General features: G+C 62.9%; 66 protein-coding genes and 2 tRNA genes. 55 read left to right on the top strand and 13 right to left on the bottom strand.

The genetic code is table 11. The features are described from left to right. On the top strand, positions 1-415 hold a 415-nt coding region (locus ABIC90_RS26275; RefSeq protein WP_354359489.1), incomplete at its 5' end, for an autotransporter domain-containing protein. A 43-nt stretch (positions 416-458) separates the two neighbouring features. Here the strand turns inward: ABIC90_RS26275 and ABIC90_RS26270 are convergent. Beyond that, positions 459-1,397, bottom strand: a complete 939-nt coding sequence (locus ABIC90_RS26270; RefSeq protein WP_354359487.1) for a LysR family transcriptional regulator — start codon at positions 1,395-1,397, stop codon at positions 459-461. A gap of 28 nt (positions 1,398-1,425) precedes the next feature. Then, complete coding sequence (locus tag ABIC90_RS26265; protein ID WP_354359485.1) at positions 1,426-2,370, bottom strand: LysR family transcriptional regulator; 945 nt, start codon at positions 2,368-2,370, stop codon at positions 1,426-1,428. 451 nt (positions 2,371-2,821) lie between these two features. On the opposite strand from ABIC90_RS26265, the gene ABIC90_RS26260 reads away from it, so the two are divergent. The 4 genes from ABIC90_RS26260 (at position 2,822) to ABIC90_RS26245 (ending at position 6,953) form a co-directional block, all read left to right on the top strand. Further along, positions 2,822-3,490 (top strand): hypothetical protein, encoded by a 669-nt coding sequence (locus ABIC90_RS26260; protein ID WP_354359483.1) that lies wholly within the window; start codon positions 2,822-2,824, stop codon positions 3,488-3,490. A gap of 94 nt (positions 3,491-3,584) precedes the next feature. Further along, entirely contained in the window at positions 3,585-4,172 is a 588-nt protein-coding gene (locus ABIC90_RS26255) for a MarR family winged helix-turn-helix transcriptional regulator (RefSeq protein WP_354359481.1), read from the top strand. Between the two features lie 192 nt (positions 4,173-4,364). Further along, entirely contained in the window at positions 4,365-5,471 is a 1,107-nt protein-coding gene (locus tag ABIC90_RS26250; protein WP_354359479.1) for an ABC transporter substrate-binding protein, read from the top strand. Between the two features lie 237 nt (positions 5,472-5,708). After that, positions 5,709-6,953, top strand: a complete 1,245-nt coding sequence (locus ABIC90_RS26245) for an acyl-CoA dehydrogenase family protein (protein WP_354359477.1) — start codon at positions 5,709-5,711, stop codon at positions 6,951-6,953. A gap of 70 nt (positions 6,954-7,023) precedes the next feature. Here ABIC90_RS26245 and ABIC90_RS26240 read toward each other — a convergent pair whose 3' ends face one another. After that, on the bottom strand, positions 7,024-7,554 hold the full coding sequence (locus ABIC90_RS26240) for a MarR family winged helix-turn-helix transcriptional regulator (protein ID WP_354359475.1): 531 nt from the start codon (positions 7,552-7,554) through the stop codon (positions 7,024-7,026). Positions 7,555-7,878: 324 nt separating this feature from the next. Between ABIC90_RS26240 and ABIC90_RS26235 the strand changes: the two genes are divergently transcribed. The 11 genes from ABIC90_RS26235 (at position 7,879) to greB (ending at position 14,569) form a co-directional block, all read left to right on the top strand. Next, positions 7,879-8,793, top strand: a complete 915-nt coding sequence (locus ABIC90_RS26235; RefSeq protein ID WP_354359473.1) for a LysR family transcriptional regulator — start codon at positions 7,879-7,881, stop codon at positions 8,791-8,793. 315 nt (positions 8,794-9,108) lie between these two features. Further along, a complete protein-coding gene (locus tag ABIC90_RS26230; RefSeq protein WP_354359471.1) occupies positions 9,109-9,672 on the top strand; it encodes a pilus assembly FimT family protein in 564 nt (187 codons plus the stop codon). Between the two features lie 109 nt (positions 9,673-9,781). Beyond that, positions 9,782-10,480: a hypothetical protein gene (locus ABIC90_RS26225; RefSeq protein ID WP_354359469.1), complete on the top strand. Its 699-nt coding sequence runs from the start codon at positions 9,782-9,784 to the stop codon at positions 10,478-10,480. Beyond that, positions 10,477-11,019, top strand: coding sequence for a GTP-binding protein (locus ABIC90_RS26220; protein ID WP_354359467.1), 543 nt, complete (start codon positions 10,477-10,479; stop codon positions 11,017-11,019). Before ABIC90_RS26225 ends, ABIC90_RS26220 begins: the two co-directional genes overlap by 4 nt. Then, complete coding sequence (locus ABIC90_RS26215; RefSeq protein ID WP_354359465.1) at positions 11,016-11,411, top strand: roadblock/LC7 domain-containing protein; 396 nt, start codon at positions 11,016-11,018, stop codon at positions 11,409-11,411. Before ABIC90_RS26220 ends, ABIC90_RS26215 begins: the two co-directional genes overlap by 4 nt. A gap of 56 nt (positions 11,412-11,467) precedes the next feature. Then, positions 11,468-11,827 (top strand): hypothetical protein, encoded by a 360-nt coding sequence (locus tag ABIC90_RS26210; RefSeq protein WP_354359463.1) that lies wholly within the window; start codon positions 11,468-11,470, stop codon positions 11,825-11,827. Positions 11,828-11,875: 48 nt separating this feature from the next. After that, positions 11,876-12,379, top strand: a complete 504-nt coding sequence (locus tag ABIC90_RS26205; protein WP_354359461.1) for an ABC transporter substrate-binding protein — start codon at positions 11,876-11,878, stop codon at positions 12,377-12,379. A gap of 196 nt (positions 12,380-12,575) precedes the next feature. Further along, positions 12,576-12,652: transfer RNA gene (locus ABIC90_RS26200), tRNA-Arg, on the top strand. Positions 12,653-12,833: 181 nt separating this feature from the next. Further along, positions 12,834-13,274 carry a hypothetical protein gene (locus ABIC90_RS26195; protein ID WP_354359459.1) on the top strand — a complete coding sequence of 147 codons (441 nt, stop codon included), beginning with the start codon at positions 12,834-12,836 and terminating at the stop codon, positions 13,272-13,274. Positions 13,275-13,316: 42 nt separating this feature from the next. Next, a complete protein-coding gene (locus ABIC90_RS26190) occupies positions 13,317-13,754 on the top strand; it encodes a helix-turn-helix domain-containing protein (protein ID WP_354359457.1) in 438 nt (145 codons plus the stop codon). Between the two features lie 236 nt (positions 13,755-13,990). Further along, positions 13,991-14,569, top strand: a complete 579-nt coding sequence (gene greB, locus ABIC90_RS26185) for a transcription elongation factor GreB (protein ID WP_354359493.1) — start codon at positions 13,991-13,993, stop codon at positions 14,567-14,569. A 33-nt stretch (positions 14,570-14,602) separates the two neighbouring features. Here greB and ABIC90_RS26180 read toward each other — a convergent pair whose 3' ends face one another. The 4 genes from ABIC90_RS26180 to ABIC90_RS26165 all read right to left on the bottom strand — a co-directional run bounded on the left by ABIC90_RS26180 (position 14,603) and on the right by ABIC90_RS26165 (position 18,745). Then, positions 14,603-16,858, bottom strand: coding sequence for a RelA/SpoT family protein (locus ABIC90_RS26180; protein ID WP_354359455.1), 2,256 nt, complete (start codon positions 16,856-16,858; stop codon positions 14,603-14,605). Positions 16,859-16,951: 93 nt separating this feature from the next. Further along, positions 16,952-17,155 carry a DNA-directed RNA polymerase subunit omega gene (gene rpoZ, locus ABIC90_RS26175; protein WP_021009011.1) on the bottom strand — a complete coding sequence of 68 codons (204 nt, stop codon included), beginning with the start codon at positions 17,153-17,155 and terminating at the stop codon, positions 16,952-16,954. Between the two features lie 31 nt (positions 17,156-17,186). Beyond that, a complete protein-coding gene (gene gmk / locus ABIC90_RS26170; RefSeq protein ID WP_013543329.1) occupies positions 17,187-17,807 on the bottom strand; it encodes a guanylate kinase in 621 nt (206 codons plus the stop codon). 14 nt (positions 17,808-17,821) lie between these two features. Further along, the gene (locus tag ABIC90_RS26165; RefSeq protein WP_354359452.1) at positions 17,822-18,745 is read right to left on the bottom strand and encodes a YicC/YloC family endoribonuclease; all 924 of its coding nucleotides are present in this window, start codon (positions 18,743-18,745) and stop codon (positions 17,822-17,824) included. A gap of 91 nt (positions 18,746-18,836) precedes the next feature. Between ABIC90_RS26165 and ABIC90_RS26160 the strand changes: the two genes are divergently transcribed. The 33 genes from ABIC90_RS26160 to ABIC90_RS26000 all read left to right on the top strand — a co-directional run bounded on the left by ABIC90_RS26160 (position 18,837) and on the right by ABIC90_RS26000 (position 34,910). Next, positions 18,837-19,844: a serine/threonine protein kinase gene (locus ABIC90_RS26160; RefSeq protein WP_354359450.1), complete on the top strand. Its 1,008-nt coding sequence runs from the start codon at positions 18,837-18,839 to the stop codon at positions 19,842-19,844. A gap of 1 nt (position 19,845) precedes the next feature. Next, positions 19,846-20,751, top strand: coding sequence for a PP2C family protein-serine/threonine phosphatase (locus tag ABIC90_RS26155; RefSeq protein WP_354359448.1), 906 nt, complete (start codon positions 19,846-19,848; stop codon positions 20,749-20,751). A gap of 148 nt (positions 20,752-20,899) precedes the next feature. Next, positions 20,900-21,631, top strand: coding sequence for a ribonuclease PH (gene rph, locus ABIC90_RS26150; RefSeq protein WP_354359446.1), 732 nt, complete (start codon positions 20,900-20,902; stop codon positions 21,629-21,631). Positions 21,632-21,689: 58 nt separating this feature from the next. Then, positions 21,690-22,289 carry a non-canonical purine NTP pyrophosphatase gene (locus ABIC90_RS26145; RefSeq protein ID WP_354359444.1) on the top strand — a complete coding sequence of 200 codons (600 nt, stop codon included), beginning with the start codon at positions 21,690-21,692 and terminating at the stop codon, positions 22,287-22,289. A gap of 3 nt (positions 22,290-22,292) precedes the next feature. Beyond that, on the top strand, positions 22,293-23,555 hold the full coding sequence (hemW, locus tag ABIC90_RS26140) for a radical SAM family heme chaperone HemW (RefSeq protein ID WP_354359442.1): 1,263 nt from the start codon (positions 22,293-22,295) through the stop codon (positions 23,553-23,555). 32 nt (positions 23,556-23,587) lie between these two features. Continuing rightward, positions 23,588-23,672 (top strand) — tRNA-Ser (locus ABIC90_RS26135). A 145-nt stretch (positions 23,673-23,817) separates the two neighbouring features. Further along, positions 23,818-25,044: a tyrosine-type recombinase/integrase gene (locus ABIC90_RS26130; RefSeq protein ID WP_354359440.1), complete on the top strand. Its 1,227-nt coding sequence runs from the start codon at positions 23,818-23,820 to the stop codon at positions 25,042-25,044. A 131-nt stretch (positions 25,045-25,175) separates the two neighbouring features. Continuing rightward, the gene (locus ABIC90_RS26125) at positions 25,176-25,760 is read left to right on the top strand and encodes a hypothetical protein (protein WP_354359438.1); all 585 of its coding nucleotides are present in this window, start codon (positions 25,176-25,178) and stop codon (positions 25,758-25,760) included. After that, positions 25,723-26,097, top strand: coding sequence for a hypothetical protein (locus ABIC90_RS26120; RefSeq protein ID WP_354359436.1), 375 nt, complete (start codon positions 25,723-25,725; stop codon positions 26,095-26,097). Before ABIC90_RS26125 ends, ABIC90_RS26120 begins: the two co-directional genes overlap by 38 nt. 104 nt (positions 26,098-26,201) lie before the next feature. Next, positions 26,202-26,378, top strand: a complete 177-nt coding sequence (locus tag ABIC90_RS26115; RefSeq protein ID WP_354359434.1) for a hypothetical protein — start codon at positions 26,202-26,204, stop codon at positions 26,376-26,378. A gap of 133 nt (positions 26,379-26,511) precedes the next feature. Further along, the gene (locus ABIC90_RS26110) at positions 26,512-26,820 is read left to right on the top strand and encodes a hypothetical protein (RefSeq protein WP_354359432.1); all 309 of its coding nucleotides are present in this window, start codon (positions 26,512-26,514) and stop codon (positions 26,818-26,820) included. After that, the gene (locus ABIC90_RS26105) at positions 26,813-27,151 is read left to right on the top strand and encodes a hypothetical protein (protein ID WP_354359430.1); all 339 of its coding nucleotides are present in this window, start codon (positions 26,813-26,815) and stop codon (positions 27,149-27,151) included. The genes ABIC90_RS26110 and ABIC90_RS26105 overlap by 8 nt, the downstream gene beginning before the upstream one ends. Then, the gene (locus ABIC90_RS26100; RefSeq protein WP_354359428.1) at positions 27,144-27,404 is read left to right on the top strand and encodes a hypothetical protein; all 261 of its coding nucleotides are present in this window, start codon (positions 27,144-27,146) and stop codon (positions 27,402-27,404) included. Before ABIC90_RS26105 ends, ABIC90_RS26100 begins: the two co-directional genes overlap by 8 nt. Positions 27,405-27,542: 138 nt before the next feature. After that, entirely contained in the window at positions 27,543-28,091 is a 549-nt protein-coding gene (locus tag ABIC90_RS26095) for a hypothetical protein (RefSeq protein WP_354359426.1), read from the top strand. Between the two features lie 127 nt (positions 28,092-28,218). Next, complete coding sequence (locus tag ABIC90_RS26090; protein WP_354359424.1) at positions 28,219-28,428, top strand: helix-turn-helix transcriptional regulator; 210 nt, start codon at positions 28,219-28,221, stop codon at positions 28,426-28,428. Beyond that, on the top strand, positions 28,425-28,616 hold the full coding sequence (locus tag ABIC90_RS26085; protein ID WP_354359422.1) for a hypothetical protein: 192 nt from the start codon (positions 28,425-28,427) through the stop codon (positions 28,614-28,616). Before ABIC90_RS26090 ends, ABIC90_RS26085 begins: the two co-directional genes overlap by 4 nt. Next, positions 28,613-28,939 (top strand): helix-turn-helix domain-containing protein, encoded by a 327-nt coding sequence (locus tag ABIC90_RS26080; protein ID WP_354359421.1) that lies wholly within the window; start codon positions 28,613-28,615, stop codon positions 28,937-28,939. Before ABIC90_RS26085 ends, ABIC90_RS26080 begins: the two co-directional genes overlap by 4 nt. Beyond that, positions 28,920-29,498, top strand: coding sequence for a hypothetical protein (locus ABIC90_RS26075; RefSeq protein WP_354359420.1), 579 nt, complete (start codon positions 28,920-28,922; stop codon positions 29,496-29,498). Before ABIC90_RS26080 ends, ABIC90_RS26075 begins: the two co-directional genes overlap by 20 nt. A 17-nt stretch (positions 29,499-29,515) precedes the next feature. After that, a complete protein-coding gene (locus ABIC90_RS26070; RefSeq protein WP_354359419.1) occupies positions 29,516-29,872 on the top strand; it encodes a hypothetical protein in 357 nt (118 codons plus the stop codon). Continuing rightward, on the top strand, positions 29,869-30,111 hold the full coding sequence (locus ABIC90_RS26065; RefSeq protein WP_354359417.1) for a hypothetical protein: 243 nt from the start codon (positions 29,869-29,871) through the stop codon (positions 30,109-30,111). Before ABIC90_RS26070 ends, ABIC90_RS26065 begins: the two co-directional genes overlap by 4 nt. Continuing rightward, complete coding sequence (locus ABIC90_RS26060) at positions 30,108-30,629, top strand: hypothetical protein (protein ID WP_354359415.1); 522 nt, start codon at positions 30,108-30,110, stop codon at positions 30,627-30,629. Before ABIC90_RS26065 ends, ABIC90_RS26060 begins: the two co-directional genes overlap by 4 nt. After that, complete coding sequence (locus ABIC90_RS26055; RefSeq protein WP_354359413.1) at positions 30,626-30,754, top strand: hypothetical protein; 129 nt, start codon at positions 30,626-30,628, stop codon at positions 30,752-30,754. The genes ABIC90_RS26060 and ABIC90_RS26055 overlap by 4 nt, the downstream gene beginning before the upstream one ends. A 51-nt stretch (positions 30,755-30,805) precedes the next feature. Continuing rightward, entirely contained in the window at positions 30,806-31,078 is a 273-nt protein-coding gene (locus ABIC90_RS26050) for a hypothetical protein (protein WP_354359411.1), read from the top strand. 74 nt (positions 31,079-31,152) lie between these two features. Continuing rightward, a complete protein-coding gene (locus tag ABIC90_RS26045; protein ID WP_354359409.1) occupies positions 31,153-31,560 on the top strand; it encodes a hypothetical protein in 408 nt (135 codons plus the stop codon). Between the two features lie 9 nt (positions 31,561-31,569). Continuing rightward, a complete protein-coding gene (locus tag ABIC90_RS26040) occupies positions 31,570-32,289 on the top strand; it encodes a hypothetical protein (RefSeq protein ID WP_354359407.1) in 720 nt (239 codons plus the stop codon). Then, entirely contained in the window at positions 32,289-32,462 is a 174-nt protein-coding gene (locus tag ABIC90_RS26035; RefSeq protein ID WP_354359405.1) for a hypothetical protein, read from the top strand. Before ABIC90_RS26040 ends, ABIC90_RS26035 begins: the two co-directional genes overlap by 1 nt. Positions 32,463-32,674: 212 nt before the next feature. Next, entirely contained in the window at positions 32,675-32,989 is a 315-nt protein-coding gene (locus tag ABIC90_RS26030; protein WP_354359403.1) for a P27 family phage terminase small subunit, read from the top strand. An 85-nt stretch (positions 32,990-33,074) separates the two neighbouring features. After that, positions 33,075-33,254: a hypothetical protein gene (locus ABIC90_RS26025; RefSeq protein WP_354359401.1), complete on the top strand. Its 180-nt coding sequence runs from the start codon at positions 33,075-33,077 to the stop codon at positions 33,252-33,254. Positions 33,255-33,299: 45 nt separating this feature from the next. Then, complete coding sequence (locus ABIC90_RS26020; RefSeq protein WP_354359399.1) at positions 33,300-33,527, top strand: hypothetical protein; 228 nt, start codon at positions 33,300-33,302, stop codon at positions 33,525-33,527. Between the two features lie 9 nt (positions 33,528-33,536). After that, the gene (locus ABIC90_RS26015) at positions 33,537-33,692 is read left to right on the top strand and encodes a hypothetical protein (protein ID WP_354359397.1); all 156 of its coding nucleotides are present in this window, start codon (positions 33,537-33,539) and stop codon (positions 33,690-33,692) included. 9 nt (positions 33,693-33,701) lie between these two features. Further along, on the top strand, positions 33,702-33,845 hold the full coding sequence (locus tag ABIC90_RS26010) for a hypothetical protein (protein ID WP_354359395.1): 144 nt from the start codon (positions 33,702-33,704) through the stop codon (positions 33,843-33,845). After that, a complete protein-coding gene (locus ABIC90_RS26005) occupies positions 33,842-34,510 on the top strand; it encodes a hypothetical protein (RefSeq protein WP_354359393.1) in 669 nt (222 codons plus the stop codon). Before ABIC90_RS26010 ends, ABIC90_RS26005 begins: the two co-directional genes overlap by 4 nt. A 4-nt stretch (positions 34,511-34,514) precedes the next feature. Further along, a complete protein-coding gene (locus ABIC90_RS26000) occupies positions 34,515-34,910 on the top strand; it encodes a DUF6950 family protein (RefSeq protein WP_354359391.1) in 396 nt (131 codons plus the stop codon). A 72-nt stretch (positions 34,911-34,982) separates the two neighbouring features. Here the strand turns inward: ABIC90_RS26000 and ABIC90_RS25995 are convergent, their stop codons facing one another. The 4 genes from ABIC90_RS25995 to ABIC90_RS25980 all read right to left on the bottom strand — a co-directional run bounded on the left by ABIC90_RS25995 (position 34,983) and on the right by ABIC90_RS25980 (position 36,601). Next, entirely contained in the window at positions 34,983-35,345 is a 363-nt protein-coding gene (locus ABIC90_RS25995; RefSeq protein WP_354359389.1) for a Rap1a/Tai family immunity protein, read from the bottom strand. 33 nt (positions 35,346-35,378) lie between these two features. Next, positions 35,379-35,699 carry a hypothetical protein gene (locus ABIC90_RS25990; protein ID WP_354359387.1) on the bottom strand — a complete coding sequence of 107 codons (321 nt, stop codon included), beginning with the start codon at positions 35,697-35,699 and terminating at the stop codon, positions 35,379-35,381. Positions 35,700-35,758: 59 nt separating this feature from the next. Then, on the bottom strand, positions 35,759-36,103 hold the full coding sequence (locus ABIC90_RS25985; protein ID WP_354359385.1) for a hypothetical protein: 345 nt from the start codon (positions 36,101-36,103) through the stop codon (positions 35,759-35,761). Between the two features lie 216 nt (positions 36,104-36,319). After that, a complete protein-coding gene (locus ABIC90_RS25980; protein WP_354359383.1) occupies positions 36,320-36,601 on the bottom strand; it encodes a hypothetical protein in 282 nt (93 codons plus the stop codon). A gap of 92 nt (positions 36,602-36,693) precedes the next feature. Here ABIC90_RS25980 and ABIC90_RS25975 point away from each other — a divergent pair, with 92 nt between their 5' ends. From ABIC90_RS25975 to ABIC90_RS25955, 5 genes are all read left to right on the top strand, one after another. Beyond that, positions 36,694-36,882, top strand: coding sequence for a hypothetical protein (locus ABIC90_RS25975; protein WP_354359381.1), 189 nt, complete (start codon positions 36,694-36,696; stop codon positions 36,880-36,882). 294 nt (positions 36,883-37,176) lie between these two features. Beyond that, complete coding sequence (locus ABIC90_RS25970) at positions 37,177-37,938, top strand: SOS response-associated peptidase (RefSeq protein WP_354359379.1); 762 nt, start codon at positions 37,177-37,179, stop codon at positions 37,936-37,938. Between the two features lie 155 nt (positions 37,939-38,093). Further along, positions 38,094-38,336 (top strand): DUF4258 domain-containing protein, encoded by a 243-nt coding sequence (locus tag ABIC90_RS25965; protein ID WP_354359491.1) that lies wholly within the window; start codon positions 38,094-38,096, stop codon positions 38,334-38,336. A gap of 3 nt (positions 38,337-38,339) precedes the next feature. After that, a complete protein-coding gene (locus ABIC90_RS25960) occupies positions 38,340-38,813 on the top strand; it encodes a hypothetical protein (RefSeq protein ID WP_354359377.1) in 474 nt (157 codons plus the stop codon). 90 nt (positions 38,814-38,903) lie between these two features. Beyond that, positions 38,904-39,176, top strand: a complete 273-nt coding sequence (locus ABIC90_RS25955; protein WP_354359375.1) for a hypothetical protein — start codon at positions 38,904-38,906, stop codon at positions 39,174-39,176. A gap of 98 nt (positions 39,177-39,274) precedes the next feature. Here ABIC90_RS25955 and ABIC90_RS25950 read toward each other — a convergent pair whose 3' ends face one another. Both ABIC90_RS25950 and ABIC90_RS25945 read right to left on the bottom strand, forming a co-directional pair. After that, positions 39,275-39,526, bottom strand: a complete 252-nt coding sequence (locus ABIC90_RS25950; protein WP_354359373.1) for a hypothetical protein — start codon at positions 39,524-39,526, stop codon at positions 39,275-39,277. 10 nt (positions 39,527-39,536) lie between these two features. Continuing rightward, positions 39,537-40,814 carry a hypothetical protein gene (locus tag ABIC90_RS25945; RefSeq protein WP_354359371.1) on the bottom strand — a complete coding sequence of 426 codons (1,278 nt, stop codon included), beginning with the start codon at positions 40,812-40,814 and terminating at the stop codon, positions 39,537-39,539. 861 nt (positions 40,815-41,675) lie between these two features. Here ABIC90_RS25945 and ABIC90_RS25940 point away from each other — a divergent pair. Beyond that, a partial coding sequence (locus ABIC90_RS25940; RefSeq protein ID WP_354359369.1) for an ESPR domain-containing protein occupies positions 41,676-42,595 on the top strand: 920 nt, incomplete at its 3' end.

Below are 42,595 nucleotides of genomic sequence, written 5' to 3'. Positions count from 1 at the left end.
CTGGAAGATCGAGCCGCAGCTGCAGCTGATCCACCAGCACCTGGGGCTGGACGACATCGCGATCTCCGGCGCGCGCGTGCGCCAGGACAGCGACGACGGCTGGATCGCGCGCATCGGCGTGCGCCTGAAGGGCGAGATCGCCACGGGCCTGGGCACGCTGCAGCCGTACGGCCGCTTCAACCTCTACAAGGCCAGCGGCGGTGCCGATGTGGCCCGCTTCATCGGCGCTGCCGGCAGCACCGACATCACGGGCCGCACCGGCTCGACCACGGCCGAACTGGCCGGGGGCCTCACGCTGGCGCTGAGCGAGACGACCAGCGTCTACGGCGAGATCGGCAAGCTGTGGGCTGCGGGCGGTGCGACGGATGTGAAGTCTTCCGTGCAGGGCTCGATCGGGTTGCGCATGAAGTGGTGAGAGTTCCGGCGTTGCATTGCAGGGTATGAATCGAGCGCTGCGTTCAAACCTGCATGCCTGGATCCGCTTCGGCATCCATGCGCAGAACGGCTTCATGCATGAGCTCGCGCAGCCAGATCAGCCCCAGGTCCCGGGTGCGCTGCCTGTGCCATTGCTGCAGCTGCGCCATGTGGGGCATCGGCGCGGGCATCGGAAGCAGCGTGAGCGGCAGCAACTTCTGTGCGATGCGGGCAAGCCTGGCATGCATGGTGGCGATGCGGTCGGTGCCCACCACAAGATGGGGCGCGTTCGCGAAGCTGAACGTGGTCACCTCGATGTGCTGCGCCTGGACGTAGCGTTGCTTGAACCAACTCTCCAGCGTCGGCTTGTCCATGGCCGGCGGCTTCACCGCCACATGGCCGGCTGTCGCGTATTGCTCGAGCGTGAGTTCGCCGGACAGCGCAAAGCAACTGCGGTTCCACACCGCACAGCAGAACTCTTCCTGGAACAGCAACTCGGTGGGATGGTCCGACAGCGCGTAGGCGCGAGGGACCACCATCAGGTCGGCCTCGCCGTTCTCCAGGGCACGATGAGGCCGGTCGAGCAGCGGCATGAGGTCGAAACGCACGGTGCGGGATTGCTTCTCCGCCAGCGCGAGCAGGTGCGGCATCAGCGTTGCAGCGGTGTAGTCGGAGACGATCAACTTGAACTGGCGATCCGACGCCGACGGATCGAACGCCGGAGGCGTTGCAAGGGCCGTGTCCACGCGCATGAGGATGTCGCGCACGGATTCCTTCAGCGCTTCGGCCCGCTGGGTGAGCTCCATCTTGCGGCCCACGGGGACCAGCAGGTCGTCGTCGAAATATGCACGAAGCCGCGCGAGCGAGCTGCTCATGGCGGACTGGCTCAAGTGCAGTTGCTCCGCCGCCCGGCTGATGCTTCGCTCCCTGAGCATGGCGTCCAGGGCCACCAGCAGGTTCAGGTCCAGATCCTGGAATCGCATGGTTCTTGTTCTCTTCCGAGCGTGACGCTCAATCGGCTGTCGATGGGCCCTGGCCCGCTTCGGCGTCCATGCGCAGGGCGGCTTCATGCATGAGGCCGCGCAGCCACGCAAGCCCAGGGTCCCGGGTGCGGTGCCTGTGCCATTGCTGTATCTGTTCCAGGCGGGGTGTAGGCGTGGGCAGCGGGAACAGCGCGAGCGGCAGCGCCTTCTGCGCGATCCGGGCAAGCCTGGCATGCATGGTGGCGATGCGCTCGGTGCCGACGACAAGATGCGGCGCACTCAGGAAGCCGGAGGTCGTGACCTCGATGTGCTGCGCACCGACGTAGCGCTGCTTGAACCAGCTCTCCAGGGTCGGCTTGTCCATCACCGGAGGCTGCACCGCCACATGGCCGCCCGCTGCGTATTGCGCGAGCGTCAGTTCGCCGGACTGCGCAATGCGGCTGTGGCGCCACACCGCGCAGCACAACTCTTCCTCGTAGAGCTTCTCGACCGGATGGTCGGGCAGGGCGTAGGGGCGCGAGATGATCATGAGATCGGCTTCGCCGCTCTCCAGCGCGCGCCGGGGCTGGCCGGGCATCGGCATCAGGTCGAAGCGCACGCTGCGCGATTGCTCGGCAGCCAGCGCGAGCATGTGGGGGAGCAGGGTGGCCGCGGTGTAGTCGGAGATGACCAGTTGAAACTTGCGATCCGATGCCACCGGATCGAACTCTGGAGCCGTGGCAATGGTGGTGTCCACGCGGATAAGGATGTCGCGCACGGCGTCTTTCAGCGCTTCAGCCCGGCAGGTGAGTTCGAGCTTGCGGCCCACCGGCATCAACAGATCGTCGTTGAAGTAAGCCCGCAGCCGCGCCAGCGAGCTGCTCATGGCGGACTGGCTCAAGTGCAGTTGCTCCGCCGCCCGGCTGATGCTTCGCTCCTTGAGCAGGGCATCCAGGGCCACCAGCAGGTTCAGGTCCAGCTTCTGGAATCGCATTGTTCTTTTACTCCAGGGTCCGTTTGTGGACCCAACCGTTGTGTCGGTGCAGGTGCTGCAGTGGTGGCTGGCGGATTCTCACGTATCGCTGGCATCGATACGAGGTATCGAGCAAAACAATTTTGCGAATACATCACCCCCTCCTATGCTCCGCGACTTGGTTGCATTACTGCTTGTTTCTTATTCCTTCTTGCATGCCGCCTTTCGCATTCATCGAAGCTGCCAACGCCCTTCCGCGTTGCCGCCTCCATCCCTAGTTCGAAGCCGGCGCGGCGCCCGTTTGCGTTTGCTTCGACGGTCGCCGCGTGGTGCGACCGCGTTGGCAACGCATGCCCAATATTTCATCGCAGGAAGAACGACAGCAAGTGATCGCTATCCCTATGCAATTCGAAAGCGGGCCATGCCCAGGTTGAGGCTTGGCTTGTACAGGTTGCCGAACATCGAAGTGGTCGTGATCCAGACGATCGTTCGGCTCTCCGCCCAGAACGGCTCCTTTCCATGGAAGCTGGTGGACGTGCCTCCCTACGACGCGCTGCTGGTGGACGGCACCCTGATCGAAGACCAGCTGGCCGAAGTCGAGCAGATGGCCCCCGCGGTACTGACCGTGACGCGCCTGCATTCCGAGGGCATGGCGAACACGCTGGAGCGGCCCATCCGCGCCGAGAAGCTGCAGCAGTGGTTGTTGAACACGGGGCGAGAGCTGGTCGAAGCGCGGCGATGGTCGGGCGCTGCAAGAGAGCTGCCGGTTGCCATGTCGCAGGAGTTTCCCGATTCGGCCCGCTTCATGCTCAGCCGCTGGCCTCCGGCCGCACTGATGGGCCGCGACGAGAGCAACGACCGGATGGCCAATCTGCTCTGGCAGCGCAGGCTGAGTGTGAGCGAACTGGCCGAGCGCTGCGGGCAATCGGTGTCCCGATGCATGGGGTTCCTGCAGGTCTTGCGCAACGCAGGCGTGCTGGATGTGCATGTGGGCGCGCCGCTGCCGGACGAGGCGCAACTGCAGGCGACGCCGCAAGAGCGGCAGCAGGAGCAGGCGTGGCAGGCGCTGCACGAAGACCCGGAGACCGGACTGGGCCTCATGGGCGGACTGTTTCGCCGAATCGGCCTGCGCTCGTCATGAACGGCACGGCATGCGCGCAGCGTCGTTGTCCGGGCCGCGCCACTCGCCGGAAATTTGTGGTCCCTGATCTTTTGATTCTTCTCCATTGACTCCCATGCAAGACGCCTTCGACGCCATCGAGTTCAGCGCCGCCAGTCCGCTGGATGACCTCTTCCTGTCCCGGTTGTGGCGTGCCGTGCGCGCGGGCAGCGGCATGGCCACCCGCATGATCGAAGACGAATCGGGCATCACGCATCGCGAGTGGGGAATGATCGGCATGCTCGCGCAGGTCGGCGAGGTCACGTCCTCCGGCTTGGCCGAGCACCTTCACCTGGACCGCGTGAGCACTTCGCGCGCCCTGCGCAGCCTGTTCGAGAAAAAGCTGGTGGAGCGGCGCCAGGACGCCGAGGACGGCCGGGAAGTGCGGGTGCGCCTGAGCTCCGCGGGCCATCAGCTTTTCGAAGAGCTGTTCCCACGCGTCGCGGGCCTCAACGTCGAGCTTCTCGAAGGCATGGATGCGGCGGATCTGGAGGTTTTGCTGCAGTGCCTGCACCGGCTCGAGATGCGCGGTAGCGAACTGAACGCGCAGGGCGCGGTGCCCGAGAAGGCCAACCGCCATGCGGGCGGCACACGCCACCATTGGCCCAGGCAGAGCTTCGAGCGCACCGGCCCGATGGGCTTGAGCGCTGCGGCCGGGCAATAACTTCGACAACGAGCAACGCACAAGCTGCAAGCGCGCGGCTGGTGCGGCACGGGTGTTCGTGCCTGCTCTCGCATGCGGTGCGATTGCGACGGGAAATGAGTATCTGAATTTCATTTCGTCTGCTATTCGAAAGTACGTGTGATCGATAAAACCCATTCACATCTTTTGAAACTCACCTCGAGCATCGACCCCATGAGAACGTTGATCACACTCTTCGCCCTGACTGTCGCGCTGGCCGCCTCCGCGCAAGAGAAGATCCTCATCGGCCAGTCGGCGCCTCTCACGGGCGCCGCGGCTGCGGCGGGTACGGCGTTCGTCGACGGAGCCCGGCTCTACATCGACCAGGTGAACCGCACCGGCGGCGTGAAGGGCCGCATCATCGAACTGCGTACGCTGGACGACATGTATGTGCCCGAGCGCGCGGCCGCCAATGCCAAGAGCCTGATCGATGCAGGTGCGATCAGTCTCTTCGGCTTCGTGAACACGCCGTCGTCCGTGGCTGGCGCCAAGGTGGCGGTCGACAACCGCGTGCCGTTCATCGCGCCCGCCACCGGCGTGAGCAGCCTGCGGCAGCCCGGCAACGACTATGTGTTCAATGTGCGCAGCAGCTTCAAGGACGAGACAAGCCATATCGTCTCGCACCTGCAAGTGCTGGGCATCAAGAGGATCGGCTTCTTCTCGCTGGAGATTCCCGAGTCCAAGGTGATGTTCGATCACATGAGCGGACTGCTCGGCAAGAGCGGCCAGAAGTTCTTCAGCGCCGTCAACCAGCCGCCCGGCAAGGTCGACCTCAAGAAGGCGGCCGAAGAACTCAAGCCCAAGGAAGTCCAGGCCGTGGTGATGTTCTGCCCCGGCAAGATGTGCGCCGATCTCATCGGCGAAATCCGCAAGCAAAAGGGGTCGCCGACCTTCTACACCATCTCCTCGGCGGGCGACGTGTTCGGCGACCTGGCTGCACAAGGCGTGAGCATTGCGGTGACGCAGGTCATGCCTTATCCCTGGACGGTGGGTTCGTTCCCGATCGTGGCCAGGTACCGCGACGCGATGAAGGCCGCGAACGACACCCGCATCGGCTACTGGAGCCTGGAGGGCTACATCAGCGCACAGGTGCTGGTCGAAGGGCTGCGTCGAATCAACGGCAACGGCGCGCCTACGCGTGCGGCGATGCTCGCGGCCATGCAGTCGCTCGGCCATCTGAACCTGGGCGGTTTCGAATTGACGATCGACCGCGACGATCACACCGGCTCGCACTACACCGACCTCACGCTGGCGCGAAGCGGCGGCCGATACATTCGTTGAACACAACATCGAACAGAGAGGCAGTGCTGGCGCGATGCACCGCCGACCCCCTCGGCGATCACGTCACCCGTTGAAGATTGGGTTCCACGTCGAGGTCACGCGTTCGCGTGCGCTGTGCGTATCGAGAACTTCGGTAGGAACCGATGGATCTTGTAGATCGTCCTGCAGGAGACAGCCTGAGCGATCAAGCCGGGGCACCATGGGGGCAACTTCACTCCCTCATCTGGAAGACCCCGCATGGAATTCGCCTACACGCCCAAGGTCCAGGATCTGCGAACGCGCCTGCTCGCGTTCATGGACGCGCACATCTACCCGAACGAGAAGCGCCAGGCCGAGGAAGCGCATCAGTCTTACCTGAACGCACAGAAGAACGGCGGCTTCTACACCGGCCTGCCGCTCTTGGAAGAGCTCAAGGAGCAGGCGCGCGCAGCCGGCCTGTGGAACCTGTTCCTGCCCGAGGCCGCGCACGGCGCCGGGCTCAGCAACCTGGAGTACGCACCGCTGTGCGAGATCATGGGCCGGCGCTACTGGAGCGCCGAAGCCTTCAACTGCAGCGCACCGGACACGGGCAACACCGAGGTGATCGAGCGTTACGGCTCGGCCGAACAAAAGGCGCGCTGGCTGCAACCGCTGTTGGACGGCCAGATCCGCTCCGCGTTCGCGATGACCGAACCGGCCGTGGCCTCTTCGGACGCCACCAACATCGCGTGCAGCATCCGGCGCGAGGGCGGCGAGTACGTCATCGACGGGCGCAAGTGGTACATCACGGGCGCCATGAACGAGCGCTGCAAGCTGTTCATCCTGATGGGCAAGACCGACCCCGACAACGCCGATCGCCACCGCCAGCAGTCGATGATCATCGTGCCCGCCGACACGCCCGGCATCACGGTGCTGCGCGACATGGCGCTGGTCAATCACTTCGACGCGCCCTTCGGTCACCCGGAGGTGCTGTTCGAGAACGTGCGCGTGCCGGTGGACAACCTCCTGCTGGGCGAGGGCCGTGGTTTCGAAATTGCGCAGGGGCGCCTGGGTCCGGGACGCATCCACCACTGCATGCGCATGATCGGCATGGCCGAGTCGGCGCTGGAGATGATGTGCGAGCGCGTGGTCTCGCGCGTGGCCTTCGGCAAGCCGCTGTCCGAGCAGGGCGTGTGGCGAGAGCGCATTGCAAAAAGCCGGATGCTGATCGACCAGACGCGCTGGATGGTGCTGCATGCGGCATGGCGCATGGACACGGTGGGCAACAAGGTGGCAGCGCAGGAGATCGCGATGATCAAGGTGATTGCGCCCAACAACTGCATCCAGGTGATCGACGACGCGATGCAGGCCTTCGGCGCGATGGGCCTGAGCCAGGACACGCTGCTGGTGAACTTCTGGGCCTACGCGCGCCACCTGCGCATGGCCGACGGCCCTGACGAAGTGCACCGCAACGCGATCGCCAAGCACGAGCTTGCGCGCTATCGCCCGAAGCAAATTTCTTGAAGTTCGCTAGGCCCTTGAAGTTGTTGAGACCGTTGTAGCGGTTGCGTTTCGGGGCCTGGCGCGAGGGCCGTCAATGGTGGCGTGTGCCACCTGCTGGACGAAGGTCGGCTCTTTGCGGAGCGGCGTTCCGTTCGCTCAACGCGTTGCCACGCGATTCGAGTTGACGCAGGCACTGCAGAAACACGTCATGGTGCTCGGTATCGAGGCCGTCCAGAAGCGCGGTGTTCAAAGAGGCGATGCGCGGGAACAGGTCGTCGAAGAGTCGCATACCGGCAGCGCTCAGCCGCACGTGGACTTCGCGTCCGTCGTCTGCGTTCTGGCGCCGCTCGATCAGCCGTTTCTCCAAAAGAGTCCGCAGGCCGCGCGAGGTGCGCACACGGTCCAGCTGCAAGCGTTCGGCCAGTGCCGAGGGCCTGATCTCCCCGACCTTCGCGAGCATGCCGATCATTCCCCACTCGCGATGCGTGATGCCGAAGCCCCCCTCGACGATGCGGGTCACCATGCCCCGGCTTGCACGCGTGGCTCTCCACAAGCGGTACAGCAGGAGATCGCTCAGTGCGCGCGGCGCACGCAGTGCTGTCGTGTCGGGAAGGGCTTGCATGTGAATCCAGTGCGCGTGAAGAAGGGTCCAAATAATTGATTAGGTCAATTGATTGTTGTGTCTCTATAACGATCCACGGGTGACATGCTGCTGCATCACGGCGCGGACTACCAGCTTTTTCTTGCAATGTGCACCGCGCTGGCGGGGATGTCAGCTGCCGTTCAGCGTTGTGAGTGAGGGACGTACCTCATGCGTTCCGGTGCGCATTCTGGCGTATCTCGCAAAAGCCCCGAATTGGTGATTTCCAGCGCTTTCTTAAAAGTTGGACGAGTACCTGTCAAAGGGCGGCTCGAACCAACGACGACAACAACAGAAAGAATCCTTGTGCTCGATCTGAATGAAGTAGCGATGTTTGTGCAAGTGGCTCGCAGCGGCAGCTTTGCCGAGGCGGCAAGACGGTTGAGCGTGCCCTCCGCCACGGTGAGCAGGCGCATCCAGCAACTGGAGGCACGGCTGGGAACGCGGCTGATGCAGCGCTCCACGCGCAAGCTCACGTTGACGAGCGCGGGCGAATCCTTTCACGAGCGATGCGGACCTGCGGTCGAAGAGCTCATCGAGGCCGGCCAACTGCATGTGGCGAACAGCGCCGAGCCGAGCGGCATGGTGCGCGTGGCCGCGCCGACCAGCTTTTTCGATTTCTTCCAGATGGAATGGGTGCAGGCCTTTCTGGCCGAGCATCCGCTGGTGCGGCTGGACTTCGTGCTCAGCGATCTTCTGGTCGACCTGATTGCCGATCGCATCGACATCGCGTTTCGCGGTGGGCCCTTGCAGGACTCCTGCTATGTGGCCCGGCGAATCTTTGCGAGCTATGGCGAACTGATCGCAAGCCCCGCCTACCTGTCGACGCACGGCACGCCCGTGACGCTGGAGGACCTGAGCGAGCACGAGTGCGTGGTGCAGTCCGATGCCAGCGGCAGCGCCACCTGGCGCCTGCAGGACTCGGACGGCGTGGAGAGCGAAGTGCGCGTGCGAGGGCGCTTCAACAGCAACGCGCAGGAGGTGCTGCGCAAGGCCGCTTGCGCGGGCCTGGGCATTGCCGCGCTGCCCTCGATCCTCACGGCCTCCGACATTGCAGCCGGCAGGCTCGTGCGCGTGCTGCCGCAGTACACGCGGGCCGGGCGCGGCCTGAGCATCGTCTACCCCAGTCGACAGCAGCGTCCGCTGGCCGTGTCGACCTTCGCCGACATGGCGGTCGAAAAACTGAGCCGCCAGGACTGGGCGCCCTCGTCTGGTGCATAGCCTGAGCGCCCGACTGACTCAGCAGCGTGCACGCGATTGGATTGAAAAATGAGTGGGTGCATTTCAGTCATGGAGCTAGTCGAAAGCATTCGTTTTTGCAAAAAATTGTCACATGAGTTTCGCAATAAAACAACGACGAGCTGGTCTTTTGTGGTCACGGCAGTGGATGCAAGAACGACTTTCGAAGACACCGGGGTGGCGGCGTGCGATGCGCGTCGCAGGCCCGCGGCCGCTCGGCTTCACATTGAGCGACAAGGCCCGGGCGACCCGGCGTGGCCAGTCGTGCCCGGCATGAATGGCCGCCGAGCCCGGGCAGTGCGATTTACGCTCGGCGAGGCGATGGTGACGATCACGTTGATGTCCATCCTCGCCATGCTGGCGATGCCGTCGTTCGCCACCTGGGCCGCCAACAACAAGGTGCGCGCCGTCAGCGACTCGCTGCAGAACGGCTTGCGATTCGCTCAGTCCGAAGCGCTGCGCCGCAGCCGGCCCATGGTCTTCTCGCTCACCGACAGCGCCGCGCCCGAAACAAGCCTCACAGCTGTGGCCGGCGGCGGCAACTGGTCCATCAACGTGTCCCGGTCGAGCCTGGACGCACAGAGTGTGTTCGTGCAGGCCGGCGTGCTGGCCGACCTTGCATCCGGCGTCCAGATCAACGGGCCCGCGGCCGTCTGCTTCAACGCCATGGGACGGCTCGTGGCGAACACCGACACCGGCGTGAGCGGCGCCAGCTGCAACACCGAATCGCCGGTGATCACCTACGTCGTCGACGCGGCCGGCTCGGACCGCAAGCTGCGCGTGCTCGCCGGAATGGGCGGGCAGATTCGCATGTGCGATCCGGCTCGCAAGTTCGCAAATTCCTTGGACGGTTGCCCATGAACCGTCACCACGCCCATCGTGGCTTTCTCCAGCCTGCAGCGCCTGTTGAACTGGTGCGAAGTGCCGATGGTGAACCGATGCAAAACCTCGATGTTCAAGGAGGCATCACATGTCCGCTCTGAGGATCGGTGTCTACAGGCTGCCGGCGCCCGAAGTGGCCGTGATCCGGACCATCGTCCGGCTGTATGCGAACGATGTCGCCTTTCCATGGGTTCCGGTCAACTTTCCACCCTACGACGCATTGCTTGTCGACGAGAGTGCGACCCTGGACGAGCGTGCCGAGTTCTCCCGCACGGCCAAGGCCGTGCTCACGCTCACGCGCAGGAATTCGGGCAACCGGCCCCATACGCTGGAGCGGCCGATACGTGCCGACAAGCTGCAGCAGTGGCTCAAAAGCACCGAGCGCGCCTTGCTGGCGGCGCCGGCCGCACGGTCGGGCGGGGAGGCGCAGGCTGCCCTGGAAATCGAGGTTTCCAATGCGGTGCGCTTCACGCTGCGCCGCTGGCCCTCGGCCCTGCTGTTGCGCAACGACCCCGACAAGGTGCGGATGGCCAGCCTGCTGGCGCGCCGCGCGTTGAGCGCGGTCGAGCTGGCCGAGCTTGGCCAGCTCCCGCTGTCCCAGTGCGTCACTTTTCTGCAGATGCTGCGCTCGGCGGGCGTGCTGGAACTGCATGTGGCACCGGTTGCCGCAAGCGCGCGTTCAGACCTGCCGTATGCACAGGGACATTCCGCACCGGCGCGAAGCGAATTCGCGCGAAGCCTCATCACCGGCATCCGGCGTCGGCTGGGCCTGGGAGTCGTGCCATGAGGGAATACAAAATTCTCTTCACCGGCACCGTGGGCGCCGGCAAGACCACGGCGATCGGGTGCGTGAGCGATGCGGCGCCGGTGGTCACCGACGTGCGCAACTCCGATGTGTCGATCGACAAGGAGCGCACCACCGTGGGCCTGGACTTCGGCCAGCTCACGCTGGACAACGGCGACCGCCTCCGCTTGTTCGGCACGCCCGGGCAGGCGCGCTTCGACTTCCTCTGGAAGATTCTGGTGCGCAACGCGCTGGGCGTGATCGTGCTGATGGACAACTCGCGGCCCGATCCGCTGGCGGACCTGGCCGTCTACCTGGACGGTTTCTCCGAAGCGCTCAAGACGATCCCTTGCGCCATCGGTGTGGGGCGGATGGAGACGCATCCGGTGCCAGGCCTGGATGACTACGCGGAAGCGCTTGCCGCAAAAGGCCGGGTGTTTCCGATTCTTGGCGTGGACGTGCGAAACAGGGGCGACGTGATCCTGTTGATCGACACGCTGTTGATGCAACTGGAAGCCGACATGGGGAGAGACAAAGAGTGAGCGATCGACAAGAACTTTCCCGGACCGCAGCCGCGCACGCGCAGCGTGAGGCGCGCAAGCTGGTCGACGAACTGGGGGGCGTGACGGCCGCGGTGGTCGCGACCATCGACGGTTTCAATGTGGCTTCGGCCGTTGTCGGCGATGCGGACCCCGTTCGCGTGGCGGCGATGGCCAGCTCCATCGTGGCCATCAGCAGCGTGGTTTCCGAGGAGGCCCGCCTGGGCCGCCACAAGAGCGTGATAGTGCAGACGGAGTCGGGCTTCGCAGTCTTCTGCAGCGTGTACCGGCGCGACGTCGAGCTCGTCATCAACGTGCTTGCCAAGGACTCGGCCGTGCTGGCGCTGGTCGTCTATCGGGTCACCCACCTCGCCAGGACCCTCACCGACGCATGACTCACCGAGGCAGCAAGGCCTCATTTTTTTGTACGTTTTTTTTACTGGAGAACAAGTTGGCATCCATCAAGCAAACCCTGGAAGACATCCTGACCATCGACGGCGCCATGTGCGCGGCGGTGGTCGATTCGAGCAGCGGCATGATCCTTGGCAGCGCGGGCACCGGCGTGGACATGGAGATCGCGGCAGCCGGCAACACGGAGGTTGTGCGCGCCAAGCTCAAGACCATGCGCTCCCTGGGCCTGAACGACGTGATCGAGGACATGCTGATCACGCTCGGCAAGCACTATCACATCATCCGCCCCTCGGCCACCAAGGAGGGCGTGTTCATCTACGTGGTGCTGGACAAGCTGCGTGCCAATCTTGCCCTCGGCCGCCGCAAGACGCAGGACGCCGACAAGCAGATGCAGTTTTGAAGCCGGGCACGCGAATCACGCGAAGCGTCTCTTCACAAAGATAGCGACATGCGCCTTTCTCGTTCGGTTCTGCTCGGCGCCGTGGCATTCGCGGCCGTGGCTGCGAGTGCACGCGCCAAGTCCGAGTCTTGCGAGGACATCTCGGAAAAACAGGTTGCTGCCCTGTTCGATCGCTGGAACGCCTCGTTGCAGACGGGCGATCCCACGAAGGTCGTGGCCAACTACGCTGCCGTGTCGATCCTCCTGCCGACCTTGTCCAACAAGCCTCGGCTGACCGCCCAGGAGAAGGAGGCTTGCTTCAAATACTTCCTGGAACGCAAGCCGGCAGGCTCGGTCGACAGCATGGAGGGATTCCTGGCGGCCAAGGCTCTGGTCGAGGGCCTGCGCCGCACCGGGCGCGATCCCACGCGCGCAAGGCTGGCGGCGGCGCTGGAAACGCTGCGCAACTGGGATACCGGAGGCTTGGTGTTGTCCCTCATTCCGGAAGATCACAACGGCTCCTGTTTCGTGGAGATGACCATGATCGGCGCGGGCGGGCGCTTCGTTCATTGAGGCTGAACAGGCCCTGGGAAAGTCTGTCCCGAGACAGGCAGACTGGTGCTTGATTCGGGCTTGCACAAGTCTGGCCTTCGTTGCGTAAAGCACGGCAGGCAGAGCGGCTCGCGGTCGTCCCGTTTCGCGTGCCGTTCGAACATCGTGGATGCAGGCGAGTCCGAGGGCAAAACCGCATGCTATAATCGCAAGCTGTGCGGCTGTAGCTCAGTTGGATAGAGTACTTGGCTACGAACCAAGGGGTCGTGGGTTCAATTCCTGCCAGCCGCACCATTCTCTTAGAGGGTTAGGACATCAACGTGTCCTAACCCTTTTTCTTTTGGCTGAACGGATACCAGCAGGTCGACCGCGAACGCTCGCCTGTCCGTCCTCCGACTGGCTGTACGAGCGACCGGCTGCAAGCGCCGGTGTCGGAGGCTAAAGTCCCCTTGTTCAGAAACGAAGGAGGGCGATCATGCGTATTCCAGCGACGCGACTCGTTGGCCAACTGCTCCTGCTGGTGTCGGCGACCGGTGCGGCCTCCGCGGCCACGATCACCTGCGTTCCCGGTCCGGTCGGTGGCACTGCGCCATTCAACTGGGTCCGCAGGATCTCCATCGACGAGCATTCGAGAACCGTCAACATGGACATCGTGCGTTCCAGGACGAAGGACACGGAAACCATGGGCAAGATGCGCGCCGAACTGGTGAGCATGGACGACTCCTCCGGCGACCCCGTCTACGTCTTCAATTCCATCCCGACGCTCGGAACCGAAGTGACCCATCTCTTCAAGCTTTTCAAGGCCGGGGATTGGCGTCTCATCAGCGCTGGTGTGACATTTGTGAACAAGACCCCCGCGCTGCGAGCCATCGAACCGGGCATAGTTTTCGATTGCAAACGATCGGACATGGGGTGATCGGCCGACATCGCATGGCGGCGAGTTAGGCACAATGCCGGCATGCCAAACATCGCATCGATCCTGAAAGCAGAAATCTCGCGTGTGGCCCGAAAAGAGGTTCGCGCCGAAATCGAGGCACTCAAGAGGACGTCGACCCAGCACCGTTCTTCGATTGCCGCCTTGCGCCGGCAAGTCAGTGCGCTCGAAAAGGAATTGCGGCGCACTGCCAAGGGCGCCGGTCGTCGCGCTTCGACACAAGAGCCTGCCGCGGAAGAAGAAGGCCTCAAGCGCCGATTCAGCGCAAAGCGCCTGGCTGCGCACCGCGTCAAGCTGGGTATTTCGGCGGCGGCCTACGGCAAGCTCGTGGGCGTTTCCGGCCAGACGATCTATCACTGGGAGCAGGGCAAGGCCCGCCCGCGGGCAGCGCAACTCGAAAGCCTCGCTTCCGTGCGAAACCTCGGCGCCCGGGAAGCCTCCGCCCTGTTGGACGCCGGCTGACAAGCCCAAAAAAAGGCCCGCAAGGGGCGGGCTGAAAGCCACGTTTGCGCGCGGCCGGAGGGAGGGCCTGCAGCCCAGGAAGAGCAGCAGGCATTGCCATCATGTTGGATGAATTGGGAGACTTCTGGGAGCAAACCTCCAGAGCCGATTCCCGCTCCCCGATTGCTGCATGCAGCGCTTGGCTCGCACCATCTGCCACGCGTGCGGTTTGCATTTCTTATTCAGAGGGTTCTTCGTTGAACAAGGCATTCACCAAGGAAACCGATACCGACGGTGACGACGACGGCACAGAAGGCGCGCCGCCGCCGCTGCCTGCGGGCAGCAAGAACTACATCACGCCGGAAGGCTATGCGCGTCTGCGCGACGAACTGCTTCAACTGATGGACGAAGAGCGGCCAAAAGTGGTGGAAGCCGTCCATTGGGCCGCCAAGAACGGCGACCGCTCCGAGAACGGCGACTACCTCTACGGCAAGAAGCGCCTGCGCGAGATCGACCGGCGCATCCGCTTTCTTACCAAGCGGCTTGAAATCGCCGAAATCACCGATCCCTCGGTGCACCACGGCAGCGACCAGGTCTTCTTCGGCGCCACGGTGCGCTATGTCGACGAGACGGGCGAGGACGAGCGCAGCATCACCATTCTGGGCATCGACGAGGCGGACAGCTCGCAGGCGCAGGTCAGCTGGATTTCGCCGATTGCCCGTGCGCTGCTCAAGTCACGCGAGGGCGATGTGGTGAAGCTGGTAACGCCAGGGGGGGCGCATGAGGTGGAGATACTGTCGGTGAGTTATCCGGCACCGCGTCCGGTCGCGGACTGAAGGGCTGGCCGCCGGACGGCGGCCTTCAATTCATCAGGGCGCCGGCACCGTCCGCGCAGCGGTCAATACCGACGCGGTCCGGCGTGCAGCGCGCAGCACGGCATCGAGGTGCGCGCGGTCGCGCACGGCAATCACGAAGCGCAGGTCGGTGGAGTCCTGCGGGGTTTCGTCCGCCATTTCCACATGCGTGATGTCGGCTTCGGCATCCGCCAGCGTGGCGGCCACGCGTGCCAGCACGCCCTTGTCGTTGCGCACGGTGATCACGACGCCGGTTTCGAAGGCGCGTGTCGGTTCGTCCGCCCATTCGACGGCGAAGAAGCGCTCGCTGTCCTTGTGGCGCAGGCGCTGGCCAACGCCGCAATCCTCGGTGTGCACCACCAGGCCTTCGCCATGGCCGAGGTAGCCGACGATCGGGTCGCCCGGAATCGGCCGGCAGCACAGCGCAAAGCGCACGGACGAGTTCTCGCTGCCATCCAGCGTGACCGCGCCCTGCGACACGGTTTCGTGCGAGGTGAAGCGCTCGCGGCTCAGGAGCAGGGCGTCGGGCCGCTCGCCCAGTTCGGATAGCAGCGCCATCAGCCGCTTGGCGACGATGCTCGCGATGCGCTTGCCGAGGCCAATGTCGGTCAGCAGTTCGGCACGGGTGCGATTGCCGGTGAAGCGCAGCAGCTTCTCCCACATCGCCTGATGGTCGTCGTCCTCGTCGGGCAGCTTGCCGAGGCCTTCGGCGCGGAGGGCCTGTGCCAGCAGTTTTTCGCCCAGGCCTTCGGACTCGGCATGCGCCAGGGTCTTGAGGTAGTGACGAATCTTGGAGCGCGCACGGCCGGTTCGAACGAAGCCGAGCCAGGCCGGATTGGGCGTGGACACGGGCGCGGTGATTACCTCGACCACGTCGCCGTTCTTGAGCTCGGTGCGCAGGGGCACCTGGTCGCCGTTGATACGCGCGGCCGAGGTGTGGTCGCCGATGTTGCTGTGGATGGCGTAGGCAAAGTCGACCACCGTGGCGCCGCGCGGCAGCGCCATGATCTGGCTCTTTGGCGTGAAGACGTAGACGGCATCGGGGAAGAGGTCGACCTTGACGTGGTCCCAGAACTCCGCGGCATCGCGCGTCTCGTCCTGGATGTCGAGCAGCGACTGCAGCCACTTGGTGCCCAGCCTGTCGTTGCTTGCGCCGTTCGGCTCGGCCGCCTTGTAGAGCCAGTGCGCCGCCACGCCGGATTCGGCCACGACATGCATCGCCTCGGTGCGCAGCTGGAACTCGACGCTCACGCCGGCGGGCCCCACCAGCGTGGTGTGCAGCGACTGGTAGCCGTTGAGCTTGGCGATCGCGATGTGGTCCTTGAACTTGCCGGGCAGCGGCTTGTACATCTGGTGAAGGATGCCCAGGCCGGTGTAGCAGGCGATGACGTTCGGCACGATCAGCCGGAAGCCGTAGATGTCGGTCACCTGGGCAAAGCTCAGGTGTTTGTCTTCCATCTTGCGGTAGATGGAGTAGAGCGTTTTCTCGCGGCCCGCGATCCGCAGCGTCATGCCGGCGGACGAGAAGGCCGACTCGACCTCTTTCTGCACTTTCTGGATCAGGTCGCGGCGTCGTCCGCGCGCCTTGGCCACGGCCTTGGACAGCGTGGCGTAGCGCCAGGGCTTGAGGTGCCGGAACGACAGTTCCTGCAATTCGCGGTAGGTTTGGTTCAGGCCGAGCCGGTGCGCGATGGGCGCGTAGATCTCGAGCGTTTCGCGCGAGATCCGGGCCCACTTTTCGCGCGGCGCATCGGCCAGCGTGCGCATGTTGTGCGTGCGGTCGGCCAGCTTGACCAGGATGACGCGCACATCGCGCGCCATGGCCAGCAGCATCTTGCGGAAGGATTCGGCCTGGTTTTCTTCGCGGGTGTTGAACTGCAGCTTGTCGAGCTTGGTGAGCCCGTCGACCAGTTCGGCGACTGGGGCGCCGAAGCGCTCGATCAGTTCGGGCTTGGTCACGCCGCAGTCTTCGATGGCGTCGTGCAGGAGCGCCGCCATGAGCGCCTGTGCATCGAGCTTCCACTCGGCGCATTGCGCTGCCACTGCGATGGGGTGAGTGATGTAAGGCTCGCCGCTATTGCGCAACTGGCCCAGGTGGGCCTCGTCTGCGAAGCGATAGGCGCGGCGTACCAGCTCGGTGTCTTCCGGGCCCAGGTAGTCCAGGCGCGCGGTCAGTGCGGCAAAGCTTGCGGCGGCCGCGTTCAGCGCCGCCGGGCTCGGCTTCGGCACGCCCGAAGGGGCTTGGGACTGATGTTTGGCGACCGCACTCATGGCTACCACTTTAGCGTGACCGTTCCATGGACGCGTCCAGGCATAAAAAAAGCACCGCTTTGCGGTGCTTTTTCGTTGCAGGGCTGCGTCAGATCAGCCCGGCACCTTCTTGAGCATTTCGATGCCGATCTTGCCTTCCGCGATTTCGCGCAGGGCGGTCACGGCGGGCTTGTTCTTGCTCTCGATCTTGGGGGCGTGGCCCTGGCTCAGCATGCGCGCACGGTACGTGGCGGCCAGCACGAGCTGGAAGCGGTTCGGGATCTGAAGCAGACAGTCTTCGACGGTGATGCGGGCCATGATGAGTATCTTTCGGTCGGTGAGCAGGAGATCAGGGGATGTTCAGTGCGGCAAAGGTGTCGGCACGCGCACGGCGCTGTGCGGAATACCGGAGCCGCTGAGCGTGGACAATCGCCTTGAGATCAAAAAGCGCGCGCTCAAATAACTCGTTGATTATAACGAAGTCGAATTCCCCGGCCCTGGCCATCTCTTCGGCGGCATTTTTCAGCCGCAATTCGATGACAGAGGCGCTGTCTTCGCCGCGCCGCTCGAGCCGGGAGCGCAGTTCCTCCCAACTGGGAGGCAGGATGAAGATCATCACCGCGTTGGCGAAAGTCTTGCGGATCTGGAGCGCGCCCTGGAAGTCGATTTCGAGGATCACGTCGGCACCCTGGGCGATCCGCTCCTCGATGGCCTTCTTGGAGGTGCCGTACCGGTGGCCGTGCACATGGGCCCATTCCACGAAGCCGTCGGCCGCGATCAGCGCGTCGAACTCGGGCGGCGAGGCAAAGAAGTACTCGCGGCCGTGCTTTTCCTGCCCGCGCGGCGGCCGCGTGGTGTGCGAGACCGAGGGCTGCACCGCCGAGTCCAGCTCCATGAGCGCCTTGACCAGGCTCGATTTGCCGGCCCCGCTGGGCGCGGCGACCACGAAGATATTGCCGGGGTAGTCCATTCTTTCGCTCGTCGTCATTCGATGTTCTGGACCTGCTCGCGCATCTGCTCGATCAGGACCTTCATGTCCACGCCGATGCGCGTGAGTTCCAGGGCTGCCGATTTGGAGCCCAGGGTGTTGGCCTCGCGGTGCAGTTCCTGGATGAGGAAGTCGAGCCGCTTGCCGATCTCGCCGCCCTTCTTGAGGAGGCGCTCGATCTCGTCGAGGTGCGAATTCAGCCGGGTGAGTTCTTCCGCCACGTCGATGCGAATGGCGAAGGCCGTGGCCTCGGTCAGTGCCCGGTCCTGAGCGGCTTCGGGCAGCGTGCCGCCCGTGCCGGCGGTCAGGCCCATGGCTTCCTGCCAGCGCTCCAGGAAGCGGTTGCGCTGCTGTTCGACCAACTGAGGCACCAGCGGGCCGGCCTGCAGCACCAGGGTGCGCAGCTGGGCCAAGTGCGCCTCGAGCATCTTGGCGAGCCGGGCGCCTTCGCGCTGGCGGGCCGACATCAGCGCTTCGAGCGCCTTGCCGGCGACGTCGAGCAGGTCGGGGCCCCAGTCGCCGCGGGTGGCGCCGTCGCCGCCCGCGAGCCGCATCACGTCGGCCACGCTGAGCTCCCGTGCTCCGGGTAGCCAGGCCTTGATGCTGTCCTGCACCCCGTTGAGCCGCTGAAGCAGCTTGACGGAAGGCTCGACGACACCCGCCTGGGCGGTGTTCTCGATGGCCGCGCGCACCTCGACCTTGCCGCGCTTGAGCTTGCCGGTGAGCAACTCGCGCAGCGCCGTCTCATGCTGGCGCAGCTCCTCGGGCAACTTGAAGGTGAGGTCGAGGAAGCGGCTGTTGACCGAGCGGATTTCGACCCCGAGTCGACCCGCGGCGGAAGGCCGTGCTTCGGCTTCGGAGTGGCTGCCTGCGGACCCATTTTGGCCGCTGGCGTAGCCGGTCATGCTGTAAACTGGCATTGCGCCTCACTGTGGTTTTGCTTGCATGCACCGAGGCGTCGGTACAGCGTTCGCTTGCCGCACCATCGCCTTCGGGCGAAACTCCCGGATTATGTCAAAGGTCAAGCCTTCGCCCCTGTTGCCCGATACGGTCATTGGCGGTTACCGCGTCGTTCGCCGGCTTTCCGCCGGAGGTTTTGGCGTTGTCTATCTCGCCATCGACCCCAGCGGGCAGCAAGTGGCCATCAAGGAATACCTGCCTTCTTCGCTGGCCACCCGCGGGCCCGGCGAGCTGAATCCGCAGGTGCCGCCCGAGAAACTCTCCCTCTACCGGCTGGGGCTGAAGAGCTTCTTCGAAGAAGGCCGCTCCCTCGCGCAGATCTCGCATGCCTCGGTGGTCAGCGTGCTCAATTTCTTTCGCGAGAACGAAACCGTCTACATGGTCATGAACTACCTGGAGGGCGCGACCCTGCAGGACTTCGTGGTCACCGCGCGCGACCTGAAACGCCAGAAGGTGTTCCGCGAGTCGACCATCCGCTCGCTGTTCGACGAAATCCTGCGCGGGCTGCGCATCGTCCACCAGTACAAGATGCTGCACCTGGACATCAAGCCGGCCAACATCTTCGTCACCGACGACGACCGCGCCGTGCTCATCGACTTCGGCGCCGCGCGCGAAGTGCTCAGCAAGGAAGGCATCTTCATCCGCCCCATGTACACCCCGGGCTTCGCCGCCCCCGAGATGTACCGGCGCGACTCGTCGATGGGCCCGTGGACCGACATCTATGCCATCGGCGCCTGCATCTACGCCTGCATGCAGGGCTACCCGCCCAACGACGCCCCCAAACGCATCGAGAAAGACCGCCTGAGCCTGTCGCTGTCGCGGCTGCGCGGCGTGTACTCCGACAACCTGATCGAGGTGGTCGAGTGGTGCATGTCGCTGGATCCGCTCTCGCGTCCGCAGTCGGTGTTTGCGCTGCAAAAAGAACTCAGCCGCGAAGGCGATCGCCGCTACACGAAGCTCACCGTCGGCGAGAAGGTGCGCCTCTCGATCGACAACATCCGTTCTTTCGACAAGAAGAGCCTGCCTCGCGCAGCCGCCCCCACAACTCGCCCCGCATGACATGAAATTCTCAGTTTTCCAGGTCAGCCGCAAGGGCGGGCGCGTCAAGAACGAAGACCGCATGGGCTATTGCTACACGCGGGAGTCGGGCCTGTTCGTGTTGGCCGACGGCATGGGCGGCCACCCCGAAGGCGAGGTCGCGGCCCAGCTGGCCTTGCAGACCATCGCCGCGCTCTACCAGCGCGAAGCCCGCCCGACGGTGAAGGATGCCAAGTCCTTCCTGGCCGAATCGGCCATGGCGGCGCATCAGCAGATCATGCGGTATGCCAGCCACAAGGCCATGCTCGACACGCCGCGCACCACCGTCGTGGCGGCCTTGCTGCAGGGCACCACGGCCACCTGGATGCACTGCGGCGATTCGCGCCTGTACGTTGTGCGCGACGGCCGGTTGCTGGTTCGCACGCGCGATCACTCGCACGCCGAACGCCCGAGGCCCCACGGCTCGGACATGCCGGTCAACCGCAACCTGCTGCTCACCTGCCTGGGTTCGCCGACCACGCCGATGTTCGATATTTCGCCCCCGCTGACGCTGCAGCGCGGCGACCGCATCATGTTGTGCTCCGACGGCGTGTGGGGTGTGCTGGATGACGCGTTGATCGTCCACACGCTCTCGTCCGGCAAGCCCGTGTCCGATGCCGCCCCCGACCTCGCCGAAATGGCGCTGCGCAAGGGCGGCCCCCACAGCGACAACGTGACGCTGATCGCGCTGGAGTGGGAAATGTCCGAAACCTCCGGCGACGACCGCGGCATTTCCACCGAAACCATCGACGACGGCGTGTTCGCCTCGACCATCCAGGCCGGCATGCCGTCGGACAGCGAGATCGGCGACATGGACGAAGACGCCATCGAGCGCTCCATCGCCGAAATCAACGAAGCCATCCGCCGCTCCGCTGCCCGCAAGAGTTAGATGACCCCCAGTCTTCGCGCACTTCGTGTCGCTGCGCCAACCCCCTTCCAGGGGGCAACACCTGCGGCCCGGCAAAGCCGGTTCCGCGGTGTTCCCCGAACCTGCCGTTGAAGAGCGGCTGGTTTTTTTTCCTTTTCGAGTTTCAACAATGACTGCTTTCACACGAAGCGGCGGCCGTGCCGCCGACCAGCTGCGCCCGGTGCGCATGACCCGTGGTTTCACCATCCACGCCGAGGGCTCGGTGCTCATCGAGTTCGGCCAGACCCGCGTGCTGTGCACCGCCTCCGTCGAAGAGCGCGTGCCGCCGCACAAGAAGGGCAGCGGAGAAGGCTGGGTCACGGCCGAATACGGCATGCTGCCGCGCGCCACCCACACCCGCAGCAGCCGCGAGGCCGCCAAGGGCAAGCAGACCGGCCGCACGCAGGAAATCCAGCGCCTCATCGGCCGCTCGATGCGCGCCGTGTTCGACCTGGCCGCTCTGGGCGAGCGCACCATCCATCTCGACTGCGACGTGCTGCAGGCCGACGGCGGCACCCGCACCGCAGCCATCACCGGCGCCTTCGTGGCTGCCCAGGACGCAGTCAACAAGCTCCTGGCCGCCGGCACCCTCAAGGCCTCGCCGATCAAGGGCCACGTGGCCGCCATCTCGGTGGGCATCGTCGGCGGCACGCCGCTGCTGGACCTCGAATACACCGAAGACTCGGCCTGCGACACCGACATGAACGTCGTCATGACCGGCGCCGGCCACTTCGTCGAAGTGCAGGGCACGGCCGAGGGTGTGGCCTTCACGCGCGACGAAATGAACCTCCTGCTCGGCCTGGCCGAAAAGGGCATCGGCGAGCTCGTGACCCTGCAGCAGCAGGCCTTGCAGTCGAACTGAACATCTCCCCCAGCTACGACGCCCGCCATCCGGGCGCCACAGCCACTTTGAGCGATTCATGAAACTGGTTCTGGCTTCCAACAACGCAGGCAAGCTCGCCGAACTCCAGCAACTGTTTGCAGAACTGGCCGTCACCCTGGTGCCGCAATCGGCACTGGGCGTAGGCGAGGCCGAAGAACCGTTCCGCACCTTTGTAGAGAACGCGCTGGCCAAGGCGCGCCACGCGAGCGCGGCCTCCGGCCTGCCGGCCATTGCCGACGATGCCGGCCTGTGCGTCGATGCCTTCGGTGGCCTGCCGGGCGTGGACACAGCGTTCTACGCCACGCAGTTCGGCTACGCCAAGGGCGATGCCAACAACGTGAAAGCGCTGCTCGAACAGCTCGATGGCGTGGTCGACCGCCGCGCCGCGCTGGTCAGCACGCTGGTCGCGCTGCGCAGCCACGACGACCCCGAGCCGCTCATCGCCGTCGGCCGTGTCGTCGGCGAAATCGCGCAAGCGCCGGTGGGCGACAACGGCTTCGGCTTCGACCCCGTGATGTACCTGCCCGCCTTCGGCAAGACCTTTGCGCAGCTGTCGCCGGAAGTAAAGAACGCCAACAGCCACCGAGGCCGCGCCGCACAGGCCATGCTGGCGTTGATGCGCGAGCGCTGGCTGTAATCGATGGCCACTGTCTTCCCGATCCTGCAGGCGCAGCCCACGGGCGCGCCGCAGGCCAACGATGTGCTGCACTGGATGCGGCCCGGCCCGCTGCAGCTCTCGGCGCTGCCGCCGCTGTCGCTCTACATCCATCTGCCGTGGTGCCTGCGCAAGTGCCCCTACTGCGACTTCAATTCGCACGAGTGGCGCGCAACGACCGCGGCCGATGCAGAGGGCATTCCCGAGGCGGCCTACATCGACGCGCTCGTGGCCGACCTGGACGCCGCGCTGCCGCTGATTTGGGGTCGCACCGTCCACACCATCTTCATCGGCGGCGGCACGCCCAGCCTGTTCTCGCCGCAGGCCATCGACCGTTTGCTGGGCGATGTGCGCGCGCGACTGAAACTCGCGCCCGACTGCGAGATATCGCTCGAGGCCAACCCCGGCACTTTCGAACGCAACCGCTTCCGCGCGTATCGTGCGGCCGGTGTCACGCGCCTGTCGGTCGGCGTGCAGAGCTTCAATGACGAGCACCTGACAGCCCTGGGCCGCGTGCACGACCGCGCCCAGGCCATCGCCGCGGTGGAGGAGGCCGCGAGCGCCTTCGATACCTTCAACCTCGACCTGATGTACGCGCTGCCCGGCCAGACCCTCCAGCATCTGGAGGCCGACCTGTCGCAGGCCCTGGCGCTTGCGCCGCCGCACATCTCTGTTTATCACCTCACCATCGAGCCCAACACTTGGTTCGCAAAGTTTCCGCCGACGCTGCCCGAAGACGACATCGCCTACGCCATGCTCGACCGCATCACCGAGCGGACCGGCCAGAGCGGCATGTCGCGCTACGAGGTGTCGGCCTATGCGCGCGACGGGCATCAGTGCGCGCACAACCTCAATTACTGGCAGTTCGGCGATTACCTGGGCATCGGCGCCGGCGCGCACAGCAAGCTGAGTTTTGCCCACCGCATCGTGCGGCAGGTGCGCTATCGCGAGCCGCGCCTGTACATGGACAACGCGCGTGCCGGCGCGGCCGTGTCGCAGAGCGACGAGGTGGCGCTGGCCGATCTGCCGTTCGAGTTCATGCTCAACGCGCTGCGGCTGAAGGCGGGGTTCACGCTGCCGCAGTTCAGCGAGCGCACGGGGCTTGCGATGACGTCCATTCAACGCGGTCTCGAAGAGGCCGAGCGCAAAGGGCTCGTGGCGCGCGACCTGTTTCGGGTGTGGCCTACCGAGCGAGGCCTGGACTTTTTGAGCGACCTGCAGACGCTGTTCCTGCCCGATGACGATTGAGGTAGCGCCGTCGGCTTAAAATCGCCGGCTCCGGAGAGTTGGGTGAGTGGTTTAAACCAGCAGTCTTGAAAACTGCCGACGTGAAAGCGTCCGTGAGTTCGAATCTCACACTCTCCGCCGCTTGCGCATCCGGCAGATTCCAAAACCGTCCGAGTTTTGGCGCTTTTCAGAGGGGAAACCTCGAAAGCAGGCTCCGAAACAATCCAGCTTGATTCGTTCCAATCGCATAATCTTTGGTGGCAAGGATAGTGGAAAGGACGATATGCCTAAGAAAGCGGCAGAGCTTGGCGCCCTGGCGGTCAGCCGGCTGGTAAAGCCCGGGGCGCACGCCGTCGGCGGCGTCGCTGGCCTCAAGCTGAAAATCAATGACGCCGGGGCTCGATCCTGGGTGCTGCGTGCAACCGTGGCCGGCAAGATCCGCGATATGGGGCTCGGGGGCTTCCCCGACGTGAGCCTTGCGCAAGCCCGAGAACGGGCCAGGGCTGCGCGCGACAAGATCCACGCAGGGGAAGACCCCATCCATGCCCGCCAAGCGGCCCGCAGCGCCGTTGCGGCTGCCAGCGCCAAGGCTCGGACCTTCGAGCAGTGTGTCGACGCCTACCTGAAGGCCAAATCCGGCGAGTGGAAGAACGCCAAGCACCGCGCGCAGTGGAGCAGCACGCTCGACCTGTACGCAAAGCCGACGATCGGACAGATGCTCGTGCAGGACATCGAGCTATCGCATGTACTGACGGTGCTGGAGGCCATTTGGACCACGAAGACTGAAACCGCCTCCCGGCTGCGTGGCCGCATCGAGACCGTGCTGGACTGGGCGACCGTGCGCGGCTATCGCAAGGGCGAGAACCCGGCCCGCTGGCGTGGCCACCTCGACCAGCTTCTCGGCCGCCCGCGGAAGATCAAGAAGGTGACGCACCATCCGGCGCTCCAACTCGCTGACGTGGGCGCCTTCATGGCGGACTTGCGCCAGGTTGAAGGCATGAGCGCGCGAGCCCTTGAGCTTGCCGTGCTTACCGCCGCGCGATCCGGCGAAGTGCGCGGGGCTCGTTGGGATGAGATCGACCTGCAGGCCAAGCTCTGGACGGTGCCGGCGGAGCGCATGAAGGCGAAGAAAGAACACCGCGTGCCGCTGTCGAAGCAGGCGCTCAAGCTGCTGGAGGCAGTTCCGCGCATCGAAGGCTCTGAACTCGTGTTCCCGGGGCGCAAGCCGCTACAACCGCTCTCGGATATGTCCTTGAGCGCCTGCATGCGACGGATGGACTACAAGGATGCCAAGGGCAGGGTGTGTGTGCCTCACGGCTGCCGGAGCACGTTCCGGGACTGGGCTTCGGAGAAGACGACCTTCTCCGGCGAAATGGCAGAGATGGCGCTTGCGCACACGATCGACTCAGCGGTCGAGGCAGCCTACCGCCGCGGCGACATGCTGGCCAAGCGGCTCAAGATGATGCAGTCATGGGCCGACTTTTGCGACACGATCCCGAAGGCCGGTTAACTGTTATTGCCTAACTGCGCTCAATAAAGGTGAACTGTGGTCACGGCGGCGCTCGATACTCCGCTCTTCCGCCGCGTCGATTGCGCTTCGTGATCGACGTCAACTAGCTCGATAAAACCAAGGTGGGCAAATTGAAGCATGTGACCAGGTTGTGGACCGTGGAAGAAGTGGCTTTGTTGAAGGACATGCGCGGGCGAGTAGCCTCGCAAGACATCGCACACCTATTGGGGCGTACACGCGGCTCGATCAGGTGGATGTCGTATTTTCTGGGCATTCGGATTCGACCGAACCGCCGTTGGAGAGATGAGGAAGACACATTTCTGAGAGAAAAACATGGAGTCTTGTCCAATCAGCAAATTGCGGATCATCTCGGCCGGACAAAGCAAGCGATCAAGGGAAGAATCCGAGAGTTGCGCTTATCCCGGACCGTTGCACCTCGCCGATGGACGGAAACTGAGGACACCTATCTTTTGTTAGCTTGGCAGACGGACAAGCTCAGCGACATTGCGATAGCGCTGGACCGAACTATTTCGGCAGTCAGATTGCGTGCAAAGTTGGAGCACAAAATTCGCAGGTCACCGAGTTACTACATCAGCATTGGCCGCGCCCACCATCTCTTTCCCCAAGACCTGCGCGATTTGATAACCATCAACACAAGGCTTAAGAAAGGACTTATCGATGCCGAACATCGCCGATCTTCGGGCACTCCTCTTTGATGAACTTGAAGCGCTGAAAGGGAATCCGACGGATGCCGACATTGATCGGATCAGGCTCAAATGTGCGTTGGCCGATCGAGTGATCGACATCACGCGGCTCGAGGTGCAACTGTCTGCCATCATGAAAGGCTCGCTCGACGTTCCGTTCATCGAGACCCAAGCCGCTGAGCGTTCGAATAGTAATCTCGCGCAGCGCGGCTTGCCGCCACGCAGCGAAGACGATGCTGAGGCCCCACCGTCTGCTCCATTGAGCGCGATGGAGCGCGCCGCCCGAGTGCTCACTGGTGGTCCAAAGGCTGACCACCGCTGGCGCACGACGATCAAGCGTGATCGATAAGGAAGTCATCCGCTCTTGGGCTTCGGCGCAGGCATCTAGTCGATTAGGGTTTGCGATTACAAAATAGAACACAAAAGGAATACATAAGCGGCTACATTATTTCCATGGTGTTAGTTAAAAAAACCGAACGCAAGGCCGGCCGCCCAAGGCTGGAGGAGGGCGCCGACACGGTGCCTGTGACGCTGCGCATGACGGCTAAGCAGCGAGAGAAGCTGGCCAAACTGGGCGGTCCTGTATGGGTGCGAGAGCGCATCGACAAGGCCAAGCTACCGGAGGAATGAACGCCGCGCTGCAGGGCGTAAAGGTGCACCGGGTGCACCTTTAATCTGCAGCACTAAAAGGCGAGCCCGCGAAGGACGGCAATCCGACGCAGGCTCTAACCACAACGTGCAAACCTGGAAGGACGCACACATCATGGCTAAATCCGAGAATATCACTAGTCGCACTTTCAGCGACCTGTCGTGCAACGCCTACGAGGCATACAACATCGCCAGCCTCATGCTCTGGATCTGCGAGGCTCGAGCACTCATCGAGAGAGTGCGGATGCTCGCCGAAGTTGACCTCGAATTTCAGAAGCGCCTCACCGACCACAAAGTGGCATACGCCTCTGCCTGCTGGGATGGCGAAACTGCAGACGGCATGGAGTTGCTTCTTCTGAAGCACCGAAGCACCATCCGCGAAATCGCAGACACCGCCACACTCCTGGAGGCCGGCCATGACTGACCTTATTCAAATCGAAACGGTCGCTGTGTGCGCGGTCGGCTTGCAACTGGTGCAGGTGTCGGCATCGACCATTCCCGGTGAAATCGAAGCGGGCGACCTGCTGCGCATCGACTTCGATCAGCATGCGGTATCGAAGGATGGTTTCTACGTCCTGCAGCTGGGCGACTGGACCGGCGTGCGGCGCTTCGCTGACACCCTGGAAGGTCCGAAGGTACTGGACATCGACGAATGGCGCCCGCTGCCCGGTGGCGTGCAGATCATGGGCTACGTGGACAAGGTCTACACCGGCCGCGGGGCCGTCAACCGTGCGAGGGGGGTGCGCCATGGCTGAGCAGGTTCAACCCGTCGGCCCGCTGCTTCCGATGGCGCGCAGCGCGACCGAAGAGATTACCCTGCTCTCGCAGATGCTGCGGACCCACATCGCCGACAACTCCACCGACGTGGAAATCAGCCTGTTATCGCGTGGCATCCTGACCCGCATTGAAGCCCTGGCTAACGTGGCTTGGAGCGCGGTCATGCGATCGGATGAGGACCCCGAGGACGAGGCAACGCTGCTCCGTGAGCTCGGCGGCCGGATCATCTAACGTTCGCCTTTTTTTGCCGCGCCTAGGCTGATCCCCGAAAACCTGTGAACCTGGCGGGCTGGCGCGGCACTTTCACAGGTGCGTGAGGTACGCAATATGAGAAAAACAGACAGAGGCGCCCGCACGCCTGAGACAGAGGTGGCCGCGATTCTCGCGCGCTTGGAGGGTTGGTATCAATGGCTTTTTGCCAGCAGTCAACCCGGCAAAAATGCGGTGCTAGAGCAACACTTCATGCCGGCGTGGGAGAACGCTGCAACGGACGGGGATAGTCTGGCCGCAGCATTCGTCAAAGTGCAAACAGATACGTCTGAAGAGGACCGACGCGACATGCCGGCGCCCCTTATGGTCGGCTTTGAAATCACCGTGGCCTATTGCGTGCAAGCATTGAAGGCGTTCCGACGCGGAGAGTCGAATCTCGCCTGGACATTCGTTCTTGACGCTGAGCGACAGTCGGAGTTCGTCGCCTTCACGGAATACAGCCGCGAACATAGCCAAAGAACCAAAGAAGGCGTGCAATTCGCGCTAGAGGCCCGACACGCCGAAAACCGACTTTATCGAGAAGAAGTGCGAGTCCGGTATCTCGCTGAGAGAGAGAACTTTTCGAGCAAAGATGACGCCGCTATCCGGTTCGTCAAGGATTTCCCAAGAGAGTTCAGCACGATCCGGGGATGGCTCAAGGGGCTTTAGCCTGAAGTCTGCGGCGGAGCCTACATAGGCTCCGCCAGAGCACCCGAGTCCTGCGCGGCACACAGGCTGTACCCCAAGACAAGGGAAAAACACACTGCATCCATCCAAACAAGTACGGATGAATGCAATGCAACTGAATCGCACCAAGCCGGAAGCCCCGGTCTACATTCAAGGCCCACGCCTGCGGCAGCGCTGGGGCATCTCCAACTCCACGTTTTACGAGAAGCTCAAGGCCGGGGTGATCCCCGCGCCTGAATACCCGTTCGGCCCATCGAAGCCGTACTGGCGCATGGAGGCGATAGAGCGCTTCGAAGATGCCAGCAAGGTGGGCGCATGAGCACCGCCGACAAGGCCCTCAGCACATTGCAGGCGCGCGCCGCGCTGGCCGGCATGACGTGCACCCTCACCGAGGCCGGGAACGTCGTCCTCGCCCGCCTCGGCGGCGCCTGGATCTTCAGCACGATCGACAAGGCCGACACCTGGCTCGACCGCCTTGACCAACCGTCGACGGAGGTGCCAGCATGAAGCCCAAAAAGACGAAATCCTCGGCCGGTTCCAGCGGCACAGGGACTCCAAAGGTCAGCAGCTTGCAGGGCGAGTCTAAGTCGACCGCCACCGAAGTGCAATTGGCGAAGCTGCTGGCTCGCCTGCGCCACCGCCCGCACCACACCCACGAGCTTCGCCAGTGCGGTATCAGCCACCCGGCCGGCCGGGTGCTCAACCTCATGGAGCGCGGCTTCCTGATCGAGTCGGCTCGCGTGACCACGGTGGACTCGGACGGTTTCCAGCACCACGGCGTGGCCCTCTATTCGCTGATCGCCGAGCCGAATGGCCAACAGCCGCAATAGCGGCAAGAAGGGCGATACCGGACGCGATTCGGGCGGCTTCATCGCGCTGCCCTGGTCCGTCATGGACAGCGCCGCTTACGCCGCCCTCAGCCACCCGGCACGCTCGCTGCTGTTGGAGATCGCGCGTCAGTTCGTGCGCGACAACAACGGGCGACTGCTCGCGTCGCGCAGCTACCTGGCAAAGCGCGGTTGGCAGAGCGCGGCCGTGATTCATCGAGCAAAGAACGATCTGCTTGAAGCCGGCTTCATTCACGAGACGGTGAAGGGCCATCGACCAAACAGAGCGGGTTGGTACGCGGTGACGTGGCGTGCCCTGGATCGGTTGCCGGGCTACGACGAAGGGGCCGCCGCGTCATTCGTGCGCGGTGCCTATCAAAACGCGAGCCTTAGTCCGTCTGGCGGACTAGAGAAGGCCGTCATTGGTCCGTCTCGCGGACTAGAGGACCCCCCGCCTAGTCCGTCTCGCGGACCTATCAAGGCCACTTTCGACGCTTCGCCTAGTCCGTCTCGCGGACACCATCTAGAGAAGCCATCTGCAGTACCTGCAACGACGCATTGAACGAAGGATTGAAGATCATGAAAAAGAATCACGCAGTCTCAGTGACTGCCTTGCATCAAAACCCACCACCGGCCTTCATGCCCGTCGAGGGCCAAGCGATGGCTTGCTTGATCGGGGGCTCGGTGGATCGCATCGCGGATGTTTACCTGGTCGAGCCCTCGGCCCGGCACCCGCGCTTCTTCTTCGTCAGCCACCTGAGCGACTGCCACATGCGCGTCGACTATTCGACCAAGCCCATGCGGGCGGACTTCGTTGAAGTGTGGCTGAAGGCAGAGGGGCTGTCCGACCCCGCCAGCGCATCGTGGAAAGCCCAAGCGTGCGAAGGCGTCTACAAGGCCGGCCAGTCGCTGCACGCGGTATTGGGGGCAGCATGAAAAAGTGGATCGCTAACCGACACATCAATCGGATTTCCCATCGCCCGCTGGAGACGTTTGAGGTTCGCAACCCGCAGATCTTCGGCCTGTCCAGAAAGGTCTTCGACTCTTGGGCGGAGGCGCACGAATGGTTGCTCGAATGTAGACGTCTTGCCGTGACCAAGCGCCGCCGCGATCTGAAGAACGCCGAGCGCCAGCTCTTGGCCGCACTGGCGATGAAGCCGAAGGAGGCAGCATGAAGATTCCAGAACTGAGCATTGAGTGCACGAACGACGGCCTGATCGAACTGGAGCAGCAGAACAGCCTGGACGAGCCGGACCGCATCCAGATTCACCCGCTGCACCTGCGTCACATGGCCGAAAGTCTGGGGCTCGTCCGCGAAATGTCCGCATCGGAAGCGGACGCATTGCGGATGGTCGACAAGCTGGCCCGCCGGCTGAAAGTGCTGCACGAGCGCATCACGCAGATGGATCGATGGCTGTGGGAACACCCAGACCACGAGAACGCCGACATCAGCACCGAGATCTGGTACAGCGCCGCCACGATGGAACTGTCGACCGAGTTCCAGGCCGAGATCGAAGAGTCGCGCGCGGTTGTCACGCCACGTCGCGCAGATTTCTCTGATTCTGTCCGCGATGCGTCACGCACTGAGCGTGACAAAAGCAGGACCGAGATCAGGCCGCTTCAACACACCCAAAAACGGGATGCTTCGAGCACTGCTCCGAGCACGCCCGCGCAGAAGGAGCTACTCGCATGACCGACATCAACGTAGGGCTCGCGTTCGCCGGCTATCTCTCCAACCCCTGCGCCGAGACGATTGAGGCCGTGGTGGTCGCACTGGAGGGCCAGTTGCTGCAGAAGATCTTCAGGGGCGCGCGATGAGTCGCCCGGAAACGACGAACCACGGGCGCGGGCCTGTGATCCGGGGGCGCCATGAAGCGCGGTGACTTCGCCGGGACCATCCGTCAGATGCAGGCGGCGCTGGCTGAGTTGCTGGAATTTGCTGAGCGCATGGACGGTGAAGGTGACAAGCCTCGGCAGCCCCTGAACTGCAAGTACAGCAGCGCTGACAAAGAGCGTTGGCGCCACATGGCAGCCCAGCCGGACCTAATGCGCCTGCCCACGAACCGCGGGAAAGCCAAGGCGATCGCCTACCGAGAGAAGCTTCCGCCCGCTGCGATCGAAACCATCCGCAAGTCGATCTGAAGATTCTGGGTAACCAGACTAATTACCCAATCTACCCATTGCAAAGTAGTCCTACTGATTGATTGAAAGTCACCATGACCAAAGCCTTTGAAGACCTCAAGAATCGCGTCTTGGAACAAGAAGCGCTGCTTGAAGTCGAGCGCAAGCGCCTAGCCGACGCCACGGACGACGTGCTGGGCACTCTCTCGCTGCTCCGCATCAAGTTCGGCCTCCCGCCGAGCGCTCGCTCACTAGCGAAGTACGGCAGGCCCACTTCGACACTGGTGAGTTCGTCGTCAAAGCCCCAAACCAAGAGTGCAGACGGCACGGTGGAGCAACGGCGCCGGGACGCGCAGCTTCTGATCAAAAAAATGGGCTACGTGGTCCAACGCAAAAGCGCTCCCTGGGGTCCTGTTTTCCACATCAGCGGCCCCGATTTCAGCGAGCACTTCATGGATCTGGGTGACTTCGACGGCACCGACAACAAAGCAATCGTCAACTAAGGAGTCATCATGTTCTTCAAGAAATCCGCACAGACCCAATTCCTCGACCGTCTCAAGGCTGCACCCGTGGTGCAAGAAGCCATGCGCGAGATCGAGGCCAACGAGCTGGCCGACCGCCAGGCACTGATCGCCGAGATGGCCGCACTGGGCACCACCCTTCGGACGTTCACCACGATGCGCAGCAAGCGCGAGGCCGAGATCAATGCCGAGATCCTCTTGGTCGAGAAGCGCCGCAACGAACTCGGCCTGGAACTTAACGATCTCGATGCGACCGGCTCGCGCATCCGCAGCACGAACAACCGCGAGCTCGCCGCGCTCAAGGCGCAAATCAAGGCCGGCGCCGATCCGCGCATCAACAACTTCGAGATGTGGGCGCACTATGCCTACCGCTTGGCGTCCGACCAGGTGGGCATGAACGGCAGTCATCACAAGCTGTTTATGGTCGAACAAGGGTCCGAGAAGCGCGTTGCCCTGGATCATCGGTTGCAGTCGGAGTCGCTTGTGCGTCTTGGCCACATGGTGATGGACAGCGTTGCCCGCGCCGATGCGATGCGCCTGGAAGCAGCCTTGCCCGCCGACGTGATGCTCGAGCTCGAATCGATGGCAGCAGCTATCCGGATCGAGTACTCCAGCCAGCCCAAGACGCAGGCCCTGCAGGCTGACTTCCTGGCCCGCATCCCCGGTGTCATGGTCATGGAGGTGAACGACATCAACGAGGCCGTGCAGTAATGGACTCGGTCGAGTGGCGCGCTTACGTCCTGCACGAGCTGGCCGCGCTCGGCGTGACCGTCGAGAAGTTGCCCAGCGGGGTGATGCGCCTGACCAACAGGCACGCCTACCTGATGACCTCCGACCTGATCCACATCACGCGCTCGGACCTCCGAACGTTCGAAGGCCGGTAGGTCGAGATGGCCAAAGCCCTCCAGCACACCCACGAGCGTGAAGCCACAAGCCCCTCAGCGCGGGCCGATCGCATGCCCTGCGGCCTCCTGACGCGGGCAGGGGGCACCCGGCGGTGGGTAGGGGGGTCAAAAGTCGCCGCCCCCGACCTGCCGGAAACCACATGGTTCCGCACGCGCGTTGTGCCGCGGGCATTTTTCCTGATTTTTGGCCTATGACGACTCGAAAACGACCCCCTCGGACCAAAGCGCCCGCTGGCCTGAGCAGTGAAGCTCGCGCGCTCTGGACCGCTACCAACGACGAGTACTCCTTCGAGACGGCGGCCGACTTCGCGCTGTTGTGCCAACTTTGCGAGACCCTGGACCGCCTGCGCGAGATTCAGCGCGCGATCAAGACGGGCGGCCTGATGGTCGCAGGCTCGCAAGGCCAGTTGCGCATGAACCCGCTATTGCAGGCTGAAGAGGCTGCTCGGCGAACCATCCTCGCGCACGTCCGCGCACTTCGGTTGACGTCAACCCTGGAGATCTGAAATGCCGACCCTTGATCGCAGACCACGCGCCCGCCGAGCAACCGCGGATGAACCCCCACTGCGTGGCTTAGCCCTCATGCGGGCCATGCATGAAGCCAAGGGCGACCCGCAGAAGTGGGCGGACCTTCGACCGCGTGCGCTTCGAGGCATGGCCACCGGAACGCTCACCCGTGAACAAGCGGCGCTGATCTACGACGCCTACGGCCGCAAGCCTATGTACATGCCTCGCCTGCCGCCGATCTCCGCCCAGGAGCCAGAAGAATGACCCGCGCGCGGTGGCCGGTGGGATGCCCGGTACGCAGGCAGAGGGGTGTCTTTGAACGCGGGTGGCCTGGCGAGGCCTCTGCCGGGCGTCGTGAAGAGGCGCCTCAATCGGATCGCGCATGCCGCCGCGCTGCGACACGAGGCTGAGGTGCGCGAGACGGCCCTGCAAGCCCTGGCGGCTCTCGCCGCAAATGGCGCTGGTGTGGCCGAACTCAACGCACACCTGGATCAACTTGATCCAACCAGCGACGACGCTCACTCGAACATCAACTGAAAGAAACGAATGTCCCAAGTCATCGGTCAAGGAGTCATCGAAGTGGCAGTTGACGGCATGTCCACGCGCGAGTCCGAGCTCTACACGCTCACGCGCAAGGACGCGCCAGGCGCAAGCATCAAAAAGTTCGGTGCGCTCGATCGCGTGGCCGGCATTTTTATTTGAAAGGACACCATGCCTCAAGCTCTAGTCCCAGTCATCGCTAACCTCGGCGCGGCAATCGGCGGCGTCACCGGCGCAGTACTCATCATGAACGCCACCGCCATTGCAGTCGGCTCGACCATCATGGGCAGCGCAACTTTGAAAGGTCCCAAATGAGTCTGGTCAACATCTCTCTCACGCCGCATCGCGCACTCATCTCGGTTGACACTGAAACCGGGAACCCAAACGGCGAGTTCGGTGAAGGCAGCAAGATGACGCTGCTGCCTCACTGCAATATCGTTCTTGCAATACGCGGCACAACCTTTCTGCTGGCCACCGCCTTCTCAAACGCGGTGATGGCGTGGCCATCCGACTTCGAGACTATCGAAAAGAACATGCCTACCGTCATGACGCAGTCGATCGACTACATGCGCGCCAACGCTGCGCAGATGTTCCCAAACACGCAGATCGACCAGGACGACCATCGCAACGTGGCAGAGCAGAACGTGACGATGGTGGGCTACTCGGCAAGCCGCGGGCGCATGGCGGCTGTGGTGTTCTCGACCTCGCGCAGCAGCGCGGAGGTGGACTCCTACGAGATCGAAGAGGTCGATGCGAACGCCTCCCCATGGTCCGAAGACTGGGAAGAAGACATGTTCGATCCAAACACCCCCGAACTCATGCTGTCGCTTGCGAAGTTCCAGCGGGAGCGCGTCAAAGCGATCGTTCCAGACGCACCGATTGGTGGCAGGCTGCTGCTGTGCGAGCTCACCAAGGACGAGGCGAAGTTCTCGAGCCTGGGTGTGTTGCACTCTGCGCGCGGATCGGAAGCAGAAGGCTAAGGCGATGCGTCTCACTGACTGGCAGTTGCGCTATTCGGAGTTTGCCCATGCGCGCGTGAACATGCCGTTTGCCTGGGGCTCGAATGACTGCTGCTCGTTCGCAGCTGCTGCCGTCGAGGCGCTGACCGGCCGCAATCCGATGCCGGGCGCGGCGCCCTACGCCAGTGAGATCGGGGCGGCAAAGCTGATTGCCCGCGCGGGCGGCCTGAAGGAACTTGCGAGCCAGTATCTAGGCGAACCGGTATCGCCCCTGATGGCCGGCGTGGGCGATGTGCTCTTGGTGGTAAACGAGGGGCGAGAGATGCTCGCGGTCTGCAACGGCGTCAACGCGATGGCGCCGGCGGAGTCTGGCATGGTTGCCCTCTGCATAACCGCCGCGACCGCCGCCTGGAAGATTTGATCTAGACGCCGAAGGGCTAGACACCGCCGACTGACCGCAGTCAACGCTTCACCGGCTCGCCGGCATGGACGTTCAGCGCTTCGCCGCGCAGGGATAGGCTGTAGCTAAAGCGTTGGCGACTAGGCTGGGGCCGTTGAAGTGGCGATGCTGCGGATTTTGCTGAAGCCAGACCTTCACCACGTCGCCGAGTTGTCCGGCTGTAGCTCTATTTGGCACGTCAAAGCAGGCGTAGAACATGCCGTTTGAGCCAGGCAATGCCTTCAGCGACTCTGCGGAATCGACGACGCCCATCACGTAAGCGCGCGAGGCCGCTACGTCGAGCGGGTGCCCTTCAAATCCCGTGAGAAGCTTGTTTCCATCCATAAAGGCTGCCGCAGCGTACATGGAAGCGCAGCACAGGAGAAGTGCCGGCAATGAGAGGTGCTTGATCGCCATGGTCTTACTCAGATCGGGGGGGGGGCGGACGGCTTAGCGCGCAGTCATCCTCAGCTCGAAGGATTGATTGCCAGGATCACTCAGCCACTGCTTTGCGAGTTCATCTGCGTGTTTGTGCGCTTTGATCCATTGCCTGGCCTTATCGAGTTGTTCTTCAAGCATCTCTGCTGGCTGGAGAAGGTCGCTCTCCTTCCACGCGGAATAGCAGGCAAGCAGGTGGTGCGTGCTCGTGAACTGTTCTTCGAGTTCGCTGAGGTAGACCTGCCCAGCGACCATCATGTCCTTGACGGTCGGCTGGCTACCCATCACCGACGCGGATATGAGGCGCCCTGAGAAGGTCGAGACATTCTTCATGCCTCAAGTATGTGCTACTTTTGGTTTCAACTGTGTTTTGTCGCTGCAGGCCCTGCGCGTCAGTCGTCTTTGCTGCGGGCCATGGGCAACACATGCCACACCTGCCGGTGCTCGCACGTTCGCGACTGGGCATCGATGGTCTGTGTGTCGAGTTCCGTGCCCGATAGCAGAAATCCAGGCCCTTTGTACGGCAGGATGACTGGATCGGAGATCCGCCCGGCCGAGCGAGCTTGAGGCACCCCCCAGTGCTCGAAAAGCATCACCTCAACCAGGTTGCGCTTGGAATTGTTCTTGTCGCGATCAGAGTCGCGGATCAATACCGTCACACGCACCGGCGCCACGCGCTCGCGTTTCAAGAGGCGCACGCCGTCGCGCATCAAGAACGTGACTTCGGCGAAGAACACGGCTCGTCCTCGATCTGCGACTTGGGCGGCAGCTCCTGAATCTCGTGCATCACGGCGCGGATGTGATCGCCCGCGTTGCGATCCCAGTCGCCGTACAAGTCGCCTATGCGCGCGCAGCGACCGGCAACCCGGTCTGCGAAGTCTCGCAGAGAGGGGCGCATTGCGTCTTGCAGCCCGAGCTCGCCTGTCTGCCGCGCCATTTCAAGAAGCTCTTCCTCAATCGTTGCGCCAGGCATCACGTTCGAGCCTCCACCCCGGCGGCGCTTGGACCCCCGGCTGCATCCACTCGGGTGAGCTCATTCCCGGACGAGGCTCCGCTTTTCCGTCAGGAAATACCTGCCGGAACGCGACCGTCGACGGGTTCTCCTCGGCGTGACTGCCGGAGAGTTCCCAAGCCTCTTCCCAGAAATCATCAGCCGAGGCCCTGGGTTCGAGTTGGAGCATCGCATCGATGTACTTGTCGAACCATTCGCTGCGAGCAGCTTTCACTTTACTCATGGCTTTCTCCAGTTAGGTTTCCACATCGCGCCACGCAAAACTTGCGTGTCATTACTGGATAAATATACAGTAGTCCGCCTAAAATGGAAGCCATGGACAGCACGCCAGTGAACGTTTGGATCGCCGCCTGCGCGCACCGGTTGCAGCAGCAATGGCACACGATCGACCCCCTTGAACTGGAGGATGTCGCGCGCGATCTCTGGCGCGACGAACGCCTGCGAGCGATGCCCCCTGACGAGGCTGCAGTTGATTGGCCTCAGCCAGTCAACGAAGTGGAGTAGATTGTGAATTTCGACGAAAGCACAAACCAGCAAGGGAGCCTGCATGCCAATGGATTTGCTCTGGCGTATTGAAGACGCCTCGTTCCCTCTGGCGGTGCGATCTGAGGGCGACATCCAATGCGCAGCGGTCCTTGCCGCCGCTGAGTTCATCGAGGCTGTGTTGCCGCCTTCGAAAAGTGAGGGCGTCCCCGAGCGGGCGGCGGTGATTTTGAGAATCACGCCCCTTGGACGCACGGAATTGAATCGGTTGCGAAAGAAGACCGAGCCTAGCTCACTCCCGTAGGGCGCACCGCAATGTGCACGCGCTACATCTCCCCTGAAGACCGTGAGATCGAGGATTTCTGGCGCATCGACCGCAAGAAGCAGCGGCCGAAGGACTGGAAGAACCTGCTGGCTGTCTTCCCGCTGTCGATGGCGTCGTTTATCCGACGGGCCGATGAAGTCGAGTACGAGCGCGAACTGGTGGTGGGGCAGTGGGGAATGATTCCGCCCTGGTCGACTTCGAACGTTCCCGCCACGAAGCCGAAGAAGGGCGAGGAAAAGGGAAAGCGCTTGAGCACCGTCAACGCGCGCACGGAAGGCATGGAGAAGTCGCCGACCTACCGGGACGCATGGGCGCGGGGCAAGCGCTGCATCATTCCCGCGGCCAGCTATGACGAGCCGAACTGGGAGACAGGGAAGAACGTCTGGTGGCGCTTCCGCCGAGCGGATGGTGCGCCGTGGGGGCTGGCCGGGCTGTGGGACACCTGGACAGATCACGAGACGGGCCTGGTGTGGGACAGCTACACCATGCTGACCATGAACGCGGATGGCCATCCGCTGATGGGTCGCATGCACAAGCCCGACCCGAAGCTGCCCGCCGATCAGCAGGACAAGCGCACGGTCATTCCGGTCGAGGCACACGACTTCGACCGCTGGCTCACCTGCACTGTCGAAGAGGCGCGGGCGATGTTGTCGGTGCCACAGGTCGAGCTGTTCAATGCAGCCCCGGACGGTGGCCACAGCAGCGTCCCTGAAAAGCCGTCTCGAAGGTGGGCGATCAGAAAGGGCATGTGACCTTTGATTGACAAGGCTGTTCAAACGAACAGCCCCATCGTCTCAACAAAACGGTAATATCGGACCTATCAAAATGATAGGTAGCCGGCTTGGCAGCTCCTTCTCAGAGGCAGATCGAAAAACACATCCGAACGAGCGCCAGCGATTCGTGGAATGTGTCTTTTTTGCCTCACGCGCGACAGCGTATGCGCAAGCGTCACGTCAACGACCAGATGGTGTTTGAGGTGCTTACCAGCGGGAACTTGATTCTCCCGCCCGAACCTGACATGCGGTCATTGGCAATTCGCTGCCGGATGGCTCGTTTCGTTGCGGGGATGGAAGTAGCAGTGGTTGTCGCGGTCGAGTTTCCGTCGCCGGATTTGGTTGTTATTACCGTGTTGGATATTCAAAAGGATTGAGCCATGTATCACTACACAGACGGCGGACTCCGCAATGTGTGGCTTGCTAACGGCTACGAAATCAGGAAGACCCCCTATGGCGAAGCAGTCGCGTTTAGAGACGCCGATGGGCTTTCTCGTGCTATTTGCATCGCGCTGACGAGCAAAGCAGGGACACTTACGGGTGCAGAGTTTCGCTACGTTCGTTCGGGCGGGATGTTGCTATCCCAGCCAGCACTCGGGAAGCTGATCGGTGCGGATGGCCAGTCTGTTGCTCGGTGGGAGAAAACCGGCAAGGTTCCGCGTTGGGCAGACAAGCTGATCCGCTTGCTGTTTGCCGCCTGCAACGATGGGAACGAACCGATCAGCAAAGCGATCGAGCGCGTGAAGACGGTCGAACGCCTAGTCAAGCAGAAGATTGTCGTCAAGGAGAGCCAGGGCCATTGGACGCCGAAGATCAAGGTCGAGTCTGAGAAAGCGGAACTGGAAGCAGCCTAGAGAACGGCCCTTCGGGGCTGTTTTTCATTGTGGCCTTGTTCGTCGCCACGGAAGAACCCGGCGAAAGGCGAATGAGAACTCGGCTTCACCATGCTCACAATCAACGCCGACGATCATCCGCTGCTCAAGCACAGGCACCGCCCGGATCGGAAGCGGCCGCCGCACATGCAGGACAAGCGCATGGTGGTCATCCTGCCGCAGGCCCAGTTCGAGCCTTGGCTCGACGTGCCGCCTAAGGACGCGAGGGAGTTCATGCTGCAGTACCCGGCGGATCGGCTCACGATGACGCCGGAGCCGCTGCCGCCGAAGGCAGCAAAGCCGAAAGTACCACCAGCACCACCTCCCGAACCGCTGTTGGTGTAAGTTGCGGCGCCATGGTGGCCAAGCGGTTGCTAACCTGCGCTAACGTCGCCCGAGAAAAAGCCCGCTCGAGGCGGGCTGCGTGCCAAGAGATGACTCGTTTATTTTCGTGTGATGCTTGCTAGGCTCGTACTGGAAGGCGTTTTAGAAGCAACGAGACGCTGTTTTAGGCTTGCGCCCTTGCGAGCCCATTGGACCAGCGGCGTGCTCTCGGTGCGTGCGTCCTTCGCACGCTCATCCTCGGCAAAAGCTTTGTACATTGCGACGCGGCTATCAGTATGACCTGTGTGCGCGCTAATGTCGCCGAGCTTGGCCGGCGGCTTTGTGGAGAGATATTGATCGAATTTGCTCATCAGGTTTCCCTCAATCAAACGAGTGGTTCAGTCTTGCCGCGTATCGCATGTTCAGTTCAGGGTCGAAGTAGTGCTTGCGCTTGATCCAGACAAGTCCTTCGTTCTTCGAAATGGCCGCCACGTCGATGGGGCCGCCAACAGTTTCCGAGGCTGACGTCACGCGCTCCTTGAGAGATTGCAGGCCGAGGAGCGATTCAGCAAGATGCGCCATCTCCCCGACGCTCAAGCTCTGTAGGACCCCCACCAGGGGGCTGAAGTTCTCTTTCCAGTTCGCCTTTTTCCACTCCATCGTAAAGGAATCATGGCACAAAGCAGAAATCTCTTGCCTCCTGTCTGGCGCTATGTTGATCCCTTCGGCGTCAAGCTTGGCGAATACATCGGCAATCGCATCGCGGCTCTTCGCATTGATGATCTCTTCAAGCGACTGACCGAAACCGTCTGTGAACACATCGATCATTGAAGATTGCGCGAGCGGTTGGATCATCGCGTGATTCGTGTGGGTAACCTCGTACTCACCCCCGACTTTGAAATACAGCTCGTCACCGACGTGGCCGAACACGTCAAGCCTGGTGTATGCGGGAAATATCTGAATCTCGCCATAGCCGGTAACTGCAATGCCGGAGTGCGAAGTGAAGAGCATTTCCGGGAGCATGTAGCGGAACTTGTGCCCAAGAGCTGCGAGTTGCGCAGCGTCGACCGCCGCAAGGACAGGGTCTGCGTCAAGCTGGGCTTGAGCGCGAGCCGTCCACAGATCAAGATCCGCTAGCAGTTGATCAAGGGGACCCCGAGTCAGCGGAGCTTCTACTCCCCGGCGCTCAAGGATCACGTCCCAAGCTGTCGCCTGAGCCGCCCAAGCGGCTTGTCGGTCAGCCATTACCACGGTGAGGTCCATGATCTCGGGCGCCTTGGACAGGAGGTGCTTTGTCGTCTCCGCGATCGCCCTGTCAAACTGCGCGATGGCCCAGTCAGCCCTCAAGGAGAGTGGAAATAGAACGGCATGAGCTTGTAGAAAACCCGCAAGCGCTGCTGCATAGTCTTTGACATGCGGAAAAAGCTCAAGCGCGAGGTGCCTTCGAAACATCTTCAATGCCAACTCCCATGGCACTTCGTCTATGCTCGCAGAGCCATAAATTGCCGCTGCGACAGAGCCATGTTTCGTCAGCTCGAAGATTTTGTTGGCCGTCTTTGAGTAGCGAGGGTGCTCGCCCCCTCCGCCGGATGTTGTCACTGCACTGTCAGCGCCAATGACTACGGCTCGTTTGTTCAGAATTAGCACTTCACTAGTCATTCGGGCTCCATCCGCTCATAACGTATTGTCACAATCGGGCGGGGAATCCATGGTCACGTAAACGCCAAGATTTATGCGTTCTGCGGGCAATTGATGAAATCGCCAATGGTGGTAGGGATGAGGGGAGAGCGAGAAAATAATCTCGTAACCCGCGTGGATGCTGAATACTGTGCGGACACACTCTCCGCCAGCCATCGATGTCCCTCATCGACGCTCGGCCAGTTCGATACCCTTACCCATCCATGTACCCATCCGTCGGCAGTGCGACTGGGTGAGGCGTGCTGACATTACTCCGCTGTCCCTTGCTCGTCGTAGCGGAACACGAGGGACGCACAAGCACAGTTTCACTGTGACCCTGCCGACCGCGGACCAACGCAAGGCCCAGAGACGTATCTAACCGGCGCCGCGCGAGCGGGCTTGCGGTTAGCCCTGCCAGAGCTCACCGAACCGATGACTGGCAAGCTCGCAGGACCACTGCAACTGGCATCGCCCGCGCAGTGGCAGCGTCGCGCCTATCTTCAGACTCAGTGCCCTGCAACATGACGCAAGGCTCGACCACGCGATCTGTCTGCGAGCCGTGCGCCCCGGCCTGTGCGCCGTTCCCTGTTTAGACCTACAAGCCCGTCTCGCTTTGACAACACGGCAACGATGCCTGGTCAAAGATCGCAGGTTTTGTGTGAAGTTGTCGACATTGTTAAAACAATGTCAAACATGTTCATGCAGCCCCTGGCGCTTGTTACATATGCTTGCGCGCTCACGCTCGGCGCTCCGGCACAGAGGGTTGTTCGGCATACCCGTTCTTCCTGATCTTGGCTGAGACAGCGTCTCTACACCGCTGCGGCGGGATCAACCAGGAACATCATGAACAAAGTATTTCGCATCGTTTGGAACGATGCTCTTGCGGCATGGACGGTCGCTTCGGAGTTGAGCCGCGGTCATTCGAAGGCGCGCGCCGCCGCCAGCGCTGCAGCCTCGGCGGTGGTCGTTGCTCTGGCAGCCGTGTCAATGCCGGCCGCGGCGGATTGCGTGGCCACGGGTGCGGCCATCGCCTGCGGTGCGGCAGGGGGAACGCAAGGCACGACCGTCGGGACGGGACCGGCCACTGCTGACAACACCTCGGTGGATGTCCAGTCAGGTGCATTGGTCAGCACAGGCAACAGCACCGCAATCAGCCTTGGCAACAATGCCGTCATCACGGTTCGCAATGGCGCCACGGTCCAGAACAGCTCCGCCTCCGGCGATAGTCCATACGGCGGCATCGGCGCCAATACCGTCGAGTTCAACAGCAACAGCACCCTCACCATCGAGCAGGGCGCGAACGTCTTCGCAGATGGGACTGCAGGCAATTCCGAGGCGGTCAATCCCATCGGCAGCGGCAATACGATCATCAATCACGGCACTGTGCGATCGACGCATGCGGCGATCTGGTTCCAGGCGGCCTCTGGCAACAACACCGTTGTCAACACCGGCACGATGGAAGCGGGCTATGTGGCCGGCATCGGCAATCCGGGCACGGCAGCAGTGTTCGGCGCGAACGGCACCTCGGCCGTGGACTTCACCAACAGGGGCAGCGTCATCGGATCGCTCTTCTTCGCCAACGGCAATGATGCGCTGCATGTCTACACGGGGTCCTCGATCACCGGCAACATCAGTGGCGGAGGCGGAGCCAACCTTCTGACCCTCGAAAGCGCGGACGGCGCCGCGGCCACCTTTGCGCCACTCTCCCTGGGCGGATTCCAGACGCTGCAGAGCAACGCCGGGATTTGGTCCTTCAACGTGGC

Source organism: Variovorax boronicumulans, assembly GCF_040544675.1.
GTDB classification, from domain to species: domain Bacteria; phylum Pseudomonadota; class Gammaproteobacteria; order Burkholderiales; family Burkholderiaceae_C; genus Variovorax; species Variovorax boronicumulans_D.
The sequence above is the reverse complement of the archived record's forward strand: the minus strand, read 5'-3'. Positions and strand labels throughout refer to the sequence as shown.

Coding starts and splice junctions, on each gene's coding strand:
- ABIC90_RS26270 (WP_354359487.1), bottom strand. CDS start 1,397: ATGCGATTCCAGGATCTGGACCTGAACCTGCTGGTGGCCCTGGACGCC.
- ABIC90_RS26265 (WP_354359485.1), bottom strand. CDS start 2,370: ATGCGATTCCAGAAGCTGGACCTGAACCTGCTGGTGGCCCTGGATGCC.
- ABIC90_RS26255 (WP_354359481.1), top strand. CDS start 3,585: ATGCAAGACGCCTTCGACGCCATCGAGTTCAGCGCCGCCAGTCCGCTG.
- ABIC90_RS26250 (WP_354359479.1), top strand. CDS start 4,365: ATGAGAACGTTGATCACACTCTTCGCCCTGACTGTCGCGCTGGCCGCC.
- ABIC90_RS26245 (WP_354359477.1), top strand. CDS start 5,709: ATGGAATTCGCCTACACGCCCAAGGTCCAGGATCTGCGAACGCGCCTG.
- ABIC90_RS26240 (WP_354359475.1), bottom strand. CDS start 7,554: ATGCAAGCCCTTCCCGACACGACAGCACTGCGTGCGCCGCGCGCACTG.
- ABIC90_RS26225 (WP_354359469.1), top strand. CDS start 9,782: ATGTCCGCTCTGAGGATCGGTGTCTACAGGCTGCCGGCGCCCGAAGTG.
- ABIC90_RS26220 (WP_354359467.1), top strand. CDS start 10,477: ATGAGGGAATACAAAATTCTCTTCACCGGCACCGTGGGCGCCGGCAAG.
- ABIC90_RS26205 (WP_354359461.1), top strand. CDS start 11,876: ATGCGCCTTTCTCGTTCGGTTCTGCTCGGCGCCGTGGCATTCGCGGCC.
- ABIC90_RS26195 (WP_354359459.1), top strand. CDS start 12,834: ATGCGTATTCCAGCGACGCGACTCGTTGGCCAACTGCTCCTGCTGGTG.
- ABIC90_RS26190 (WP_354359457.1), top strand. CDS start 13,317: ATGCCAAACATCGCATCGATCCTGAAAGCAGAAATCTCGCGTGTGGCC.
- ABIC90_RS26180 (WP_354359455.1), bottom strand. CDS start 16,858: ATGAGTGCGGTCGCCAAACATCAGTCCCAAGCCCCTTCGGGCGTGCCG.
- rpoZ (WP_021009011.1), bottom strand. CDS start 17,155: ATGGCCCGCATCACCGTCGAAGACTGTCTGCTTCAGATCCCGAACCGC.
- gmk (WP_013543329.1), bottom strand. CDS start 17,807: ATGGACTACCCCGGCAATATCTTCGTGGTCGCCGCGCCCAGCGGGGCC.
- ABIC90_RS26165 (WP_354359452.1), bottom strand. CDS start 18,745: ATGCCAGTTTACAGCATGACCGGCTACGCCAGCGGCCAAAATGGGTCC.
- ABIC90_RS26160 (WP_354359450.1), top strand. CDS start 18,837: ATGTCAAAGGTCAAGCCTTCGCCCCTGTTGCCCGATACGGTCATTGGC.
- ABIC90_RS26155 (WP_354359448.1), top strand. CDS start 19,846: ATGAAATTCTCAGTTTTCCAGGTCAGCCGCAAGGGCGGGCGCGTCAAG.
- rph (WP_354359446.1), top strand. CDS start 20,900: ATGACTGCTTTCACACGAAGCGGCGGCCGTGCCGCCGACCAGCTGCGC.
- ABIC90_RS26145 (WP_354359444.1), top strand. CDS start 21,690: ATGAAACTGGTTCTGGCTTCCAACAACGCAGGCAAGCTCGCCGAACTC.
- hemW (WP_354359442.1), top strand. CDS start 22,293: ATGGCCACTGTCTTCCCGATCCTGCAGGCGCAGCCCACGGGCGCGCCG.
- ABIC90_RS26130 (WP_354359440.1), top strand. CDS start 23,818: ATGCCTAAGAAAGCGGCAGAGCTTGGCGCCCTGGCGGTCAGCCGGCTG.
- ABIC90_RS26120 (WP_354359436.1), top strand. CDS start 25,723: ATGCCGAACATCGCCGATCTTCGGGCACTCCTCTTTGATGAACTTGAA.
- ABIC90_RS26115 (WP_354359434.1), top strand. CDS start 26,202: ATGGTGTTAGTTAAAAAAACCGAACGCAAGGCCGGCCGCCCAAGGCTG.
- ABIC90_RS26110 (WP_354359432.1), top strand. CDS start 26,512: ATGGCTAAATCCGAGAATATCACTAGTCGCACTTTCAGCGACCTGTCG.
- ABIC90_RS26105 (WP_354359430.1), top strand. CDS start 26,813: ATGACTGACCTTATTCAAATCGAAACGGTCGCTGTGTGCGCGGTCGGC.
- ABIC90_RS26100 (WP_354359428.1), top strand. CDS start 27,144: ATGGCTGAGCAGGTTCAACCCGTCGGCCCGCTGCTTCCGATGGCGCGC.
- ABIC90_RS26090 (WP_354359424.1), top strand. CDS start 28,219: ATGCAACTGAATCGCACCAAGCCGGAAGCCCCGGTCTACATTCAAGGC.
- ABIC90_RS26085 (WP_354359422.1), top strand. CDS start 28,425: ATGAGCACCGCCGACAAGGCCCTCAGCACATTGCAGGCGCGCGCCGCG.
- ABIC90_RS26080 (WP_354359421.1), top strand. CDS start 28,613: ATGAAGCCCAAAAAGACGAAATCCTCGGCCGGTTCCAGCGGCACAGGG.
- ABIC90_RS26075 (WP_354359420.1), top strand. CDS start 28,920: ATGGCCAACAGCCGCAATAGCGGCAAGAAGGGCGATACCGGACGCGAT.
- ABIC90_RS26070 (WP_354359419.1), top strand. CDS start 29,516: ATGAAAAAGAATCACGCAGTCTCAGTGACTGCCTTGCATCAAAACCCA.
- ABIC90_RS26065 (WP_354359417.1), top strand. CDS start 29,869: ATGAAAAAGTGGATCGCTAACCGACACATCAATCGGATTTCCCATCGC.
- ABIC90_RS26060 (WP_354359415.1), top strand. CDS start 30,108: ATGAAGATTCCAGAACTGAGCATTGAGTGCACGAACGACGGCCTGATC.
- ABIC90_RS26055 (WP_354359413.1), top strand. CDS start 30,626: ATGACCGACATCAACGTAGGGCTCGCGTTCGCCGGCTATCTCTCCAAC.
- ABIC90_RS26050 (WP_354359411.1), top strand. CDS start 30,806: ATGAAGCGCGGTGACTTCGCCGGGACCATCCGTCAGATGCAGGCGGCG.
- ABIC90_RS26045 (WP_354359409.1), top strand. CDS start 31,153: ATGACCAAAGCCTTTGAAGACCTCAAGAATCGCGTCTTGGAACAAGAA.
- ABIC90_RS26040 (WP_354359407.1), top strand. CDS start 31,570: ATGTTCTTCAAGAAATCCGCACAGACCCAATTCCTCGACCGTCTCAAG.
- ABIC90_RS26035 (WP_354359405.1), top strand. CDS start 32,289: ATGGACTCGGTCGAGTGGCGCGCTTACGTCCTGCACGAGCTGGCCGCG.
- ABIC90_RS26030 (WP_354359403.1), top strand. CDS start 32,675: ATGACGACTCGAAAACGACCCCCTCGGACCAAAGCGCCCGCTGGCCTG.
- ABIC90_RS26025 (WP_354359401.1), top strand. CDS start 33,075: ATGCATGAAGCCAAGGGCGACCCGCAGAAGTGGGCGGACCTTCGACCG.
- ABIC90_RS26015 (WP_354359397.1), top strand. CDS start 33,537: ATGTCCCAAGTCATCGGTCAAGGAGTCATCGAAGTGGCAGTTGACGGC.
- ABIC90_RS26010 (WP_354359395.1), top strand. CDS start 33,702: ATGCCTCAAGCTCTAGTCCCAGTCATCGCTAACCTCGGCGCGGCAATC.
- ABIC90_RS26005 (WP_354359393.1), top strand. CDS start 33,842: ATGAGTCTGGTCAACATCTCTCTCACGCCGCATCGCGCACTCATCTCG.
- ABIC90_RS26000 (WP_354359391.1), top strand. CDS start 34,515: ATGCGTCTCACTGACTGGCAGTTGCGCTATTCGGAGTTTGCCCATGCG.
- ABIC90_RS25995 (WP_354359389.1), bottom strand. CDS start 35,345: ATGGCGATCAAGCACCTCTCATTGCCGGCACTTCTCCTGTGCTGCGCT.
- ABIC90_RS25990 (WP_354359387.1), bottom strand. CDS start 35,699: ATGAAGAATGTCTCGACCTTCTCAGGGCGCCTCATATCCGCGTCGGTG.
- ABIC90_RS25980 (WP_354359383.1), bottom strand. CDS start 36,601: ATGAGTAAAGTGAAAGCTGCTCGCAGCGAATGGTTCGACAAGTACATC.
- ABIC90_RS25975 (WP_354359381.1), top strand. CDS start 36,694: ATGGACAGCACGCCAGTGAACGTTTGGATCGCCGCCTGCGCGCACCGG.
- ABIC90_RS25970 (WP_354359379.1), top strand. CDS start 37,177: ATGTGCACGCGCTACATCTCCCCTGAAGACCGTGAGATCGAGGATTTC.
- ABIC90_RS25960 (WP_354359377.1), top strand. CDS start 38,340: ATGTATCACTACACAGACGGCGGACTCCGCAATGTGTGGCTTGCTAAC.
- ABIC90_RS25955 (WP_354359375.1), top strand. CDS start 38,904: ATGCTCACAATCAACGCCGACGATCATCCGCTGCTCAAGCACAGGCAC.
- ABIC90_RS25950 (WP_354359373.1), bottom strand. CDS start 39,526: ATGAGCAAATTCGATCAATATCTCTCCACAAAGCCGCCGGCCAAGCTC.
- ABIC90_RS25945 (WP_354359371.1), bottom strand. CDS start 40,814: ATGACTAGTGAAGTGCTAATTCTGAACAAACGAGCCGTAGTCATTGGC.